This is a genomic window from Bradyrhizobium sp. 154, assembly GCF_023073875.1.
GTDB lineage: Bacteria > Pseudomonadota > Alphaproteobacteria > Rhizobiales > Xanthobacteraceae > Bradyrhizobium.
This window is the reverse complement of the sequence record NZ_JADPKG010000113.1, coordinates 171,867-226,145: the sequence shown is the minus strand read 5'-3', so window position 1 is coordinate 226,145 and position 54,279 is coordinate 171,867. Positions and strand designations below refer to the sequence as shown.

General features: G+C 64.8%; 56 protein-coding genes, 1 other RNA gene, 3 pseudogenes and 1 riboswitch (1 of these 61 cut by a window edge). Of the genes and pseudogenes, 34 read left to right on the top strand and 26 right to left on the bottom strand.

Annotated elements, in window-relative coordinates; translation table 11 throughout:
- The 3 genes in view from IVA92_RS29355 to rsmH are tightly spaced (at most 3 nt apart) and all read right to left on the bottom strand, a layout consistent with a single transcriptional unit that may run on beyond the window.
- A protein-coding gene (locus IVA92_RS29355; RefSeq protein WP_247278460.1) for a penicillin-binding protein 2 crosses the window boundary here: on the bottom strand, window positions 1–733 show its 5' end (the start). The gene continues 1,022 nt to the left of window position 1, outside the view; 733 of the gene's 1,755 nt are visible here — the first part of the coding sequence; its start codon is at window positions 731–733; its stop codon lies off the left edge, out of view.
- On the bottom strand, window positions 730–1,122 hold the full coding sequence (locus tag IVA92_RS29350) for a hypothetical protein (protein WP_247278459.1): 393 nt from the start codon (window positions 1,120–1,122) through the stop codon (window positions 730–732). Before IVA92_RS29350 ends, IVA92_RS29355 begins: the two co-directional genes overlap by 4 nt.
- A gap of 3 nt (window positions 1,123–1,125) precedes the next feature.
- Window positions 1,126–2,115 carry a 16S rRNA (cytosine(1402)-N(4))-methyltransferase RsmH gene (gene rsmH / locus IVA92_RS29345; RefSeq protein WP_247278458.1) on the bottom strand — a complete coding sequence of 330 codons (990 nt, stop codon included), beginning with the start codon at window positions 2,113–2,115 and terminating at the stop codon, window positions 1,126–1,128.
- 444 nt (window positions 2,116–2,559) lie between these two features.
- On the opposite strand from rsmH, the gene IVA92_RS29340 reads away from it, so the two are divergent.
- Entirely contained in the window at window positions 2,560–3,423 is an 864-nt protein-coding gene (locus tag IVA92_RS29340; RefSeq protein ID WP_247278607.1) for an N-acetylmuramoyl-L-alanine amidase, read from the top strand.
- Window positions 3,424–3,515: 92 nt separating this feature from the next.
- Here IVA92_RS29340 and IVA92_RS29335 read toward each other — a convergent pair whose 3' ends face one another.
- Window positions 3,516–4,751, bottom strand: coding sequence for an RNA polymerase sigma factor (locus IVA92_RS29335; protein WP_247278606.1), 1,236 nt, complete (start codon window positions 4,749–4,751; stop codon window positions 3,516–3,518).
- 132 nt (window positions 4,752–4,883) lie between these two features.
- The gene (locus IVA92_RS29330; protein WP_247278457.1) at window positions 4,884–5,237 is read right to left on the bottom strand and encodes a YciI family protein; all 354 of its coding nucleotides are present in this window, start codon (window positions 5,235–5,237) and stop codon (window positions 4,884–4,886) included.
- Window positions 5,238–5,386: 149 nt separating this feature from the next.
- Here IVA92_RS29330 and rnpB point away from each other — a divergent pair.
- An RNA gene (gene rnpB / locus IVA92_RS29325) (RNase P RNA component class A) lies at window positions 5,387–5,817 on the top strand.
- A gap of 163 nt (window positions 5,818–5,980) precedes the next feature.
- On the opposite strand, the gene IVA92_RS29320 is transcribed toward rnpB, so the two are convergent.
- Both IVA92_RS29320 and IVA92_RS29315 read right to left on the bottom strand, forming a co-directional pair.
- Window positions 5,981–6,694, bottom strand: coding sequence for an alpha/beta hydrolase (locus IVA92_RS29320; RefSeq protein ID WP_247278456.1), 714 nt, complete (start codon window positions 6,692–6,694; stop codon window positions 5,981–5,983).
- Window positions 6,695–6,768: 74 nt separating this feature from the next.
- Window positions 6,769–7,197: a DUF983 domain-containing protein gene (locus tag IVA92_RS29315; RefSeq protein WP_247278455.1), complete on the bottom strand. Its 429-nt coding sequence runs from the start codon at window positions 7,195–7,197 to the stop codon at window positions 6,769–6,771.
- Between the two features lie 79 nt (window positions 7,198–7,276).
- On the opposite strand from IVA92_RS29315, the gene IVA92_RS29310 reads away from it, so the two are divergent.
- Window positions 7,277–8,647 (top strand): PLP-dependent aminotransferase family protein, encoded by a 1,371-nt coding sequence (locus IVA92_RS29310; RefSeq protein ID WP_247278454.1) that lies wholly within the window; start codon window positions 7,277–7,279, stop codon window positions 8,645–8,647.
- Between the two features lie 7 nt (window positions 8,648–8,654).
- On the opposite strand, the gene IVA92_RS29305 is transcribed toward IVA92_RS29310, so the two are convergent.
- Entirely contained in the window at window positions 8,655–8,927 is a 273-nt protein-coding gene (locus IVA92_RS29305; protein ID WP_247278453.1) for a hypothetical protein, read from the bottom strand.
- A 230-nt stretch (window positions 8,928–9,157) separates the two neighbouring features.
- On the opposite strand from IVA92_RS29305, the gene IVA92_RS29300 reads away from it, so the two are divergent.
- Window positions 9,158–9,901: a sulfite exporter TauE/SafE family protein gene (locus tag IVA92_RS29300; protein ID WP_247278452.1), complete on the top strand. Its 744-nt coding sequence runs from the start codon at window positions 9,158–9,160 to the stop codon at window positions 9,899–9,901.
- Window positions 9,902–9,949: 48 nt separating this feature from the next.
- Here the strand turns inward: IVA92_RS29300 and IVA92_RS29295 are convergent.
- From IVA92_RS29295 to IVA92_RS29280, 4 genes and pseudogenes are all read right to left on the bottom strand, one after another.
- Window positions 9,950–11,355: pseudogene (locus tag IVA92_RS29295) on the bottom strand (MATE family efflux transporter).
- Window positions 11,356–11,408: 53 nt separating this feature from the next.
- Window positions 11,409–13,208, bottom strand: a complete 1,800-nt coding sequence (locus IVA92_RS29290; protein ID WP_247278451.1) for an ABC transporter ATP-binding protein — start codon at window positions 13,206–13,208, stop codon at window positions 11,409–11,411.
- Window positions 13,209–13,804: 596 nt separating this feature from the next.
- Window positions 13,805–15,385, bottom strand: a pseudogene (locus IVA92_RS29285) (DHA2 family efflux MFS transporter permease subunit); the annotation flags it as partial.
- A gap of 212 nt (window positions 15,386–15,597) precedes the next feature.
- Window positions 15,598–16,914, bottom strand: a complete 1,317-nt coding sequence (locus tag IVA92_RS29280; protein ID WP_247278450.1) for an HlyD family secretion protein — start codon at window positions 16,912–16,914, stop codon at window positions 15,598–15,600.
- A 192-nt stretch (window positions 16,915–17,106) separates the two neighbouring features.
- On the opposite strand from IVA92_RS29280, the gene IVA92_RS29275 reads away from it, so the two are divergent.
- Entirely contained in the window at window positions 17,107–17,742 is a 636-nt protein-coding gene (locus IVA92_RS29275) for a TetR/AcrR family transcriptional regulator (protein WP_247278449.1), read from the top strand.
- A gap of 55 nt (window positions 17,743–17,797) precedes the next feature.
- The gene (locus IVA92_RS29270) at window positions 17,798–18,133 is read left to right on the top strand and encodes a DUF6665 family protein (protein ID WP_247278448.1); all 336 of its coding nucleotides are present in this window, start codon (window positions 17,798–17,800) and stop codon (window positions 18,131–18,133) included.
- A gap of 49 nt (window positions 18,134–18,182) precedes the next feature.
- Here IVA92_RS29270 and IVA92_RS29265 read toward each other — a convergent pair whose 3' ends face one another.
- Window positions 18,183–19,394 (bottom strand): extensin family protein, encoded by a 1,212-nt coding sequence (locus IVA92_RS29265; RefSeq protein ID WP_247278447.1) that lies wholly within the window; start codon window positions 19,392–19,394, stop codon window positions 18,183–18,185.
- Between the two features lie 455 nt (window positions 19,395–19,849).
- On the opposite strand from IVA92_RS29265, the gene IVA92_RS29260 reads away from it, so the two are divergent.
- Complete coding sequence (locus IVA92_RS29260; RefSeq protein WP_247278446.1) at window positions 19,850–20,626, top strand: DUF2147 domain-containing protein; 777 nt, start codon at window positions 19,850–19,852, stop codon at window positions 20,624–20,626.
- A 163-nt stretch (window positions 20,627–20,789) separates the two neighbouring features.
- Here IVA92_RS29260 and IVA92_RS29255 read toward each other — a convergent pair whose 3' ends face one another.
- Together IVA92_RS29255 and asd are read right to left on the bottom strand one after the other, a co-directional pair.
- A complete protein-coding gene (locus IVA92_RS29255) occupies window positions 20,790–21,347 on the bottom strand; it encodes an NUDIX hydrolase (protein ID WP_247278445.1) in 558 nt (185 codons plus the stop codon).
- A gap of 58 nt (window positions 21,348–21,405) precedes the next feature.
- Window positions 21,406–22,269: an archaetidylserine decarboxylase gene (gene asd / locus IVA92_RS29250; protein ID WP_247278444.1), complete on the bottom strand. Its 864-nt coding sequence runs from the start codon at window positions 22,267–22,269 to the stop codon at window positions 21,406–21,408.
- Between the two features lie 35 nt (window positions 22,270–22,304).
- On the opposite strand from asd, the gene IVA92_RS29245 reads away from it, so the two are divergent.
- On the top strand, window positions 22,305–23,969 hold the full coding sequence (locus tag IVA92_RS29245) for an aminotransferase class III-fold pyridoxal phosphate-dependent enzyme (protein ID WP_247278443.1): 1,665 nt from the start codon (window positions 22,305–22,307) through the stop codon (window positions 23,967–23,969).
- 197 nt (window positions 23,970–24,166) lie between these two features.
- Here the strand turns inward: IVA92_RS29245 and IVA92_RS29240 are convergent, their stop codons facing one another.
- From IVA92_RS29240 to IVA92_RS29230, 3 genes are all read right to left on the bottom strand, one after another.
- Window positions 24,167–24,826: a hypothetical protein gene (locus tag IVA92_RS29240; protein WP_247278442.1), complete on the bottom strand. Its 660-nt coding sequence runs from the start codon at window positions 24,824–24,826 to the stop codon at window positions 24,167–24,169.
- Window positions 24,827–25,067: 241 nt separating this feature from the next.
- A complete protein-coding gene (locus IVA92_RS29235; protein WP_247278441.1) occupies window positions 25,068–25,757 on the bottom strand; it encodes a methyltransferase domain-containing protein in 690 nt (229 codons plus the stop codon).
- A 33-nt stretch (window positions 25,758–25,790) separates the two neighbouring features.
- Window positions 25,791–26,843, bottom strand: coding sequence for a glycosyltransferase family 1 protein (locus IVA92_RS29230; protein WP_247278440.1), 1,053 nt, complete (start codon window positions 26,841–26,843; stop codon window positions 25,791–25,793).
- Window positions 26,844–27,116: 273 nt separating this feature from the next.
- On the opposite strand from IVA92_RS29230, the gene IVA92_RS29225 reads away from it, so the two are divergent.
- From IVA92_RS29225 to IVA92_RS36140, 3 genes are all read left to right on the top strand, one after another.
- Window positions 27,117–27,833, top strand: coding sequence for a L,D-transpeptidase (locus tag IVA92_RS29225; RefSeq protein ID WP_247278439.1), 717 nt, complete (start codon window positions 27,117–27,119; stop codon window positions 27,831–27,833).
- Between the two features lie 100 nt (window positions 27,834–27,933).
- Window positions 27,934–28,359 (top strand): c-type cytochrome, encoded by a 426-nt coding sequence (locus tag IVA92_RS29220; RefSeq protein WP_247278438.1) that lies wholly within the window; start codon window positions 27,934–27,936, stop codon window positions 28,357–28,359.
- A gap of 228 nt (window positions 28,360–28,587) precedes the next feature.
- On the top strand, window positions 28,588–28,722 hold the full coding sequence (locus IVA92_RS36140; protein ID WP_346015584.1) for a GIY-YIG nuclease family protein: 135 nt from the start codon (window positions 28,588–28,590) through the stop codon (window positions 28,720–28,722).
- 348 nt (window positions 28,723–29,070) lie between these two features.
- Here IVA92_RS36140 and IVA92_RS29210 read toward each other — a convergent pair whose 3' ends face one another.
- Both IVA92_RS29210 and IVA92_RS29205 read right to left on the bottom strand, forming a co-directional pair.
- Window positions 29,071–29,349, bottom strand: coding sequence for a hypothetical protein (locus tag IVA92_RS29210; protein ID WP_247278437.1), 279 nt, complete (start codon window positions 29,347–29,349; stop codon window positions 29,071–29,073).
- Complete coding sequence (locus IVA92_RS29205; RefSeq protein WP_247278436.1) at window positions 29,346–30,140, bottom strand: DUF899 domain-containing protein; 795 nt, start codon at window positions 30,138–30,140, stop codon at window positions 29,346–29,348. The genes IVA92_RS29210 and IVA92_RS29205 overlap by 4 nt, the downstream gene beginning before the upstream one ends.
- A 150-nt stretch (window positions 30,141–30,290) precedes the next feature.
- Between IVA92_RS29205 and IVA92_RS29200 the strand changes: the two genes are divergently transcribed.
- From IVA92_RS29200 to IVA92_RS29165, 8 genes are all read left to right on the top strand, one after another.
- The gene (locus tag IVA92_RS29200; protein WP_247278435.1) at window positions 30,291–31,511 is read left to right on the top strand and encodes a helix-turn-helix domain-containing protein; all 1,221 of its coding nucleotides are present in this window, start codon (window positions 30,291–30,293) and stop codon (window positions 31,509–31,511) included.
- Between the two features lie 29 nt (window positions 31,512–31,540).
- Entirely contained in the window at window positions 31,541–32,179 is a 639-nt protein-coding gene (locus tag IVA92_RS29195) for a PQQ-binding-like beta-propeller repeat protein (protein WP_247278434.1), read from the top strand.
- Between the two features lie 141 nt (window positions 32,180–32,320).
- Entirely contained in the window at window positions 32,321–33,889 is a 1,569-nt protein-coding gene (locus IVA92_RS29190; protein WP_247278433.1) for a DUF4403 family protein, read from the top strand.
- A 114-nt stretch (window positions 33,890–34,003) separates the two neighbouring features.
- The gene (locus IVA92_RS29185) at window positions 34,004–35,113 is read left to right on the top strand and encodes an ABC transporter ATP-binding protein (RefSeq protein ID WP_247278432.1); all 1,110 of its coding nucleotides are present in this window, start codon (window positions 34,004–34,006) and stop codon (window positions 35,111–35,113) included.
- Window positions 35,114–35,188: 75 nt separating this feature from the next.
- Complete coding sequence (locus IVA92_RS29180; RefSeq protein ID WP_247278431.1) at window positions 35,189–36,247, top strand: ABC transporter substrate-binding protein; 1,059 nt, start codon at window positions 35,189–35,191, stop codon at window positions 36,245–36,247.
- 280 nt (window positions 36,248–36,527) lie between these two features.
- Entirely contained in the window at window positions 36,528–37,790 is a 1,263-nt protein-coding gene (locus IVA92_RS29175; protein WP_247278430.1) for an ABC transporter permease, read from the top strand.
- Window positions 37,787–38,617, top strand: a complete 831-nt coding sequence (locus IVA92_RS29170; RefSeq protein ID WP_247278429.1) for an ABC transporter permease — start codon at window positions 37,787–37,789, stop codon at window positions 38,615–38,617. Before IVA92_RS29175 ends, IVA92_RS29170 begins: the two co-directional genes overlap by 4 nt.
- A gap of 158 nt (window positions 38,618–38,775) precedes the next feature.
- Window positions 38,776–39,990: an ABC transporter substrate-binding protein gene (locus IVA92_RS29165; RefSeq protein ID WP_247278428.1), complete on the top strand. Its 1,215-nt coding sequence runs from the start codon at window positions 38,776–38,778 to the stop codon at window positions 39,988–39,990.
- Window positions 39,991–40,087: 97 nt separating this feature from the next.
- On the opposite strand, the gene IVA92_RS29160 is transcribed toward IVA92_RS29165, so the two are convergent.
- A complete protein-coding gene (locus IVA92_RS29160; protein WP_247278427.1) occupies window positions 40,088–40,612 on the bottom strand; it encodes a PRC-barrel domain-containing protein in 525 nt (174 codons plus the stop codon).
- Window positions 40,613–40,850: 238 nt separating this feature from the next.
- Here IVA92_RS29160 and IVA92_RS29155 point away from each other — a divergent pair.
- Window positions 40,851–41,035: pseudogene (locus tag IVA92_RS29155) on the top strand (two-component sensor histidine kinase); the annotation flags it as partial.
- 1 nt (window position 41,036) lies between these two features.
- Here the strand turns inward: IVA92_RS29155 and IVA92_RS29150 are convergent.
- The gene (locus IVA92_RS29150) at window positions 41,037–41,237 is read right to left on the bottom strand and encodes a hypothetical protein (protein ID WP_247278426.1); all 201 of its coding nucleotides are present in this window, start codon (window positions 41,235–41,237) and stop codon (window positions 41,037–41,039) included.
- Between the two features lie 228 nt (window positions 41,238–41,465).
- On the opposite strand from IVA92_RS29150, the gene IVA92_RS29145 reads away from it, so the two are divergent.
- The 8 genes from IVA92_RS29145 to IVA92_RS29110 all read left to right on the top strand — a co-directional run bounded on the left by IVA92_RS29145 (window position 41,466) and on the right by IVA92_RS29110 (window position 48,682).
- Complete coding sequence (locus IVA92_RS29145; RefSeq protein WP_247278425.1) at window positions 41,466–42,044, top strand: lytic transglycosylase domain-containing protein; 579 nt, start codon at window positions 41,466–41,468, stop codon at window positions 42,042–42,044.
- 155 nt (window positions 42,045–42,199) lie between these two features.
- Window positions 42,200–42,328: riboswitch (TPP riboswitch) on the top strand.
- On the top strand, window positions 42,316–43,326 hold the full coding sequence (locus tag IVA92_RS29140; RefSeq protein WP_247278424.1) for an FAD-dependent oxidoreductase: 1,011 nt from the start codon (window positions 42,316–42,318) through the stop codon (window positions 43,324–43,326). (Overlaps the previous riboswitch by 13 nt.)
- Complete coding sequence (gene thiS / locus IVA92_RS29135; protein ID WP_247278423.1) at window positions 43,317–43,514, top strand: sulfur carrier protein ThiS; 198 nt, start codon at window positions 43,317–43,319, stop codon at window positions 43,512–43,514. Before IVA92_RS29140 ends, thiS begins: the two co-directional genes overlap by 10 nt.
- Window positions 43,515–43,667: 153 nt before the next feature.
- Complete coding sequence (locus tag IVA92_RS29130) at window positions 43,668–44,450, top strand: thiazole synthase (protein ID WP_247278422.1); 783 nt, start codon at window positions 43,668–43,670, stop codon at window positions 44,448–44,450.
- Window positions 44,437–45,045, top strand: coding sequence for a thiamine phosphate synthase (locus IVA92_RS29125; protein ID WP_247278421.1), 609 nt, complete (start codon window positions 44,437–44,439; stop codon window positions 45,043–45,045). Before IVA92_RS29130 ends, IVA92_RS29125 begins: the two co-directional genes overlap by 14 nt.
- Window positions 45,046–45,215: 170 nt before the next feature.
- A complete protein-coding gene (gene thiC, locus IVA92_RS29120; protein ID WP_247278420.1) occupies window positions 45,216–47,114 on the top strand; it encodes a phosphomethylpyrimidine synthase ThiC in 1,899 nt (632 codons plus the stop codon).
- A gap of 124 nt (window positions 47,115–47,238) precedes the next feature.
- A complete protein-coding gene (locus IVA92_RS29115) occupies window positions 47,239–47,796 on the top strand; it encodes a mismatch-specific DNA-glycosylase (RefSeq protein WP_247278419.1) in 558 nt (185 codons plus the stop codon).
- A 235-nt stretch (window positions 47,797–48,031) separates the two neighbouring features.
- A complete protein-coding gene (locus tag IVA92_RS29110) occupies window positions 48,032–48,682 on the top strand; it encodes a glutathione S-transferase family protein (protein WP_247278418.1) in 651 nt (216 codons plus the stop codon).
- A gap of 98 nt (window positions 48,683–48,780) precedes the next feature.
- Here the strand turns inward: IVA92_RS29110 and IVA92_RS29105 are convergent, their stop codons facing one another.
- Window positions 48,781–49,215 carry a hypothetical protein gene (locus IVA92_RS29105; protein WP_247278417.1) on the bottom strand — a complete coding sequence of 145 codons (435 nt, stop codon included), beginning with the start codon at window positions 49,213–49,215 and terminating at the stop codon, window positions 48,781–48,783.
- Between the two features lie 441 nt (window positions 49,216–49,656).
- On the opposite strand from IVA92_RS29105, the gene IVA92_RS29100 reads away from it, so the two are divergent.
- The 3 genes from IVA92_RS29100 to IVA92_RS29090 all read left to right on the top strand — a co-directional run bounded on the left by IVA92_RS29100 (window position 49,657) and on the right by IVA92_RS29090 (window position 50,950).
- A complete protein-coding gene (locus tag IVA92_RS29100; RefSeq protein ID WP_247278416.1) occupies window positions 49,657–50,040 on the top strand; it encodes a RidA family protein in 384 nt (127 codons plus the stop codon).
- 157 nt (window positions 50,041–50,197) lie between these two features.
- Window positions 50,198–50,458 (top strand): hypothetical protein, encoded by a 261-nt coding sequence (locus tag IVA92_RS29095; RefSeq protein WP_247278415.1) that lies wholly within the window; start codon window positions 50,198–50,200, stop codon window positions 50,456–50,458.
- Between the two features lie 240 nt (window positions 50,459–50,698).
- Window positions 50,699–50,950 carry a hypothetical protein gene (locus IVA92_RS29090; RefSeq protein WP_247278414.1) on the top strand — a complete coding sequence of 84 codons (252 nt, stop codon included), beginning with the start codon at window positions 50,699–50,701 and terminating at the stop codon, window positions 50,948–50,950.
- A gap of 88 nt (window positions 50,951–51,038) precedes the next feature.
- Here the strand turns inward: IVA92_RS29090 and IVA92_RS29085 are convergent, their stop codons facing one another.
- Window positions 51,039–51,524 carry a J domain-containing protein gene (locus IVA92_RS29085; RefSeq protein WP_247278413.1) on the bottom strand — a complete coding sequence of 162 codons (486 nt, stop codon included), beginning with the start codon at window positions 51,522–51,524 and terminating at the stop codon, window positions 51,039–51,041.
- A 111-nt stretch (window positions 51,525–51,635) separates the two neighbouring features.
- On the opposite strand from IVA92_RS29085, the gene fabG reads away from it, so the two are divergent.
- From fabG to IVA92_RS29070, 3 genes are all read left to right on the top strand, one after another.
- Entirely contained in the window at window positions 51,636–52,403 is a 768-nt protein-coding gene (fabG, locus tag IVA92_RS29080; RefSeq protein WP_247278412.1) for a 3-oxoacyl-ACP reductase FabG, read from the top strand.
- 340 nt (window positions 52,404–52,743) lie between these two features.
- Window positions 52,744–52,992 carry a helix-turn-helix domain-containing protein gene (locus IVA92_RS29075; RefSeq protein WP_247278411.1) on the top strand — a complete coding sequence of 83 codons (249 nt, stop codon included), beginning with the start codon at window positions 52,744–52,746 and terminating at the stop codon, window positions 52,990–52,992.
- 107 nt (window positions 52,993–53,099) lie between these two features.
- Complete coding sequence (locus IVA92_RS29070; protein WP_247278410.1) at window positions 53,100–53,621, top strand: collagen-like protein; 522 nt, start codon at window positions 53,100–53,102, stop codon at window positions 53,619–53,621.
- Between the two features lie 8 nt (window positions 53,622–53,629).
- Here the strand turns inward: IVA92_RS29070 and IVA92_RS29065 are convergent, their stop codons facing one another.
- Together IVA92_RS29065 and IVA92_RS29060 are read right to left on the bottom strand one after the other, a co-directional pair.
- Entirely contained in the window at window positions 53,630–53,842 is a 213-nt protein-coding gene (locus IVA92_RS29065) for a hypothetical protein (protein WP_247278409.1), read from the bottom strand.
- 97 nt (window positions 53,843–53,939) lie between these two features.
- Complete coding sequence (locus tag IVA92_RS29060; RefSeq protein WP_247278408.1) at window positions 53,940–54,206, bottom strand: DUF2277 domain-containing protein; 267 nt, start codon at window positions 54,204–54,206, stop codon at window positions 53,940–53,942.
- Between the last annotated feature and the right edge of the window lie 73 nt (window positions 54,207–54,279).

The window sequence follows — 54,279 nt, the reverse complement described above, 5'->3', positions numbered from 1 at the left end:
TGGCCTTCAACAGTTCGTCGCGGAGCGCATGCTCGACGCGCAGATCGACCGAGAGCTCGATCGGCTTTTGCAGCCGGTCGGTGGCAAAGCCGGCGCGGTGGAGATCGGCGAGCCCCTGGTTGTCGAGCCACTTCTCGAGACCAGCGATGCCCTGGTTATCGATATTGACGAGACCGATCAGGTGGGCGACCTCGTTGCCGGTCGGGTAGACGCGCTTGTTCTCGCGCAGGAAGCCGATGCCGGGAATGCCGAGCTTGTGGATGTCCTGCTGCTGCTTCGGCGTGACCTCGCGTTTGAGCCAAACGAAGCCCTTGCGCGTCTTCAGGCGCTCGCGCACCTCGGCCTCGTCAAGATCGGGGATGGTGGCGGTCAGAAGCTCGATCGCCTCGTCCTTGTCGATGATGCGGCGCGGCTCGCCGAACAGGCTCGCCGCCTTGACGTCGGTTGCCAGGATCGCGCCGTTACGGTCGACGATGTCGGGCCGCGCGGTTGCGACCACCTCCTGCGCCGCGGCGCGGCGGGCACCGTGAGCGTCGGCCCCGATCGCGAACATCACGAGGCGGCCGCCGATCAGGGCGTAGACCGAGGCGAAGGCGAGCATCGCCAGGCCAACGCGCGCGCGCGCCTTCGCGGCGCGATCGACGTTGCGCCCGTAGAGCAGGCTGCGGATCAGCCGCTGCCGCCAGGGCTCGGTGGGCTTTTCTGTGGGTTTTGCCGGGATCGGAGCGCTCATTGATTGTCCTCCGGCTGAGGCACGGAGCCCGTCACAGTGTCGGGATCGCTCGCGGCTTCGATAGTATTGAGCATCGCTCCGATCGGGTCGGGCTCGCCCGGCCTGAACATCCGCGGCGGGCGCTCCGGCAGGTTCTTCAGCGAGTCATATTGCGTGCCGTTGACCGGCTTCAGCGATAGATGCCGGTCGGACAGTCCTTGCAGGCGCAGGGGCGCATCGAGCTTGGCCCATTCAGCGCGCAGCGAGGCGATCGCATCGCGCTGCTCCCGGATCTCCGCATGCAGGCGCAGCACCTTCTCGGTGCGCGCGGTGGAGTCCATCTTGATCCGGTAGACATGGGCTGCCGCGAAGATCAGCGCGCCGATGACGAGGAGGTGGATGAAGCGCATGCGCTAGCCGCCCCTCATGACGTCGGAGAGTCTTGGCCAGGACGATGGCTCGCCATCATGATGCGCGGGCGCCGAGGTACGCTCGGCGGCGCGCAGCTTTGCGGAGCGCGCACGTGGATTGAGCGCAACTTCGTCCTCACCGGCGACGATCGGCCGCCGCGTCAGCAGCTGGAAGCTCGGCGCGGCTTGCGCCACCTCTGGCAGATGCCGCGAACCGCCGCCGCTCTTGGAACGTGAGGCGAGAAAATTCTTGACGATGCGGTCTTCCAGCGAATGGAACGAGACCACGACGAGGCGGCCGCCGGGCTCGAGCACGCGCTCGGCCGCAGCGAGCGCCGTCTGAAGTTCCTCCAGCTCTTCGTTGACGAAGATGCGCAGCGCCTGGAACGTCCGCGTCGCCGGGTGAATGTCCCCGGGCTTCGAGCGCACGACCCTGCCGACGAGATCAGCGAGTGCGCGCGTGGTCGTGAACGGCGTCTCCTGCCGGTCTGCCACGATGGCGCGGGCGATGCGCCGCGAATGCCGCTCTTCGCCGAAGAGATAGATGATGTCGGCTAGATCGCCTTCGGAAGCGCGGGCGACGACGTCTGCCGCGGTCGGCCCCGTCTGCCCCATCCGCATGTCGAGCGGTCCGTCGAGACGGAAGGAGAAGCCGCGGCCGGCCTGATCGAGCTGCATCGAGGACACGCCGACATCCATCACGACTCCGTCGATCGCCTCGACGCCCTGCCCCGCGCAGACTTCGGCGAGGTTCGAGAAGCGATCTTCGACCAGCGTGAGCCGGCCCGCGGAGCGTTCGACGAGTTCGGCACCGCCAGCGATCGCAGTGCGGTCACGGTCAATGGCAATGAGCCGGGTTCCCGGCACGTCGAGAATGGCACGGCTGTAGCCGCCGGCGCCGAAGGTGGCGTCGACATAGATGCCGCCCGCGCGCGGGGCGAGATGGTCAACGGCCTCGCGGCCGAGAACGGGAATGTGCGGAGCCGAGCTCATGCGCCACGCCTGCCGAACACCCAGCCCGGCGTCGATGCCAGATTGGGGACGAAGCAGCCCATGACGCCTCGAATGATTCTGCGTCGCGGCGGTTCCACGACAAAGCCCTCGTCTAGCACGGTTCCCAAGCCCGGCTGTCCCGGGCCGCAAACCCAGTGTTCCCAGTGGAATTTGTCGGGCAGCCATGGGATTTCGAGCCAAAATACGCTTTGGCCGCCTCCGGACGCGGGTCGGCTCTTCATCTCTGAGTAACGGCCCTTAGCGTTAAGAAAGCGTTGATCGGCTCGCGACAAGTCGAAAAGGTGACGCCGTGGTGATGCTTCATCCACACACATGCGCCAAAATGCATCCGTTAACCGCGCCGCGCGATTGCGCGCGGCCGAAGGGTAAAGGAATAGTAAAGAGAAGGGCTTGGCCCACACTCTCGTCCAACTCGAGCTGTTCATGCCGTCCGGTTCGTCCACGCCGTCTGGAGCTGATTCGAAGCGTCAACGCGTTCTCCCGGTTCCCAAAGCCGCGGCGGGCATGCGAACGTTCGATCCCGATTCCTCGATCGTCTCCGACATCATCCCCTCGCCGAACCATGGCGAGCGCGCCAAGGGACGGCAGCCCGACATGATCGTGCTGCACTACACCGGCATGCCCGATGTCGAGGGCGCGCTGGCGCGGCTGTGCACGGCGGGGACCGACGTGTCGGCGCACTACGTCGTGCTGGAGGACGGCCGCATCGTGCAATGCGTGCCCGAGGCCAGGCGCGCCTGGCACGCCGGCGTCTCGTCCTGGGCCGGCGAGGATGACATCAACTCCTGCTCGATCGGCATCGAGATCATCAATCGCGGCCATGACTGGGGCTATCCGGAGTATCCGCTGCGCCAGATCGCCGCCGTGATCGCGCTATGCCGCGGCATCATGCTCCGCCGCAAGGTGCCGCCGCACCGGGTGCTTGGCCATTCCGACGTCGCACCCGCGCGCAAGAAGGATCCCGGCGAAAAATTTCCGTGGCATTCGCTGGCCAATTCCGGCGTTGGCCATTGGGTGACGCCCGCCCCGGTCGTGCGCGGCGAGAGCCTGATGCTTGGCACCATCAGCGACGCCGTGCTGAGCATGCAGCAGGCGCTCGCCCGGTACGGCTATGGCGTGCCGCTGACCGGCAAATACGACGCCGCGACAATGGAAGTCGTCACCGCCTTCCAGCGCCACTTCCGCCCGGCGCGGCTGGATGGTATCGCCGATCATTCGACGCTGTCGACATTGCAGGCGCTGCTGGCGAGCTTGCCCGCGGAAGGGACGGCGGTCGCGTCGAAGTGATGGCATAGCCGTCATTCCGGGGCGCACGACGTGCGGACCCAAAATCTCGAGATTCCGGGTTCGATGCTTCGCATCGCCCCGGAACGACGGTGCTAGTTACCCATCTCCTTGATCCTTCGCGCGTACAGCCGCCGCAGCGGCTCCAGCTGCGTCGCCTCCGTCGCCGCGCGATAAGCTTCGCGCGCCTCGTCCTTGCGGCCAAGCCGCCGCAACAGATCCGCGCGTACGGCGGGCAACAGCTCGTAGCCAGCGAGCCCGCCGCGGGCGGTGATCGCATCGACGAGAGCGAGCGCACGTGAAGGACCATCGACCATCGACACCGCCGCGGCATGGTTCAGCTCGATCACCGGTGACGGGTTGACGCGCAGCAGGACCTCATAGAGCCCCGCAATCTGCGGCCAATCGGTCTGCGCAAAGCTGGTCGCGCGAGCATGCAACGCCGCGATCGCGGCTTGCACGGCATAGGGATGCGGCCGGCCCGGCACGCGCAGGGCGTCATCCACCAACCGCAGGCCTACCTCGATCTGCGCGCGGTCCCACAGCCCGCGATCCTGCTCTTCGAGCAGCACAATATCGCCGGCCGCTGTCTCGCGCCCGGCGCGGCGCGCGTCGTGCAGCAGCATCAAGGCCAGCACGCCCTTCGTGCCGGCGCGATCGGGCATCAACCGGTCCAGCAGGCGGCCAAGCCGGATGGCCTCGGCGGCGAAATTGGGCCGCATCAGGTCCGCACCCGACGTCGCGACGTAGCCTTCGGTGAAGACGAGATAGATCACGGCGAGCACGCCGTCGAGCCGCAGCGCCAGCGCGTCGCGCTCGGGCACTTCGTAAGGAATACCGGCAAGGCGGATCTTCTGCTTGGCGCGAACGAGCCGCTGCGCCATTGCCTCCTCGCTGACGAGAAAGGCGCGCGCGACCTGCGCGGTGGAGAGCCCGCAGACGGTGCGTAGCGTCAGCGCAACCTGGACTTCGGCTGCGAACGCGGGATGGCAGCAGGTGAAGATCAACCTGAGCATGTCGTCGTCGAGCATGGCCGGCGGCTCGTCAGGCGCTTGCGCATTCAGCTCGAGCTCATGCACCAGCGCTTGCTGCTTGCCGCGAAAGACGGCCTGACGGCGAATGCGGTCGATCGCCTTGTTGCGCGCGACATTGACCAGCCAGGCGCGCGGATTGTCGGGGATCTCGCATGCCGGCCAGCGTTCCAGCGCGACGGCAAAGGCATCCTGGAGCGCATCCTCAGCGAGATCGAAATCGCCGACGAGGCGGATCAGCGTGGCCAGCGCCCGCCCCGCCTCGTCACGAAAGATGGCTTCGATCTCGGAAGGGGTCATGCGATCACCACCTCCAACGTCATTGCGGGGCGTTGCGCCAGCGACGAGCCCGGAATCCATAATCCGGATCGTGGTCATGGATTCCGGGCCTGCGCCTTGCGGCGCATCCCGGAACGACGAGGGTGCGATCATTCACTTGTCATAGTCCCAGATCGGCCGCACCTCGATCGATCCGATGCGCGCGGAGGGAATCCGCGCCGCAATCTCGATCGCGGCATTCAAATCCTTGGCTTCGACCAGATAGTAACCGCCGAGCTGCTCGCGCGTCTCCGCGAACGGGCCGTCAGTCGTCAGCGTTTTGCCATCGCGCACGCGCACGGTCGTCGCCGTCGTCGTCGGCTGCAAGCGGTCGCCGGCCTTGAAGTTGCCGCTCTGGATGATGGATTGCGTGAAGGCCTGATATTCCGCCAGCATCTTCTGGCTGGTCGCCGCATCGTTCTTGGCGTACTCGACCTCGTTCTGGTAGATCATCAGCAGATACTGCATTGCTTTACTCCTGTGGTTCGGCTGTGTTGCCGACATCCAGTCGAACGGGGCACGCACCAAACGACATCTTCAGGATAAATTATTTGAAGCCCGCACGCGCGGCGATATCGGCTTGACGGAACCGTCACAAATGCTCCATGCGTAAGCCGTCAGTCGGCCGGACGGCCGCTCCGGCAGGGGCCGAAAGGCCGCCGGGGAGGAAAGTCCGGGCTCCCTTGACATGCGGTGCCGGATAACGTCCGGCGGGGGTAACCCCAGGGAAAGTGCCACAGAGAACGAACCGCCCGCCTTCGCCCCTTCGGGGCTTCGGCGAGGTAAGGGTGAAAAGGTGCGGTAAGAGCGCACCGCGGATCCGGCAACGGAGCCGGCATGGCAAACCCCACCGGGAGCAAAACCGAATAGGGACGGCACAGCGGGCCGTTCGCGCAAGCGATAACGCCGCGGGGCAATGTCAGGCCCGCCGTCCGGGTAGGTTGCTCGAGGCCATGTGCAAACATGACCCCAGAGGAATGGCCGTCACGTACCGTTCGCGCAAGCGGGCGGTGCCTTACAGAACCCGGCTTACAGGCCGGCTGATATCTTGCAACGAGGGGTTCGGCGTGAATGCGCCGAGCCCCTCACCATTTTAGAGGTGTCATTCCGGGGCGATGCGCAGCATCGAGCCCGGAATCCATCGGGCAGCAAATTCAGGCGATCGATGGATTCCGGGCTCTCGCTTCGCGAGCCCCGGAATGACGAAGACACTAACCGACGATCTCTTGCAACACCGCCATCAGCGCCTCCGGTGCAGTCACATTCGGCGCGTGGCTGGCGTCGAGCTCGACATAGCGCCAGCCATCCTCGCTCTTGGTACGCCTCGCAAACTGCCCGAATACATCGCCGGGCGGAATGCGCGTGCAATAAATGTAGCTGCGCGGCACTGTCGCATCGCCGTGCGCGAGCTTCAGCCGCGCCTCGAAGCACTTGATCGGCATTGGGACGCGGCGCGCATTGAGCCAGTCGAGATCGGCCTGCGGCGTGTCAGGCGGCGGTGGGTTTGGCGGGATGCGGTAGCCGTCACCGCCGGCGGCCGCCCTTCGCATCGGCTCGCGCCCGCCTTCGTTGAGGTCGAACAGCGACTGGCCGTCACGGGGCACGAAGGCATCGAGATAGATCAATTGTGTCACGCGCTCGCGTGCGCGGTCGGCGACGCCGGTGGCGACCATGCCGCCATAGCTGTGGCCGAGCAGAACGATGTCGCTGAGGTCCTCGAAAGCGATGACGTTAAGGATGTCCTGGATATGCGTGTCGAGATCGATCGAACGACTTGCCAGATGCGCGCGCTCGCCGAGACCCGTGTAGGTCGGCGCGACCAGCCGGTGGCCGGCCTGCGCCATCAGCGGGTGCATGTTCTTCCAGGCCCAGCCACCGGACCATGCGCCATGACAGAGCAGAAAAGTCTTCGAGCGTGCGGACATCGGCGTTTCCATCGTTCTTGTTTGTCCGACGGAGTGTAACGGCCGAACGCGCGATGTAAAACGCTGCGGCCGCTTTAGGCCCCGCGCGTGTCCGCCCTCACCAACACCGGTGCAAGCGCATTGCCTTCGCGCCGCAGCTTCTTCGCCTCGAAACCGTGCATGCCGAGTTGCCATTGCAGCCCGACGATGGCCCCCTTGGTCGGTTGCAGTAATGCGAGCGACGCGAACAGCGTCACCGGCAGCCACACCGCGAGTTGCAGCCACTCCGGCGGCGCATAGGCGGTCTCAACCGCAAGGATCGCCGGCACCACGAGATGACCGACCACGACCATCACGAGATAGGCCGGAAAGTCGTCTGCGCGCTGGTGCAACAGCTCCTCGCCGCAATGATCGCAAGCGTCAGCCACTTTCAGGAAGCGGCCGAACATGTGCCCTTCCCCGCAATTCGGACATTTGCCGGTGAAACCGCGCCACATCGCCTTCGCCAGAGAGACCGTCGCCATGACCACACCTCTTCCTTTTCCACGATCCATACAATAATGTATTGCATCCATACATTCAAAGGATATGGAGCCAAATTGCATGGATTGGACCCCGACAATCTCCGAGCTTTCCGGCCCGCGCTACCAGCGTATCGTCGAGGCCATGGAGGCCGACATCGCCGCGGGCCGACTGGTGCGCGGCCAGCAATTGCCGACACAGCGCGCGCTCGCAAAAGCGCTCGGCATCGACCTCACCACGGTGACGCGCGCCTACACCGAGGCGCGGCGCCGCGGCATCATGGAGGCCCGGGTCGGACAGGGCTCGTTCGTGTCGGAGACCAGCGCGCGCCGCGCGGTCGACCTGCCCCACCCAGTCGCGATCGACCTCTCGATGAACGTGCCGCCACAGCCGCTGGAGGCACAGCTCGACGAGCGCATCATCGCCGGAATGGGAGCCATCCGCGCGCAATCGGGCCTGACGGCGCATCTCAACTACCAGCCGCCCGGCGGCAGCGCACATGAGCGCGAGGTTGCGGCACGCTGGATGCGCGCCCGCGTTGCGCATGCGCATGCCGACAAGCTCGTGATCTTTCCCGGCGCGCAGACGATCCTGTTCAACCTGCTCAGCCATCTCGCACGGCCCGGCGACATCGTTCTGACCGAAGCGCTCACCTTTCCCGGCATCAAGGCCGCCGCGGCGCGGCTTGGTATCAAGCTCGTCGGCGTCGCCATGGATGACGGCGGGATCCTGCCCGACGCGCTGGCAGACGCTTGCCGCACCCACAGGCCGAAAGCCGTCTATCTCATTCCGACGCTGCACAATCCGACCACGGCGACGCTATCCCCCGAGCGGCGCAGCGCGATCGCAAAGATCATCTGCGATGCCGGTACGACACTGATCGAGGACGACGCCTACGGGCTGCTCGACCGTTCGGCATCGCCGATCGCGAACCTCATTCCCGAACGGACCTATCTCGCCACCACGCTGTCAAAATGCATCGCGCCGGCGCTTCGCGTCGCCTATCTGCTGACGCCCGACAACGATGCACAGCAGACGATGCGCAGCCATTTGCAGGCCACCGTGCAGATGCCGGCACCGCTGATGGTGGCGCTGGTGACGCATTGGATCGAGACCGGCATTGCCGATCGCATCATCGCCGCCATCCGCAACGAAGCGGTTGGCCGCCAGCAGCTCGCGCAGCGCGCGCTGAAAGGATTTCAGTTCCTGGCCAGGCCCGCCGCCCATCATCTCTGGCTGAGGCTGCCGGAGGGCCGGTCCGATGTCGCGGGGCATCTCTTGCGGAATGGACTCGCACTGGTCGCCGGCGAAGCCTTCACCGTCGATGGGATGCCGCCGCATGCGGCGCGAGTCTCGCTGGGCGCAGCGCGCAACAGGGCGGAATTGACCGAGGCGCTGCGCATCCTGGTCAGCGCGCTGCACAAGCCGGCCGACACCAGGCAGATCGTCTAGCGAAAACCTATCGATGCTGACGGCGATGGCGCGCGCGAAGCGCAGGCACAGCGGGTGACGGATAGGCCTGCGATGCATAGGCGTCGCGCGGGATGCCCTGCTGGCCGAGCGCGGCGCGCGCTGCCGGCGTGAGCTGTCCGCCATTCAGCACGTCGCGGTCGGGATGGGCGGCCTGATAGGCCGCAGGTTCGGAAAGCTGCGCCTGCGCTATTGTCGGCATCAAGGCCGCCGCCGACATCAGCGCGGCCGCAACGGCAATGTTCATGCGGGTCACCGTCATTCTCCATCATCTTGTGCGGGACTGACCGAACGGAGCGCACGATGGCGTCGGACGGGCCGCAGGATTGAAGTACTGAAGTACGACCGTCATGTAGGCGTGTCTTTCGCGAAAGCCCGAACCCCGTAGATCACGCTTGCGTGCAGCACGGATTGACCGGCACGGCAGCAAGCGTGCTATGCGGGCGCTGGTGATCAACAGTTCGGGATCGCCATTGCAACAAGGATGATCCGTTGGAAACGCTCACCTACGTCCTGCTGTTGTTCGGCGCGCTGGCCGGCGGCTTCGTCTCGGGACTGGCCGGCTTCGGCACGGCGCTGATGGCGCTCGGCATCTGGCTCTACGTCCTGCCGCCATCGCTTGCGGTGCCGTTGGTGCTGATCTGCTCGGTAATCGCCCAGACCTCGACGCTGCCGTCGATGTGGAAGAGTTTTGACCTCTCGCTGGTCTGGCCGTTCCTGATCGGCGGGCTGGTCGGCGTGCCGCTGGGAACGATGATGGTCGCCTCGGCCGACCCAAAAGTTTTCAAGCTGAGCGTCGGTGTGCTGCTTCTGATCTTCTCGAGCGCGCTGTATCTGAACAAGAGGTCGCTCGCGATCAAATTCGGCGGCAGGATCGCAGACGGCGCGATCGGCTTTGCCGGCGGCATTCTTGGCGGCCTCGCCGGATTGTCGGGGCCGCTGCCGATCCTGTGGGCCAACATCCGCGGCTGGAACAAGCACGAGCGGCGCGGCATCTTCCAGCTCTTCAATTTCACGGTGCTCGCGACCGCGCTGGCGTTGCAGACCGCGTCGGGCCTCGTCGCTTTCAAGGTGGTCTGGCTCGCGCTGGTCGCCTTTCCGGGCACGCTGATCGGCGCATGGGCCGGCGCACGCGTCTATCACGCGTTGAGCGACAAGCATTTTGGCGATGTCGTGCTCGGCCTTCTGTTCCTGTCCGGCCTCGGCCTCGTCTCGAACAGTGTTGGTGCATATTAGCCCCACGGCGCCGCAAATTATCCGGCGCCGCTGGGGAGGTGACTGCCGCTACGCAGGCGCACGCGCGGGAGGTGCAAGAGAGTCAGCTTCGACCTGCCCAGGAGCCCCGACCTGCCGGAGCGGCGCCAGGCGCCTTTCGAACTCGCGGCGTAACAACCACAAGCTCAGCGCAGCCTGGAGCGTCGTCGCTGCGATCGACAAGTACCACACGTGCTCCATGCGGAAGCCGGGCCGCGTTGACAGCCAGATTGCCGGCAAGGAATAGGTGAACACGCGCGTCGCCGAGCTCAAGAGCACCGGCTTGGTATTGCCGAGGCCCTGGAACATGCTCGAGCAGGTGAAGATCAGGCCGTGCGCCACCATGTTGAGCGAGATGATCCGCAGGAACAGGAAGGCGATCTCCATCGTCTCCCGGTCGTTGGAGATCCGGCGAGCAGCAACTCCGGCTTCGCTTGCGCAAGGATCATGAAGCCGATCATCACGGCTGTGGTGATTAGCGCCGCCTTGACGAAGGTCTCCCGCACGCGCGCGCCGTTTGCGGCGCCGACGTTCTGGCCGGCGATCGGCCCGGCCGCGAGTGCGACCGCAAGCGCCGGCATCTGGATCAGGCCGAGCACCCGCTGCCCGATGCCGAATCCCGCCTGCGCCGCCGCACCGAAATCGCGCAGCACGTAATAGACCACGGCCATGAAGATGAACATCATCGCGAACTCGCCGCCGGCCGGCAGACCGACATTGAGAATGCGCTTCAAATGGCGCGGCTGCGGGCGCCACTGCGCCGCGTTGAACGCGACGTAGCGCTCGACCTGGCGGAAGTACGCGAGCAGCATCAGAACGCCGATCGCTACCGCGATCGAGCTCGCCAGCCCGGCGCCGGCAACGCCGAGCGGATAGCCCGTGCCCCAGCCTGCGATCAGCACCGGCGCCAGCGCGATGTTGATGACCACCGCGAGCGCCTGCACCAGCATGGCGGGACGGACAATGCCGGTCGCGCGCAGCGCAGACGCCATCACCTGAGTGGCAAACTGCAGCGCGAGCGCGGGCATGAACCACAATAGATAGATGGTCCCCGCCTCGATCGTGGGCTGATCCGCGGCGATCGAACGCATGTAGAGACGCGACAAAGCTGCGCCCGCGGCCAGGGTCAGCAGGCCGAACAGCACCGACAGCGCGATCGCCTGGTTGAAGATCAGATTGGCATCCTGCCGATCCTTGCGTCCCACGGCGTGCGCGATCAGCGCCACCGTGCCGACGCCGAGCACCTGCATCAACGCGTTGACGAGAAATCCGGCATTGCCGGCCGTGGCGACACCCGCGACGGCAGCATCGCCCAATCCCGAGACGAAGTAGAGATCGACCAGCTGGCAGACCATAATCGTGATCATGCCCACCATGATCGGCGGTGCCATGGCCAGGATGTGTCTCACGATGGGGCCGTTCGTCAGGTCTTTCATGTCATTCACCTCCGGCGGCGTGGCGTCGGGACTTCGCCCCGCCGCCGCGCGCCTCATTCCGCTGCTGCGATACGTCCGAGCTCCACCACCTGCCGTTCGAACAGGCCGCGATAGATGCCCCCTCGCTTGCCCGCGAGCACGGCATGCGTGCCCTGCTCGACAATCTCGCCGCGATCGAACACCAGGATGCGATCGAGGCTCTTCACGGTGGACAGCCGGTGCGCAATCACGATCGAGGTGCGGCCTTTCATCAGCCGCTCCATCGCCTCTTGGATCAGCGCCTCCGACTCCGAATCGAGGCTCGAGGTCGCCTCGTCCAGGATCAGCACCGGCGCATCCGCCAGGAAGGCGCGCGCCAGCGCCACGCGCTGCCGCTCGCCGCCCGACAACTTCACGCCGCGCTCGCCGACCAGCGTGCCGTAGCCCTTGGGCAGGCGCAGAATGAAGTCGTGCGCGTTCGCAAGCCGCGCCGCCTGCTCGATCGCCTCCAGGCTGGCGCCCGGCCGGCCATAGGCGATGTTTTCGGCGAGCGAGCGGTGGAACAGGATCGGCTCCTGCTGCACGATCGCGATCTGGCTGCGCAGCGATTGCTGCGTGGCGCGCGCGATGTCCTGCCCGTCGATCAGCACGCAGCCACTGGTGACGTCGTAAAGCCGCTGCACCAGCTTGACGAAGGTCGTCTTGCCGGAGCCGGAGCGGCCGACGAGGCCGACACGCTCGCCGGCGCGGATCGTCACCGACAGCCCGTCATAGAGCGGCGCGCGGTGGCCGCCATAATGGAACGTGACGTCGTCGAACACGATCTCGCCGCCCTCGATCGCGATCGGACGCGCATCGGAAGCATCCGCAATGCCGATCGGCTCGTCGTGGATCGCCACCAGCTCGTCCATGTCGTTGACCGAGCGCTGGAGATTGTTTATGTGCATGCCGACGTCGCGCAAATAAGCGTGGATGACGTAATAGCTCGTCAGCACATACGTGACGTCGCCGGGCGAGGCATGACCTGACATCCACAGCAGCACCGAGCCGCCGATCACGGAGGCGCGCAGGCACAGCAGCAAGGAAAGCTGCGACATCGCCGTGTAATTGTAGCGAAACCAGGTCCGCCGCACGCGCACGCGCCAACGGTTGATGACGCGCGCGAGCCGCGCATCCTCGCGCGCTTCGGCACCGAACGACTTCACCACGGCGTTGCAGGTCAGCGCGTCCGCCAGCGTGCCTCCGACCTTGGTGTCCCAGGCATTGGAGACGCGGGCTGCCGGCGCGATGTAGCGGGTCGAGAACACCACCGTGATGGTGACGTAGACGACCGCCCCGAGCGCGATCACCAGGCCGAGCGAGGCCCAGTGCACGCCGAGCAGGACCATCGACCCGATCAGCACGACCAGCGAAGGCAGAAGCGCGAGCAGAATGGTGTCGTTGAGCAGGTCGAGCGCCCACATGCCGCGGGTGATCTTGCGCACCGTGGAGCCGGCAAAGGAGTTCGCGTGCCAGTCGGTCGAGAAGCGCTGCACGCGCGTGAACGCGTCCTGCGCGACGTCGGACATGGTCGTCAGCGTGAACGGCACGATCGCCTGGAGGCCGACGAGCCGCAACACCATCGAGGCCGCGCCCAGCGCCACGATGGCGCCGAACGCCGTGAGCGCCGCGTGGCGCGCGTCCGGGTCGGACGGGCCGCGCGTCAGCGCATCGACCAGATGCCCTGAGAACACCGGCATGAACAGGTCGGCGAGAGTCGCGCCCAAGACGCCGCCGGCCACAACGAGGCCGCGCCCCGGCTGCTTCAGCCAGTGGCGGAACACGAAGGGCAGCACCACGCGAATTGCGGCGGGCTTTTTAGACAGAGCGGTCATGACATCATCCGGCCGCACGCGCGGGCCGGCTCCATCGATGGACACAGACCGGCCACGAGGGCCGAGACGGCGTCACTCAAAACTGACTTTGACTTGGGAAGCGGAGCGATCGGGGCGCTTGGTCGAAACCTTGGCCCAATCGAAGCTGGCGGAAAGGGCCTCTACGAGGCCAAGCACATACCGAGCCAGAACATCGAGCGCGGGCGTGCGATCTGCGAATGCGTCGAAGTCATGCAAATCCCTCCCGGCTCGATTGAATGAGGTGCGCTTTATAGATGTGTCGCAAGCGCTTTGCAACGGGGCTCGCGCGAGATCACGCACGAGTGTTGCAATTTGGTACGCGACGCCGTCCGCATCGCTGGTTGCGCGCTGCCACCCCAATCTTCGCCGTCATGCCCCGGCTTGACGGGGCATCCAGTACGCCGCGGCGAATGTGGTGCGAGAGCGAGCTCTGCAACCGCCTGCCTCTGGAATACTGGATCGTCCGGTCCCGGCTCCGCCAACGGCTTCGCCGGGCATTCGGTGTTGGGCCGGCGAAGCTTCAGCGAAGACGGCAAGCCGGCGATGACACCGAACACGCGGAGTTGCGTCAATGGCGCGTCGCCGCCGGCACCAAACGGCGAAGGCGGCTTCTTCAGCAGCGCGACCAGGAGGCTGAGCGCGAGATAGAACAGCGTCAGCACGAAGAAGGCGTCGCCAAAGCTCATCACCACGGCCTGGCGATGAACCAGCTGGGAGAGCTGCTTCATGGCCATCAGCGTGGCATCGCCAAGCCCCTGAAACTTCTGCATGAACATGGTCAGCGTTTCGGTCGCGGTCGCATTGCCCCACGTCACGCGCTCCTGGAGGCGGGTGATGTGGAGGTCGGTGCGATCGTTGAGTACGGTGTTGATGACGGCGAGGCCGAGCGCGCCGCCGAGATTGCGCATCAGGTTGAACACGCCGCTCGCGTTCTTCACCTTCTCGGGTGCCAGCGTACCGAGGGCGACGTTGTTGGTCGGCACCATCGCGAACATCATGCCGATGCCGCGCAGGATCTGCGGCACCAGTAGTTCATAGAAATCATAGTCTCGCGTCATCCAGGTCATCTGGTAGGAGCCGAGCGCGAACACGACAAGACCGAACGCGATCATGTAGCGCATGTCGACCTTCGCCATGAGCCGGCCGACCAGCGGCGCGACCAGGAACATGGTGATGCCGGAGACGAACATGGTGTCGCCGATCATCAACGCGCTGTAGCCGCGCACTTCGGCGAGATAGCGCGGATAGATATAGGTCAGGCCATAGAGCCCGATCCCGATGCAGAACTGCAGCGTGCAGCCGACGGCGAAATTGCGGTCCGAGAAGGTGCGCAAGTTCACGATCGGCTCGGCCGCGGTGAAGACGCGCCAGAAGAAGGCGATTCCCGAGATTGCACAGATCCAGGCGCAGATCGCGACCGAGGTGTCCTGCATCCATTCATATTGCGGCCCCTCCTCCAGCACATATTCGAGCGTGCCGAGAAAGCCGGCCATGAACAACAGGCCCCACCAGTCGAAGCGGTCGAGCAGTTCGAGATGCGGCTCGTCGAAATCGACCAGCGCCAGCACGCCGACGGTGATGCCGATGCCAGGCAGAACGTTGATGTAGAACAGCCAGTGCCAGGACATCGCGTCGGTGATGTAGCCGCCGACCGTCGGCCCGATCGTGGGTGCGAGGGTCGCAACAAGCCCGATGATGGGGCCGACGATGTGGAATTTCGAGCGCGGAAACACGGTATAGGCCGAGGCGAATACCGTCGGGATCATGCCGGCGCCGAGGAATCCCTGGAGCGCGCGCCAAAGGATCATCTCCTCGATGGTGCTGGCAAAGCCGCAGAGCAGGCTCGAGGCGGTGAAGCCGGCCGCCGAGATCGCGAACAACAGCCGCGTGCCAAAGGCGCGCGACAGGAATCCCGAGAGCGGAATGGCGATGACCTCGGCTATCAGATAGGCGGTCTGGACCCAGGAGACTTCGCTGGAGCTCGCCGACAATCCGGCCTGAATCTCACTCAAGGAGGCCGAGACGATCTGGATGTCCAGGATCGACATGAACATCCCGAACACCATGATGATGAAGGCAAACAGCCGCTTCGGCGCGATCCGCTCGGAAGCCGGGGCCGCCATCATGGCAGGTGAAGCAGTGGTGGTGTCGGCCATTCTCTTACCCGGCTCGCGCGAGAGTGCGCGGTCCACCTCTCCCCATCGGGGAGAGGTCGATTTGCGCAGCAAATCGGGTGAGGGGCCGCAGCTCCCACGAGAGAGCGTAAGCCCTCACCCGGATCGCATCTTGCGATGCGATCCGACCTCTCCCTTCGGGAGAGGTGAAGGACGAAGCGGCGCTCGTCTTGAACATGATTCGCCTACCGGCACTACTGCGGGTGAACCGCGATGGGATCGTCGAGATCGACCTCGCTGTCGGCGTCGGCGGCACCCTTGTTGGTGTCGACGGTCGCGTAGACCGACATACCGGCGCGGAGCAGGTTCTGCTTCGCCACCGATTTCGGCACGCGGATGCGCACCGGCACGCGCTGCACGATCTTGGTGAAGTTGCCGGTGGCATTGTCAGGCGGCAGCAGCGTGAACACCGAGCCCGCGCCCGCCGCGATGCTATCGACGACGCCGGAGAACTTGCGCATGCCATAGGCATCGACCTTGATCGTCACCGGCTGGCCGGGGCGAATGCGCTTGAGTTGCGTTTCCTTGAAATTGGCGTCGATATAAACGTCGTCGAGCGGCACGATGTTGCCGAGGCGCTGGCCGACCGCGACGAAGTCGCCCGTATTGACCAGGCGATTCGAGAACGTGCCGTTGACCGGCGCGCGCACCGCGGTGAATCCGAGATCGCGCTCAGCCTTGGCGAGCGTGGTCTTGAGCTCGGCGAGCTGCGCCTGCGCCTCGGCCTGCTGCGCCTTGGCGACGTCGACATTGCTGACCGCGACGTCGTAGGCGGCCTGCGCGGCCTTGACCGCGGCCGCGCCCTGGTCGCGTCCGGCTTCCGAGCTCTCGAAGGTGGCGCGCGAGGCAAAGCCCTTGCTGCTCAGCGCCTGCTGGCGCTCATAGTCGAGATCGGCACGCTTGAGGCCCGCTTCAGCCGAGACGAGCTGCGCCTTTGCTTGCGCGACCTGGCTATCGAGTGCTGCGACCTGACGGCTGATGCGGTCAATCGTGGCCTGCTGGGTCGCGATCTTGGTCGCGGCGGCATCGACTGCGATCTTGTAGTCGCCGTCGTCGATGCGGAAGACGACGTCGCCCGCGCGCACCGGCGAGTTGTCGCCGGCCAGGACCGCGGAGATGTGACCGGCGACGCGCGCACCGAGCATGGTGTTGTTGGCACGGACATAGGCATCGTCGGTGGAGATGTAGAAGCGGCCGACCAGCGTGTAGTAACCGGCATAGCTCGCGACCGCGAGCGCCAGCAGCAAGCCAACCCCCATCAGGACGAATTTGCGTTTGCCGGATTTGGGCGCGGCGGCAGCAGCGCTATGGGCAGGGGCAGCCCTGTCGGTCGCGGGCTTCTCGGCCACCTCGACGCTGCGGTGCTCGTTTTCCTCGACCACATGAGAGCGCAATTTCTCAGCCAGGACGGCGGATTTCTCGGGCGCAGCGTCACCGCTCACCTGCTCCGGCGTCGTCTCCACCGCTTCCTGGCGAAGGACGCGCGCAGCCTGGTCTCTCGATACGGCCATAAAGGCCTCCCCAAAAGCGCGAGCAGGGATGGCCGCCACGGCACGCCCCTTTTTCGCTCGTCCTAAATACCTTGACCGAACGGTTCGGTCAATCTACATAATATTCCCGGTGTCATCTTAATAGCCCGAATCCTTTATTCGGGTTTCATAGCCCCAGACGCGGATCCAAAAACCTTCCGAGACCCTAAACCAATGGTTGTAGCTGCCAGCGAACGTCTTCACATCGTCCCGGAGGAGGACAGCTCCAAGCGACGTCAAATCCTGGACGGTGCTCGCAAAGTGTTCATGGCTCTCGGTTTCGACGGCGCCAGCATGGGCGAGATCGCGCGCGCGGCACAGGTTTCCAAGGGCACGCTCTACGTCTATTTCGCCGACAAATCCGCGCTGTTCGAAGCCATTCTCGAAGAGGAGGCGCTCCAGCACGGCCAGGTCGTGTTCAATTTCGATCCCGCGCGCGATGCCGAGACCACGCTAAAGGATTTCGGCCAGGCCTATATCCATTTACTCTGCCGGCCCGGCGGCGGATCGGCAATCCGCACCGTGATGGCAATCGCCGAGCGCATGCCCGACGTCGGCCGCCGTTACTATGCGCGGGTGCTGGACAAGACCATCCACCGGTTGTCCGATTATCTCAAAGCCCATGTCGCTTCCGGCGATCTCGATATCGACGATTGCGATCTTGCCGCCTCGCAATTCATGGAACTGTGCAAGGCCTCGCTGTTCCTGCCGTTCGTCTTCCAGGCTGCTCCCGCACCGTCGCAAGAGCGCATGACCGAAGTCGTCGATAGCGCGACGCGGATGTTCCTCGCGACGTATCGGGCGAAGTAACCGCAAGCGGGCTACGCGTTGCGCAGGCGCGTCGCGGGCGGTTATATTTGCGTCCATGCCTCGTGATCTTCGCCCCCCTGTCGATATTCTCCATTATGAGATCGTCCAGGAGCAGGCCTCGGCGCTTGGACGAATGGGCCGCGCGCTGGAACAGAGCCTCACGCGTTTGCGCGAGTTCGACGCCGCCCACGCGGCCTCGGGGGTACCGGCCTCACTGCAACCGGCCAGACGTAGGCTGGTGCATGAAGCCGGCCATGCGCTGTGGATGTTCGTAGTGCAACGCGAGGCGTCCGGTCTTCGCGACAGCCGCCACATCATGCGAACCTACAACGTCCCTGGCGAGGTGCAGCGGTGCATGGGCCTCCCGCCGTCGAAGCCGGTCTCGAAATGACTTGCTGGCGGGCTACGACCCCATCGTAGCCACGGGTTTTGCGCAAGCCTCAATCGTCGGCGTACTCGTCTTCTTCGCGCTTGTGCGCGGCGCTCTTGCGGCCGAGCGAACCAGTCACGGAAGGATCGCGTGCATTCGCATAGGGGCTGCGTGACTGCGCACGCGCGGCGACCTCATCGCCGGAGACGGCGGCGGGCTGGCAGATCAGGCGACGGCTGGCGCGGCGCATCAGATCGACGTGGATGTGATCGTAATGATAGACGTTGGAGCCGGGCGCGAGCACCGTCGTGAAATGCGCGCAGGCACCGGACTGCACGTCGCGCAAAAATCCCTGCTCTTCCGGCATGCCGCGCCAGCCGTCCTTCACAGTGACGCGGCGGCCGTCGGCGAGCACGAAGGCGGAAATATCGAGCGCATTGCCGAAGGCGTGCTCGGAAATGTGGGCGCGCGAGTTGCCGTTCATGCCACGGCAGGAATAGGCGGAGATCTGCTTGATCTCGGCGACGCGGACGCCGAACCAGCGCATGGCCGAGGGCTGCACGGTGTCGGCGAGCCAGCGGTCGAGCTCGGACACGATCGGACAGGCCAGCGTCGCGGTCGGCTTGATCGCAACGGGACCAACGGCGGTAACGGGATTGCCCTGCGCCGGGCCAAGACGCGGCAGCGGCTGCTGCGCGGGCGGTTGCCCGTAGGGTGCCGCACCGGCCGGCCGCGCCGGATAGCTCGGCGCGTTCATGTAGCGCGCGGCCCCCGCGGCATCGGTGCCCTCGGGCGGCAGATCGATCTCGTCTTCCTGCGGCACCACGCCGGGCGCGTTCAGCGACATCGGTCCGGTTGAAGTGCCATAGCCGGAAGGCTGCTGCAGTGCGCTCTCCGGATAGTTCGATCGCGGCGGGTGGGAGGGTGCCGGATAATTCTGGCTCTGCGGATAGTTCGATCGCGGCTGCGTGACCGGCCAGCGCGGCTGGTTGCCGATGCTCACCGGCGGACGCAGCTCCTCGTCGGCAAAGCCATAGCTGCTGGAGGCTTCGCCGATGGCGGCGACCTTCAGCGGAAATTCGGCGCCACATTGGCCAGGGCCGGAGATCGGATCGATGCGGACGATGTCCGCACTCTCCTTGACCGCTCCCGATTTCAGGCACGCCGCTTCCGCCTCGGCCCGCCACGGTTCGCGTTCGGCCTGGAAGAAGCCGCGTCCGCAACCCGCAAGCGAAACAAGGACGAAGGAGCCGACGAGATACAAACGAACTCCGCGCGTCATGAACGCACGTTCGGTGAATTTACTTAAAGACTCTTCAACGTGTCGTTTCAGCCTTCTTTAACCATGCCGGCCCGCGTGCGCCGAAATGCTGCCAGACTGAGCGACAGGACGACTGACTTTTTCGGAAGGAGACTCTCTGTTAACCATAAAGCTCGCGCAACGCGGCGCGACAGCGGGAGCGATCTCATGACGTTCGCCGGCAGACTAAGCATTATCACCGCGTACCTCGCCATGGCCTTCGTCGGCGCCATCGTGCTCGGCATCATATAGGGCCGCGCTCCATCTCATGGATCGTTACCGACATTAGGCCAAGATAGCCGAATGTGCGCCGGCTCACGCAGGCGACGGCCAGATGTAGTGATGTCCATCACGGAAGAAGGGACAGCCGGGGCGTAGGGTCGAACTACGCTCAGTCCACCAGCGACATCAGTCCATACGGGGACACGGAGGTTATCATGAACAAGCTCACCATCGCCGCCACGGCGCTCTTCCTTGCTTCGACCGCCGCCGCGCATGCCGGCAATTCGATCTCGTTCCAGATCGAAGGCCAGCACATCCGCATCGAGACGCCGCGCAATTGTACCTCGCTCAATTGCGTGACCATCGTGGCGCCGGGCCTGTCGGACAAGCCGATCAAGCTGAACAACATCAACCTCAAGGGCCTGGGCGGCTCCAAGGATGATGACGTCGACACCACGCCGGCTCCGGCGACCACGAATGCGCAGCCCGCGCCGGCTCCGGTGCAGCAGCAGCCAGTGCCACAGGCGCCGGTCCAGGCAGCTGCGCCCGCCGCAACGGACCCGACGGCTCCCGGCACCCCGTCCGCCGGCCTCGACACCACGCAGCCTGCACCTGTTGCGGCGCCTGCTCCCGTCGCCGCACCCGCTCCCGTTGCTGCTGCTCCCGCGCCGGCCTCGGCTCCGGTTGCCGCGGCGGCCGTGCCGGCACCAAACTCGCCGATCGGCGTGTGGGCGACCGAGGAGAACAAAGGCAATGTCCGTGTCGAGCAGTGCGGCGCCAATCTCTGCGGTTATGCCGTGAAGACCAACGAGCGCATCCTGATCAACATGAAGCCCGACGGCTCGAAGTGGAGCGGCCGCATCCACGATCCCAACTCTGGCCGCAATTACGACTCGACCATCGCGATGAAAGGTCCGAATGCAATGCGCGTGCAGGGCTGCGCCTTCGGCGGCATGTTCTGCGGCGGCCAGACCTGGAAGCGCGTGAGCTGACACCGAAGGTGTCATCCTCGATTGCGCAATGCCAGCTTAGCTGCTTGCGGCGTACAGCCGGGCAGCATCCAGCTTCAAGGCGGATTCCCGCTGTCGCAAGGAGCTGGCGTTACTCGCGACCGCACTAACTTGCGGATGCCGTCTCGACCAGCGTGCGGCGCGCTCACGCCTCGCCGCGCAGCCACGCCCTCACCTTCTGCAACAGGCCGTGCCGCAATTCGTCGACCGAGGCGGCTTCGGCTGGTGTCAGTGTCTGCAAGGCCGCATCGATATGATCGGCCGGCGCCGTCGGCTCGGGCGAAGGCGCAACACCGGCAGCGGCGAGCGCAATCGGACCGATCTGTGCCAGGAACGCGCGCTCATATTCGCGCGACAGCCGCGCGATTGCGTCGTCCAACGTCAGCCAGTCCACCGCCTTGATGTCGTTCATCGGTTTGCGGACCGGCCCGCCATCGGCCTCCATACGCCAGAAATGCACGACCTTGGTGCGCCCGCCCGATTGATAGCCCAGCGTGCCCAGAAATTCGTGCACCGCGATCTCGTGCCCGGTCTCTTCTAGCACCTCGCGATGCGCGGCCTCCTTCGGCGTCTCGCCGTCGTCGAGCTTACCCTTGGGCAAGACCCATTCGTTGCGCTTGCGCTGGCGCACCACGGCGATCAGCGGCGTCGAACCTCGCCGCAGCACGATACCACCCGCCGCCATCACCGGCACCCGCGCCATCACTCACATCCAGTTGTCCCCGCGGACGATATAGGCGGCGGGCGCGGCGGATTGAAGGCTACTCTCTCTTCAGCAGCGCTTGACCGGCGCGGATGCGCGTGCCCTCCGTGATGCCGTCGCAGAACGTGAAATCGCCGGGCGCCAGGATGATGATGGTCGAGCCGTGCTCGAACCAGCCGAGCTCCTCGCCTTTAATCACGTTGACGTCGCAGGGAAAATTGACGGGGCCACGGGTCTGCCCGTTCAGCACCATGTCGAGAAAGTGCAGGCGGATGCTCGCGACCAGGATGGCGGCGACCGGCACCAGCGTCACCGCCTCGCCGGTCGGCAAATGCGTGCGAATGACCGCGCGCTCGTTCTTGCAGAACAGCCGCTCGACGCGCTTCAGCGCGATGGGGTTAACGTTCCAGACGTCGCCATGGATCAGCGTGACGCGCTCGATATGCGCATCATAAGGCGCGTGGAAACGGTGATACATGCTCGAGGTCAGCCGCAGCGTGACGAAGCTTCCATTGCGGTGCTGGTCGACCAGAGCGGAATCGCCGACGAGATCGAGCAGCGAATAGGGCGCGCCTTTGACCTGAAACAGTTCGGTGTCGACGATCCGGCCATGGGCGCCAACAATGCCGTCGGAGGGGCTCGCGACCACCGCCGGGTCCGGATCGAACGGCCGCAGACCCGGCTTGAGCTCCCGGGTGAAGCAGTCATGCAGACTCTTGAAATGGGCCTTGCGCGCCTCCGACAGGTCGAGGTCGGAGAACAGCTTCCACAGCGCGATCGAGAAGTCCCGCACAAACGGGTTCTCGATCTTGGAGAACCAGCCCATGAAGCGGGTCAGGGCCGCGCGCGGGATGCGGTTGGTCAACAAGAAGTTGAGGTCTTCCTGCTGGGTGAAAGAGGCGATGAGGGCTTTGACTGTCATGAATCTGTCAGCTCGCGGGGTTAGCGCTTGTTGTCATGGAAACGACACTCCCGATTCTCTCGATGTCCGTGGCCGCCGCAGCGTCCGCTGCCGCCGCCTTCCCGAAGCTCAAGGCGCGCATCGAGCTCTCCCGCGCCAAGCACCGCTCGCTCTCCGGGCATTCCAAGATGTCGCGCCGCGTGGCGCGGCTGATCCCGTTCTACGAGTTCGGAAACGACGACTACTTCTCCTGCGATGGCGCGCCGGCGAACATCGCGGCTCAGCGCAAGGAGGGCTTCTTCCGCCTCGCCGGCCTCTACGCCGAGCGCTATCCCAGGGGACGCGCGATGACGAAGGAGGCCGCGGAGAGGATCTCCGATCTGAACTTCACCGAGAGCTACCGCGTGCCGTTCCAATTCTCGCGACTGGTCCGCGAGCATCTGGGCACCTCGACCTTCATGGAATCCTCGCGCGGCGTCACCGTCACGGATGTCGACGGCAACAGCTTCTACGACCTCACCGGCTCCTACGGCGTCAACATCTTCGGCAACGACTTCTACAAGGACTGCATCGAGGGCGCCGAGAAGCGCGCGCACGCGCTCGGCCCCGTGCTCGGCCCCTACCATCCCGTCATCCTCGACAACGTGCAGCGGCTCTGCCGAATCTCGGGCCTCGACGAGGTCTCGTTCCACATGTCCGGCACCGAAGCCGTGATGCAGGCGGTGCGGCTCGCGCGCTACCACACCAAGCGCACGCATCTCGTCCGCTTCGCCGGCGCCTATCACGGCTGGTGGGGCGACGTGCAGCCCGGCGTCGGCAATCCGATTCCCGCGCACGAGACCTACACCCTCGCCGAGATGTCGGAGAAGACCCTGCACGTGCTGCGGACCCGCAAGGACATCGCCTGCGTGCTGGTCAACCCGCTGCAGGGCCTGCATCCGAACGCCAATGCCCCCGGCGATTCCTCGCTGGTCGATTCCTCCCGTGGCGGCAATTTCGACCGCGCGGCGTACACCGAGTGGCTCAAGAAGCTGCGCGAGGTCTGCGACCAACGCGGCATCGTGCTGATCTTCGACGAGGTGTTCGTCGGCTTCCGTCTCGCCGCCGGGGGAGCCCAGGAATATTTCGGCGTGCGCGCCGACATGGTGACTTACGGCAAGAGCCTCGCCGGCGGCCTGCCGGTCGGCGTCGTCTGCGGCAGACGCGAATTGATGCGCCGCTTCCGCGACGACCGTCCCGCCGACATCTGCTTCGCCCGCGGCACCTTCAACTCGCATCCCTACGTCATGATGGCGATGGACGAGTTCTTGAGCCGCCTCGCCAGCCCCAATTTCCGCGCCGTCTATGACGGGCTGGAGGCGACCTGGAACGGCCGCGTCCAGAAGCTCAACCACATGATGACCGATGCCGACCTGCCGGTGCGGTTCGCCAACTTCTCCTCGATCTGGACAGTGAAATACACCACCCCGTCCCGCTACAACTGGATGCTGCAATATTATCTGCGCGCCGAGGGCCTGGCGCTGAGCTGGGTCGGCACCGGACGGCTGATCTTCAGCCTCAACTACACCGACGCCGATTTCACCGAGGTCGCCGAGCGCTTCGTCCGCGCGGCCGAAAAGATGAAGGCCGACGGTTTCTGGTGGCACGACGGCGCGCTCACCAACAAGAGCATCAAGCGGCAGATCCTGAAAGAGATGCTGGCCACGCGGTTCGGGCGTTGAGGCCGATTCTTTCCACATAACCACCGTCATTCCATGCGCAGCATCGAACCCCGAATCCTGGGATTCCCGGTTCGGTCCTGCGGACCGTCCCCCGCACGCGGGAAGAGGCGAAGACGCCCCCAAGACGTGGATGCCCGGGACGAGCCCGGGCATGACGCAAGCATCAGACATCAGAGTATTGGATATGCGCAGCGCGCTCAGGCGTGCTGCTCTTCGAGCGTCGGCTCGCCGATGAGGCCCAGCGTGTGCTCGGGGTTGAGGTGCAGGCCGGGGTCCATCAGCTCGCCACGCATCAGCGCGAGCGGAGCCTTGCGATAGAGCATCAAATCATGGAACGGATCGGTCAGGATCTTGGTCATCCAGACGAGACCGGTCTCGACGTCGCGGATGAAGAACAGGTGCACGGTACGGAACAACAGACCGCCGCCACCGACCACGAGCCAGATCTTCGCGACCTGCCGCATGAAGTCGGCCGCGCTCGCCCAGGGCGTGAACAGGCCGAACAGCGTGGGATCGACGAACAGCACCAGCGGCGAGAGCGCCCAGATCGCCATCAGCACCACCTTGCGCTGAAGGTTGTAGCCGACCTTGATCTCTTCCTTGTGCTCGTGCGTCGCCTGGTTGATGTGGTCGTAACCGTGCGGCTCGAAGAAGAAGTGACCGGCCTGGCGCGAGGTCATCGAGACCAGCCAGCCGACCAGCGCGGACACTACGGGGTCGATGAACAGCCAGACATAGGCAAAGAGAAAGCTCAGCGCGCTGACGAAGTGCAGGCTCTGATTGATGCGGCTGTGGTGATAGTAGCGATGGTCGTCCCAGCGCTGGATGCGCAGCTGCTCGAGATAATTCTTGATCATGCTCTTCCCCAAGATGCTTTCGGGTACGGGATTTAAACGGATTCGATGTAGGCCGTGTGACATCATCATCTTGTCATGTGACGATGTGCAGCGGCGCGATGACGCACGGTCACTCTCTCCCCTCACCCTGAGGCGCTTGCCTAGCAAGCGTCTCGAAGGGGCGAGGCCCGTCTGCAGCAGGCGGGACTTCATGGTCCGAGACGGCGCTTGCGCCTCCTCACCATGAGGGGCAACAGCAATGCTACGCCGCCTTGGCGACGTCGACCTTCCGGAAGCGCACCAGCGAGAAGTGGCCGAGCGGCGGAATCAGACGGCGCTCGGCGAGCTCGATGCCGCGTGCGCCGGCCAGCCACTTCGCATAGCGCGACCAGGCGAACTCGGCGGTGCGGAAGCCGAGCGGACGCACCACTGGCTGCAGCTTCTGCTCGATGAAGCGGCGCATGCCGGTATCGGCGCTGACGCGGGTGAGGATGATCAGCTCGCCGCCCGGGCGCAGCACGCGGACGAATTCGTCGAGCGCCTTCTCCGGATTGGGCACGGCGGTGACGACGTATTGCGCCATGACGACGTCGAAGGAGTTGTCGGGGAATTCGAGCTTCTCGGCGTCCATCACCGCGAGGCCCTCGACGTTCTTCAGCTTCTGCTCGCTCACGCGGCGGCGCGCCTTATCGAGCATCGCCTCCGAGATGTCGGTGCCGAAGATGCGCAAGTTCGGCGCGTAGAGCGGCAGCGAGATGCCGGTGCCGACGCCGACCTCGAGCACCCGCCCGCCGATCTTGTTGGTGGCCGCGATCGCCGCCTGCCGGCCCTTGGCGAAGACGCCGCCGAACACGAGGTCGTAGACCGGCGCCCAGCGGTCATAGGCCTGCTCGACCGTGCCGCGGGTGAGGTCGAGCTGCTGCGTGCCGTCAAGGTTCATGATCTTAGCCATCGATGAGGTTCTCGCTGTGGTTCAAATGGACGATCAACCGCGCACCGGCCGCCGCGCCATGCGAGGCGAGGCGCGCAAGGTGCGGCTGGGCTGAAGTGAGGTGAGATTGCCGACGAACTGGCGCGCGCTGTTTTCCCAGGAACGCTCCAGCGCGAAGTTGCGGCAGGTCTGGCGCGACATCGTGAGCGCGCGCAGGCACGCGGTGCGCAGATCATGGTCGATCGCGCCGATCGGATGATCGGCGATGACGTCCTTGGGGCCCGTCACCGGGAACGCCGCAACCGGCGTGCCGCAGGCGAGCGCCTCGAGCTGCACCACGCCGAAGGTGTCGGTCAGGCTGGGAAACACGAAGACGTCGGCGGCGGCGAGGTGCGCGGTGAGATCCGCCGCCTTCTTCTCGCCGAGGAAGACGGCGCCGGGATATTTCTTTTCCAGCGCAGGCTTCTGCGGGCCGTCGCCGACGACGACCTTGGTGCCGGGCAGGTCGAGCGCGAGGAACGCTTCGAGATTCTTCTCCACCGCGACCCGGCCCATCGTCATGAAGATCGGCCGTGGCAGGTCGAGAGCTGCTGGGCTGTCGGGATGGAACAGCTCGGTGTTGACGCCGCGCGTCCAGAAGCCGAGCCGCTTGAAGCCACGTTCAGACAGCTCCTGCCGCAGCGAGGGCGTCGCCACCATGGTCATCGCGGCGGCATCGTGAAAGTGGCGCAGCACGGCATAACCGATGTTCGCGGGGATGCCGGTCCGCACCGAAACATATTCGGGAAAGCGCGTTGTATAGGATGTGGTGAAGGCGAGCCGGTTGCGCCGGCAATAGGCCCGCGCGGCCCAGCCGATCGGGCCTTCGGTCGCGATGTGCAGCGCCTCGGGAGCGGCCTTCTCGATCCGCCGTGCGATTTCCCTGAAACTCGGCAACGCGATGCGCAGGCCCGGATAGGTCGGCAGCGGCCATGACGGAAAACCGTCCGGGGTCAGGAAGTCGATCTCGACATCGAGGGCCTTGGCCGCGCTCGCCAGCGAGGTCAGCGTCCGCACCACGCCGTTGACCTGCGGATGCCAGGCGTCGGTCGCGATTAATACCCGCATGGGACAATCCCGAGAGTTTGATGATTCTCGGTTTCCGACCATCAACGAAGGATATTTCAGGCGTATGACGTCACAGAAGTGTCGGCGCTCTGTTTTGTTCGTTAACGGGCCCGCGCGGCCACGAAACTGTCATGAAACAATTCTTGCCGCCACGAAGCCGTTTTCGGTTTTCCACGCAAATGTCCCGAAATGTTTTGCCGTTAGTGATCACCCCAACGGAGCACCGAAACGGTGCCGCGGTGATCAACAACACCGAGCAAACAGGGGCGATCAATGATCAATCTGGACACGTTCAAGAACTATTCGCGCGCCGTTGCGATCAGTGCAGTCGCGATCTCTGCAATCGCGTTCGCAGGTACAGCCGACGCTGCGCCGGTGCAGCTCTTCCCCTTCTTCCAGCCGCTGCCGCCGATGACGGCGCCGCAGCCGCTCCAGCCGTACCAGCCCTACCAGACGATGCCTTATCAGGCCGCGCCGTCCGAGGATCAGGACGCGGTCGAGATGCCGGCCCGCTTCCGCCGCCAGACCGTTTCCTACGCAACGCGGGAGGCGCCAGGCACGATCATCATCGACACGCCCAACACCTATCTCTACTACGTGCTCGGCAACGGCCAGGCGCTGCGCTACGGCATCGGCGTCGGCCGCGACGGCTTCACCTGGTCCGGCATCCAATCGGTGAGCCGGAAGGCCGAATGGCCGGCCTGGACTCCGCCGCCGGAAATGATCGCCCGCCAGCCCTATCTGCCGCGCCACATGGCCGGCGGCCCCGGCAATCCGTTGGGGGCCCGCGCCATGTATCTCGGCAGCACCATCTACCGCATTCACGGCACCAACGCGCCCGAGACCATTGGCAAGCACGTCTCGTCCGGCTGCATCCGCATGACCAATGACGACGTCACCGACCTCTACACCCGCGTCAATGTCGGCACCAAGGTCATCGTGCTGCCGATGACGGAGCGGCGAGCCGAGCTTGGAGCTGCGACGCGCTGAGCGACAGGACATTGTGACGCAAACGGCCCCGGAACCCACCGGGCGCCGTGTTCGTTTGCTCTCGACATCCCGAAGCGCGCTTGCTGCAGCGCGATCCCTGATGGAGGCGCAGATGCAAGCACGCCGGCAACGTTCGTCAAGGGCATGGCTGCGCGCGATCGGCACCGGGGCATTGACGTTGTTCTTGTCACTGCCCCTCTCGCTCGCGCAGCAGCCGGCGAGCGACGACGCAGCCCAGCAGGCCTTCAACAATTCCTGCCGCACCTGCCACTCCATGAAAGAGGGCGACAATCGCCTCGGTCCCAATCTTAACAAGATCGTCGGACGCAAGGCCGGCGCGCTGCCGAACTACAATTACTCGTCGTCGATGAAGGAAGCCGGCTTCATCTGGGACCAAGACAAGCTCACCCGCTTCATGGTCAAGCCGGACGAGGTCGTGTCCGGCCACAAGATGCAGCCCTATGGCGGCATCTCGGCGGAGGAGGCGGCCAAGGTGGTTGCGTATCTGCAGGCAGCTTCGCAGTAACGACCTAGGCTAAGCGCGTCATTTTTGCTTGGTGTCGGTGATCGTGGCTATCCTTCGAGACGCCGCCTGCGGCGGGCTCCTCAGGATGAGGTCGGACTACGCGGCCGCCAATCCATACGGAACCCTTGCACCAAACTGCAGATGCCCGTTAGCCTCATCCTGAGGAGCGCGCCCTTGCGCGCGTCTCGAAGGACGAGGCGTTCACGATGACCGAAGGCGTACCTCTACATTCTCAGATGCGCCGATGGCAGTTACTACATCGGCACAACGCGCACCGCGCTCGACATCAGGGTCGCGCAGCACAACGCCGGCACGTTCGAAGGCTATACAAAGGCGCGTCGGCCCGTGACGCTGGTCTTCTGACAATGGTTCGATCGCATCACCGAGGCGATCGAATGCGAACGCAAGCTCAAGAAATGGAGCCGCGCCAAGAAAGAAGCCTTCATGCGCGGCGACCTCGCCGAGCTGCATGAGTTGGCGAAGCGCGGATCACATCATCCTTCGAGACGCCCGCCTGCGGCGGGCCCTCAGGATGAGGAGCGGAGTTCGCGGCAGCGCTCTAGCCCCGACTCTGATGCCGATTAGCCTCATCCTCAGGATGAGGGCGCAGGTGTGGCAGCAGTTTCAACGGGCCCGATGCCGATTAGCCTCATCCTGAGGAGCGCGCTTGCGCGCGTCTCGAAGGACGAGGCGTTCACACCGGGCGGTGCGTTACCGCTCGCCGCCGCGCCTTCGCTCCGCAATCAATCTCAGCCACGCCGCGGAATGAAACGCGCTCATCAACAGATACATCGGAAGCATGCCAACGAGCACGGATCCTTGTCCCGCGGAGCAGAGCATGTCCGCCGCACCGCCGCCGAGCGCGGCGGTCAGCAAGGCCATGATCGCGAAGGTCGGCGTGGCCGCCAGCCCCAGCCATCGGGCGAGGTGACGCGCGGCCGCGACGCTGTCGCGGTTGACGCTGGCGGCCGCGCTTGCGGCAGCGGTCATTTCCGTTCTCCCGCAGCCTCCTCGCGAAAAGCCTTCTCGCCGGCGGTCGAGATCTCGACCCACTTCTCGTCGGGTGCTGCACCTTCCGTGTAGCTGTCGTGCCAATTCCACCATTTGTAGGTCGGGGTCTGCGGATAGCCTTTCGGCGAATCCTCCCAGACCTCCTGGCGGCCGAGCGGCGTGATGTCGAGATAGTTCCAGGTACCGCCCATCTGCTCATCGCCCCGGCTCTTGACGAAATAGGTGCGGAAGACGCGGTCGCCGTCACGGTAGAACACGTTGGTCCCGTGCCATTCGTCAACGCCGAAATCAGCATCGAAGCTGTCAGTGATGGTGACCCAGGGCATGATCCAGCCCATCCGCTGCTTCAGCCGCGCGATATCGGCCTGCGGCGCGCGCGAGGCGAAGACAAGGGTGGTGTCGCGGGCATTGAGGTGCGCGACATGGGCGACCTGGTCGGCAACCATGGAGCAGCCCCGGCACGCATGGTCGGGCCAGCCGAACACCCCCGGCTCGAAGAAGGCACGGTAGACGATCAATTGCAGCCGGCCCTGGAATAGGTCAATTAGACTGAGCTTGCCGCCGGGGCCCTCGAACGCATAGGTTTTGTCCACCGCCATCCAGGGCATGCGCCGCCGCTCGGCGGCCAGGGCATCGCGGGCACGGGTATGCGCTTTTTCCTTTACGAGCAGTTGCTGACGGGCTGCCTCCCAGTCCTGCGGCGACACCACAGGCGGTGTTTGCATGGCGGAATGTGCGTTCGTCCCTGCGTTCTCAACTGATGTCATCATGGCTCTCCAAACCTCTTGCCTGGGCGATCATTCCGCATCGCGTTATGACAGACGCGGAACCCCTGGCCCTTCACCGCACATCGTCGGTCGTAAACTGTTTCTGGCATCTCGCGGTTGCGGAGTGGGAGTAACAAGTGTGGCGGGATTAGAATGGAGTCGCTGATCACGGCCGCGGCGCGCGCGCTCGAGGCGGGCGATCCGCTCGGTGCGCTGAACCGCGTTGCGCTGCGCAACGACGCACCGTCGCTGGCGCTGCGCGGCATCGCGATGGCGCAGCTCGGCGATTTCGCCAAGGCCAAGACGCTGCTGCGGAGCGCCGCACGCGCCTTCGGTCCGAGAGAGGCGGTGGCGCGCGCAAGGTGCGTCGTGGCCGAGGCCGAGATCGCGCTGGTCTCGCGCGACCTGAGCTGGCCGGCGAAGACGCTCGCAGCGGCGCGCGCGACACTCGCAAGGCACGGCGATCTCGCCAATGCCGCCCATGCCGGTCACATCGAGGCCCGCCGCCTTCTTCTGCTCGGGCGCCTCGACGAGGCCGAGCGCACGCTGGCGGAGCTCGGCGCAGGCGCTCTTCCGCCTGCGTCTCAGGTCATCCGTGAACTCGTGGTCGCCGGCATCGCAATCCGGCGGCTCAAAACCAAAGTTGCGCGCGCGGCGCTCGACCGCGCCGCCGACGCGGCACGGTCGGCTGGGATTCCAGCGCTGACGGCCGAAGTCGAAGGCACGAACCTCGTGCTCGACACGCCCGCGGCGCGCCTGATCGCACGCGGCAAGGAGCATCCGTTGTTGCTCGGACAGGTCGAAGCGCTGGCGGCGTCTCAAGCGCTCGTCGTGGACACGTTCCATCACACCGTTCGCAAAGGAGGCATCGTCGTGTCGCTGGGAACGCGGCCGGTGCTGTTCGCGCTCGCCCGCCCCCTGGCGCAGGCGTGGCCCGCGGACGTGTCCCGAGAGGCTCTGATGACCGCCGCGTTTCGCGCTAGGCACGTCGATGAATCGCATCGCGCCCGGCTACGGGTCGAGATCGGTCGGCTCCGCGCCAAGCTCAAGCCTCTTGCCGATGTGAGCGCGACCAAACACGGCTTTGCGCTGACACCGCGCAAAACGCGACAGGTTCTTGTGCTGGCGCGTCCGGTCGAGGAGAAGCACGCCGCAGTGCTCGCCTTCCTGTCCGACGGCGAGCCCTGGTCGAGCTCGGCGCTCGCGCTGGCGCTCGGAACGAGCGCCCGCACCGTGCAGCGGGCCCTCGACGATCTGGCACGATCACACAAGGTGCAGTCCTTCGGACATGGCCGGGCGAAGCGTTGGATGACCCCGCCCGTCCCGGGTTTCCCGACAGGCTTGTTACTCCCCACGCCGCTCCTGAAGACGTAGGGTGAGGTCACATCACAGGGATCGAGCACATGAAGCGTACAGCCGCCGAGATCATCAAGGAGTATGGGCCTTTCGCGGGCGTCGAAGCCGTGCATGGCGTCACCTATGACGGCAAACATGTCTGGTTCGCGTCCGGCGACAAGCTGAACGCGGTCGATCCGGCCGACGGCAAGATTGCACGCTCCATCGATGTCGCCGCGCATGCGGGAACGGCGTTCGACGGCCGGCACCTGTTCCAGATCGCCGAAGATCGCATCCAGAAGATCGACGCCGCCACCGGCAGGGTGCTCAGCACCATTCCGTCGCCCGGCGGCGGTGGCGATTCCGGATTGGCCTGGGCCGAAGGTTCGCTCTGGGTCGGGCAATATCGCGAGCGCAAGATTCATCAGGTCGATCCCGAAACGGGAAAGGTCCTCCGCACCATCGAGAGCAAGCGCTTCGTGACCGGCGTGACCTGGGTCGATGGCGAGCTCTGGCATGGCACCTGGGAGAACGAAGAAAGTGACGTGCGGCGGATCGACCCCGATACGGGCAAGGTTCTCGAGCAGCTCGACCTGCCCGCCGGGACGATGGTCTCAGGTTTGGAGTCGGACGGCGGCGATCGCTTCTTCTGCGGCGGTGGCGGTCGCGGCAATGTGAGGGCGATCCGCCGTCCCCGACGCAGCTAGCCTCGCGATAACGATTTGAACGCGCGGCAACGGGGCGTTCGCAGCCGTTAACCTGTTCGCCCCAATTCCACCCCACCTGTGCGCTCTAGCGCCCTCCGCGCCAGCCCTGTAAAACCCCCGTCGGGGCGGCTTGGGGGATTGATGCGACTGACGTTGAATCTGAAGACGATCCTGATCGCCGTCGCAGTGCTCGCGGCGTCGTTCTTCATCAGCCTGAAGGCAATGGACTTGCTGTCGCCGCGCGTGACCAATTCGGCGCCGACGGTCGCGCAACTGCCGCCGTTGCCGCCGGCCTCGAAGAGTTCCATCGTGATCGCGCCGGTCGCGATCGCGCTGTCGGTGATCCGCGAGCAGGCCGAGAAGGCTTCGCCGCGCAATTTCGCAGGAAAGGCCGACAACCCGATCTCGCAGATCCTGGAGAACGCCGACATCGGATGGACGGCGGCGCGCGGACCGATGGCGGCAACAGGCGACAAGGACGTGCTGACGCTGTCGACGCCGCTCACCGGCAGGCTGAACGTGACGGGATCGCTGTCCTCGAAGGCCACCGGCGCGCTTGGCGACGCGCTCGGCAGTGTGCTCGGCGGCGACGCCGCGAAACGGATCGGCGCGGTCAACATCAAGAACCTGAACGCCAGCGCCGAGATCAAGGGCAACGTGGTCGTCACCTCGCGCCCGAAGCTCGCGGCCAACTGGTATCTCGAGCCCAATCTCGGCGCCCAGGTTAACCTCGGCGACACCAACGTTGCCGTCGCGGGCGCCAAGGTCAACGTGCCGGCGCAGGTGAAGCCATTGATCGACAAGAATGTCGGCGAGCAGATCAACGCCGTCTCCGAGCGCATCCGCAACGATCCCTCGCTGCGGGAGAATGCCAGGGTGCAATGGGCCAAGGCGTGCCGCTCGATCTCGCTGCAAGGCTCGGGCTCATCGGCCGCACTGCCGCCGCTCTGGCTCGAGATGAAGCCGGTGCGCGCAATCGCGGCGCAGCCGCGCGTCGATGCACAGGCCGTGACGCTGCTGCTCGGCCTCGAGGCCGAGACACGCGTGACCTCGACGCCGACCAAGCCGGAGTGTCCGTTTCCCGACAAGATCTCGATCGTGCCGCCGACCGGCACGGGCGTGAACATCGGCGTGCCGATCGACGTGCCCTTCACCGAGATCAACAAGCTGATCGCGGCGCAGATGGTCGGCCATACCTATCCCGAGGACGGCTCCGGCCCGGTCGACGTCACTGTCAAGACCGTCAACGTGACCCCCTCGGGCGACCGCCTGCTGATCTCGCTGCTGGTGCGCGCCAAGGAGAAGAAGAGCTGGTTCGGCCTCGGCGCCGAGGCGACCGTGCACATCTGGGGCCGGCCGATGCTCGACCAGGCGCAGCAAACGCTGCGGCTCGCCGACATCCAGCTCGCGGTGGAATCCGAGGCGGCGTTCGGTCTGTTAGGAGCCGCGGCGCGTGCCGTGGTGCCGCAGATGCAACAGGCCCTGCTGCAGAAGGCGACGCTCGACCTGAAGCCGATCGCCGCCAACGCCCGCGAGAAGATCGCAGCCGCGATCGCCGACTACCAGAAGAGCGAGGATGGCCTCAAGGTCGAAGCCAAGATCGACAGCCTGACGCTTGCCGACATCGCCTTCGATTCCAAGACCCTGCGCGTCGTCGCCGAAGCCGGCGGCTCGCTGAAGGTGGTTGTGACCAAGCTGTCGGGGATGTAGCCCGCCTTCGCTCGTCGCTTGCACCGCTGGCATTCTCATCGGAGGATGCTAAGCTGTTCCTCGCAAGCTCGAACGAGGCGCTGACAGCATCGTAGCTGATAACGCGAGGACGACATGGAAGCCGGCATGGTCACGCCTGCGCCGGCACTGGTACGCTTTTCAGGCATTCAGAAGACCTACGATGGCGAGCACCTCGTGGTGAAGAACCTCGACCTCGAGATCAAGAAGGGCGAGTTCATTACCCTGCTCGGCCCGTCGGGCTCGGGCAAGACGACCACGCTGATGATGCTCGCTGGCTTCGAGGTTCCGACCCATGGCGAGATCTACCTCGCTGACCGGCCGATCAAGAACGTGCCGCCGCATAAGCGCGACATCGGCATGGTATTCCAGAACTATGCCTTGTTTCCGCATCTGACGATTGCGGAGAATATCGCCTTCCCGCTATCCGTTCGCAAAATCAACAAGGCGGAAGCGCAGGAGCGCGTCGGCGCGGCGTTGCGCATGATCAAGATGGAAAGCCTGGCGCACCGACGGCCCGGGCAGTTGTCCGGCGGTCAGCAGCAACGCGTCGCACTGGCCCGTGCGCTGGTCTTCAATCCGCAACTCGTGCTGATGGACGAGCCCTTGGGCGCGCTGGACAAGCGCCTGCGGGAACAGATGCAGCTGGAGATCAAGCAACTTCACGAGACAATGGGCATCACGATCGTCTACGTGACCCACGATCAGAGTGAAGCGCTCACGATGTCGGATCGTATCGCCGTATTCAACGACGGCATTGTGCAGCAGATCGATACGCCCGACTCGCTTTACGAGAATCCGGTGAACAGCTTCGTCGCCCACTTCATCGGCGAGAACAATGTGCTGGCTGGCACTGTCGAAACGATCGAAAATGAATATTGCCGCGTCGCGTTGGCCGGTGGCGGCGCCGTGACCGCGCGGGCGGTCAATGTATCACGCGCAGGCGCATCGACTTCCCTGTCGGTGCGGCCGGAGCGGATCTCCATTGTCCCGGATGGCACCTCCAGTGACGGACCGAACCGCCTGCCGGCCAAGGTGCAGAGCACCATCTATCTCGGCGATCACGCGCTGGCTGTGCTCGATGTCGCCGGCAATTCGGAGTTCATGGTCAAGCTTCAGCCCGTGGCGCATCACAGTCTGAGACAAGGCGAAAGTGTGTCGATCACCTTTCGGCCGGAGGACTGCCTGGCCCTCGATCCCGTCTGATCCACCCTGCAGCCTTCATCCAAAACAAGCGGTCGGGCATCTCAATGCAACTCACATGAAGAAGGAACAAGGACCATGCTGAACCGCAAGATTGGCAAGATTGCCTTGGGTTTCGCCGCGGCGCTCACCGCCAGCGCCGCGCTGACGACAATGTCGCAGGCGCGTGACCTCACCGTCGTGTCGTGGGGTGGCGCATATCAGGATGCCCAGAAGAAAGTCTATTTCGAGCCTTTCAAGAAGGCGGCCGGGATTGCGATGAACGACGAGTCCTGGGACGGCGGCATCGGGGTGCTGCGCGCCAAGGTGCAGGGGGGCGCCGCCACATGGGATGTGGTCCAGGTCGAAAGCGACGAACTCGCGGTCGGCTGCGAGGAAGGCCTGTTCGAGAAGTTGGATTATTCCAGGATCGGCGGCGAGTCCGCCTATATCCCACCGGCGGTCAATCCCTGCGGCGTCGGCGCGATCCTTTATGATTTCGTTCTCGGCTACGACAAGGACAAGCTGAAGGAGGTGCCGAAAGGCTGGGCCGACTTCTTCGATACCAAGAAGATTCCCGGCAAACGCGCCTTGCGCCAGGGCCCGAAGACCACGCTGGAGATCGCTCTCATGGCCGACGGCGTCGCACCGAAGGACGTCTACAAGGTGCTGGCGACCGACGAGGGCATCGATCGCGCCTTCAAGAAGTTGGACACGATCAAGGGCGACCTCGTCTGGTGGAAAGCCGGCGCCCAGCCGCCGCAATTGCTCGCGTCCGGCGAGGTGGCGATGACCTCGGTCTACAATGGCCGCATCGACACCGCGAACAAGAACGAGAAGAAGAACTTTGGCATGGTGTGGGACGGAGCGCTCTTCACTCTCGACAGCTGGGTCATCCTGAAGGGGAGCCCGAACAAGGACGCCGCCTACAAGTTCCTGGACTTCGTCGGCAAGGCGGAGAACCAATCAAAATTGTCGGAGAACATTGCTTACGGCACCTCGAACAAGGACGCAGCCGCGCGGCTACAGCCCGCCGTTCTGAAGGACCTGCCGACGGCGTCTGACAACATCAAGAACGCGGTCGAGATCAACGTTGCCTTCTGGCTCGAGAACATCGACCGCCTGACCGAGCGCTTCAACAAATGGGCGGCGAAGTAGCGCGCGGCGGCAACCGACTTACGCAGCAGGTAGAGGGTGCGTGGCGGACAACTCGCCCGTGGCGCATCCTTCGAGACGCCCGCCCACGGCGGGCCCTCAGGATGAGGTCTGAGTCTGTGGCAGCGACCTTACAGGCACCTATGTCAATAAGCCTCATCCTGAGGAGACCGCGAAGCGGTCGTCTCGAAGGACAAGGCGCTTGCACCGGCCGCTCCAAAAGGCCACATGCGATTGACCTACCCAAATTAGCGAGGGATATCCGTTCAAAGGGGCTCTTGCCGTGACGGATGCGCTCCTGACCGGCGCCAATGCGTCGACCGAGGTGCCGCTCAAGCGCCGGCTGAGGCGTGCTGAGCGGACACGGCAGGTCAAGGCATTGGCGCTGGTGGCACCGCTTCTCGTCTTCCTGCTCTTCACGTTCGCCGGGCCCATCGTCGGCATGTTGTGGCGCTCGGTCGAGGACAGCGAGGTGCGCCAGGTCTTCCCCCACACGGTAGCTGCTCTGGCCAGTTGGGATGGCAGGGACCTGCCAGACGAAATGGCTTATGCGGCGCTGGCCAGCGACATCCTGGCGGCGCGCGCCTCCGGCACCATCGCCATTGCGGCCAAGCGGCTGAACTACGCATTGAATGGCTTCCGCACGATCCTGACCAGCACGGCACGCAATCTGAAGGCGGTGCCGGAGCCCGGCACGGCCAAGGAGACGCTGGGCAAGATCAATCCGGCCTGGCGCGAACGCGCCACCTGGACGACGATCAAGGACGCCAGCGGTCCGGTGACCGGCTTCTACCTTCTGGCGGCGCTCGACCTGACGCGAAACGCGGACGGCGCGATCGTCGCGGCCCCGCCGGATCAGGCCATTTACCGCGATGTTTTCGCCCGCACCTTCCTCATCAGCATCAGCGTCACGGCACTCTGCCTGATCCTCGGCTTCCCGGTCGCCTACCTGCTGGCGACGCTGCCGCCCGGCCGGTCGAACCTGCTGATGATCTTCGTCCTGCTACCGTTCTGGACTTCGCTTCTGGTCCGCACCTGCGCCTGGATCGTGCTGTTGCAGAGCAAGGGCGTCGTGAACGACAGCCTGCACTGGATTGGCATCATCGACGAGCCGTTGCGCCTGATCTACAACCGCTTCGGTGTCTGCGTGGCGATGACCCACGTTCTCCTGCCGTTCATGATCCTGCCGCTGTACAGCAGCATGAAGGCGATCTCGCCTGCTTACATGCGTGCCGCCGCTTCGCTTGGTGCGCCACCGCTGACCGCTTTCCTGCGCATCTACCTGCCGCAGACCCTGCCCGGCATCGGCGCGGGAAGCCTGCTCGTCTTCATCCTGGCGCTCGGCTATTACATCACGCCGGCCCTCGTCGGCGGCGCCGCCGATCAGATGATCAGCTACTTCATCGCGCTCTACACGACCGAGACGGCCAATTGGGGCCTTGCCTCGGCGTTGGGCGCGGTGCTGCTGCTGGTCACTCTTCTGCTCGCTCTCGTCTACGGAAAGCTGGTGCATGGCCAGCAGGTTACGGGAGGAATGAAGAATTGAGCGACAATTCCCTCCTCCGCACGACCAGCCAGCGCATCGCGTGGACCGCGACAATCATTGTCTCCACGCTGGTGTTCATCTTCCTGATCGCGCCAATCCTGGCGATCATGCCGCTGTCCTTCAGCTCAGGCTCCTACTTGACCTATCCGCTGCCCGGCCTCTCCTTGCGCTGGTACGACGATTTCATCAATTCGCCGCGCTGGATGAATTCGCTCAAGAACAGCATGATCATAGGCGTCGCTTCGACCGTGCTATCCATGGTGCTCGGCACATTGGCCGCCCTGGGACTGGCGCAGTGGAGGAGCCGGTTCAAGCCGCTCGTGCTGGCCTTCGTGCTGTCGCCGGTCGTGGTACCCGGCGTCATCACCGCGGTCGGCCTGTATTTCTTCTTCGCGCCGATCGGACTGACCGGCAGCTATCTCGGCTTGATCCTGGCCCATACGGCGCTGGCGACGCCGTTTGTGGTGATCACGGTCGGCGCGACGCTGCAAAGCTTCGACACCAACCTGGCGCGCGCCGCCGCCTCACTCGGCGCCTCGCCGCTTCAAGCGTTTCGCCGCGTGATCCTGCCGCTGATCCTGCCCGGCCTGGCGTCGGGTGCGCTGTTCGCCTTCGCGACCAGCTTTGATGAGGTGGTGATCGTGCTGTTCATGGCAGGTCCCGAGCAGCGCACCCTGCCGCGCGAGATGTTCGCCGGCATCCGCGAGAACATCAGTCCCACGATCACGGCAGCGGCGGTGGTGCTGACGGCGGTATCGGTCATCCTCCTCGCTACCCTGGAAGGCTTGCGTCGGCGCAACGAACGGCTCAAGAGCAGCAGCGCCTGACCGGCGTCGCCAAGCGATCTCGAAGAATTCCCTATTCCCCGCTCAGCCCCCGCCTTTTTGCATTCCGCTACGGCGCTCCTGGCTTAGCCGGCGGTGCCGATTGCGGCTAGAACAGGCGCGCAACAACACCCAAACAACAACACGCAGGGAGAAAGAACGTGCAAAAACTCATCGCCGCGGTCGCAGCGGGCTTCACGCTTGCCGCAACATGCAGCACCGCACAGGCCCAGATTTCCGATGACATCGTCAAGATCGGCGTGCTCACGGACATGTCGAGCCTCTATGCGGACGCGACCGGCAAGGGCTCGCTCGCCGCGGTCGAGATGGCGGTCGCTGATTACGGCGGCAAGGTTGCGGGCAAGCCGGTTCAGGTCGTCGCCGCCGATCACCAGAACAAGCCCGACGTCGGCGTCAACATCGCCCGCAACTGGTACGACAACGACAAGGTCGACGCGATCTTCGACGTGCCGACGTCCTCGGTGGCGCTGCCGGTCTCGGCGCTGACACGCGAGAAGAACAAGATCCACATCAATTCCGGCGGCGGCTCGTCCGACATCACCGGCACCGCCTGCTCGCCCAACACGGTGCACTGGACCTACGACACCTATGCGCTGTCGAACGTCGCCGGCAAGGCGATGGTCAAGCGCGGCGAGGACAGCTGGTTCTTCGTCACCGCCGACTACGCCTTCGGCATGGCGCTCCAGCGCGACGCCGCCAACGTGGTGAAGGAGAGCGGCGGCAAGGTGCTCGGCGAGGTCCGCCATCCGCTCAACTCGTCGGACTTCTCCTCCTTCCTGCTCCAGGCCCAGGCCTCCAAGGCCAAGGTGGTCGCGCTGGCGAATGCCGGCGGCGACACCACCAACGCCTTGAAGCAGGCTTCCGAGTTCGGCCTGACCCAGGGCGGCCAGAAAATGATCGCGCTGTTGCAGGAGATCACCGACACGCATTCGCTCGGCATCAAGGCGACCCAAGGCCTGATCGTCACCGACGCCTTCTACTGGGACATGAACGAGGAGACGCGCGCCTTTTCCAAGCGCTTCAACGAGAAGGTCGGCCACATGCCGACGATGATCCAGGCCGGCCTCTACTCGGCAGCCATGCACTATTTGAAGGCGATCGACGCCATCAAGTCCGACGAGGCGCCGAAGGTGATGGAGGAGATGCGCAAGACACCGATCAACGACTTCTTCGCCAAAGGTGGCAAGATCCGCATCGACGGCCGCATGGTCCACGACATGTATCTGTTCGAGGTCAAGAAGCCCGAGGAATCTAAGGGCGAGTGGGACCTCTACAAGCTGATCGCCACCGTGCCCGGCGACGAGGCTTTCCGTCCGCTCGACAAGGGCGGCTGCCCTCTGGTGAAGGGGCATTGAACTGCGTCGTCATACGCAAGTTCGCCGCAATGACGAAAAGACACGACAGCGCGCCCGGGAAAACCGGGCGCGCTTCGTTGAGGCGTTTAGAAGTTCATTACTCCGTGTACTTGAACTCCGGCATGTTCTTCAGCTCGTCCTTGCTGGCGTTGAACACGGCGTGGTCCGGATACCATTTCGACGCCGACGAGGTCGTGGTCGTCGCGGTCTTGTCGGTGCCGGTGGCTGCGCCAGTCGTCGTGGTCGCAGCCGGCCGGCCGGGCGGGTTGGTGGCTCCTGTGCCGGAGTAGGCGACGGCCTCGTTGACGAACTTCAGCTTCTCATAGGGCACCGCGACCAGATGCTCGCCCATGCCGAGGAAGCCGCCGACGCCGATCACGGCAATCTTGATGTTACCGCTCTTGTCCATCAAGAGGTCGTTGATCGAGCCGATGTTCTCGTTAGCCTCGTTATAGACCTTGACGCCCGACATTTTCGACACGCGCCACTGGTCGGACGCGCTCGTCGTCGTGGCGGCGGCCGCGGTCGGCGCCTTGTCGGTGGTGGCGGGCGGCGTTTGCGCGAACGCAGCGGTCGCGAGCAGTGCTGTGCCGGCAAGCCCGGCAACGATCGACTTCATCATGTTGTCCTCTCCTTCGACAGAAACCTTGTGCGGAGAAAACAGCGCTGATCACGCCCAGTTCCGTGCGGGCGGCAATTTCGTCGCGCGATGCGCGAGCCGAAAAGCGCCCAGGGCATGTTCCTGCGTCACCCAGGAACATATTGCGGCGCACCGTTCCGACGATCATGCGCGCCGGTCGACGTGCTGCTGGTCGAATCCGTCGTGGACGACGAATCCGCAGAAGCATCCTCCGGCGGGCAAGATGCTGGAGCCGTTCGTGCGCGGCGACGACGCCTCCACCATGGACGCGCCAACGGCTTCGGGCTTGGCCCGTCAATCGCGCTCGCCCATGGCCGCGAGTTGTCACTGCATGACCGCGAGCCGCATGGCTTGATCGTGCGGATGCAATTGCCGGTGTGGCAGGAGCCGCTGCTGGCGGCGTAGCTCAAGCCGCGAGCGGCGGGTGCTTGATGGCGTGCTCATCGAAGATCGCCACCGCCTCGAAGCGGTAGCCGCAGGCGTGGCAATTCCAGAGATAGGAAACGCGGCCTTCGCCCGGCTCGATCCAGTCCGGGAACGGAATCGGCGTGCCGCACTGTGCACAGGGGTTCTGCGTGGGAATGTCGTCGATGTCTCGCGGGGTCATGGACGTCCTCCCGAATGCTGTTTTGAAAGCGATTTTTGGGCGGAGACACGAATGGACAGACCAGCTGTCGCGTAAGGCGCTCTGCCAGCTCCAAGCTTAACGTGAGTTTGAGTCGTAAAAGCGACGGCCCAACGAAAATCGCCGAAGGCGGCGTTTCGCCACATCATCGCCGTGTTCCCACGGCCTAACCCGCATGGGTGCAGGTCCGTTCTGCCAAGGAATATTTCGATGAAAATTTTACGCGTTGCCGCGCTGCTCGCAACCGCACTGATTTTGCCGCAGGGCGCATTCGCCGGCCAAGCTGAATACGCCGAGATGGTCGCAGCCCATGCCCGCGCCAACGGCGTGCCGGAGGCGCTGGTCCACCGCGTGATCATGCGCGAGAGCCGCTATCAGCCCGGCCTGGTCGGCCGCGGCGGCACCATCGGGCTGATGCAGATCAAGCTCGCGACCGCCCGCGGCGTCGGCTACACCGGCGATGCCGCAGGCCTGCGCGATCCCAACACCAACCTCACCTATGCGGTCAAATATCTCGCCGGCGCCTATCGCGCTGCCAACGGCGACCATGCCCGAGCCGTGCGTTATTTCGCGGGCGGCTATTACTATGCGGCAAAGCGGCAGCGGCAGGAGGCCGTGCAGGTCGCCACTATGGGCACGACCAATATGGGCGAGACCAATTTTGGCGAGACCAATTTGGGCGAGACTTGGCTCGAGCCGAACGGCAACCCGCAGCCGATGCTCGGCGCCACGCCGCCCAGGAAGCTCGTCCAGCGCGTCCGCAACGCCCGGGCGCAAGTTCCTCACTAGAGATCGTCATTCCGGGGCGGTCCGCAGGACCGAACCCGGAATCTCGAGATTCTCAGGTGCGCAATTGCGCACCATAGTTCGATGCTTTGCATCGCCCCGGAATGACGGCCGTGTGGCTTAACGCGTTGACACCGCCCGTCACTGGCATACATTAGAGCCGTTCCGAGGGGTGCTCCGAGGAGGAGCTGAGATACCGCTAAATGGGCAATACCGCCCAGGACCGCGGTGACCCTTTGAACCTGATCCGGGTCATGCCGGCGAAGGGACAGGGATGTTGCAGACCACCAAGCGACCGGATTCACCGGTATCCATCATCGGCGCAGGCATCGCAGGCGCCTGGCAGGCCTTGCTGTTCGCGCAGGCCGGCCATGTCGTGACGTTACACGAGCGTGGTGACGCCGCCATGACCGATGCCACCAGCCATTGGGCCGGCGGCATGCTCGCGCCCTATTGCGAGGCGGAGGTGGCCGAGCCCATCGTCAGCCGCCTCGGCCTGCGCTCGCTCGAGATCTGGCGCCGCGAATTGCCGGAAACGCCGTTCAACGGCTCGCTCGTCGTCGCCCATCCCCGCGAGCGCAACGATTTCGAGCGCTTTGCCCGCATGACGGAGGGTCACGAGCGGCTCGATGCGGCCGGTCTTGCCGCGCTGGAGCCGTCGCTGGAGGGCCGCTTCCGCGAAGCCCTGTTCTTCCCGAGCGAGGGCCACGTCGAGCCGCGCCGCGTGCTGCCGAAATTGCACGAGCGCATCCGCGCCGCCGGCGGCACCATCAAGTTCGAAAGCCGCGTCAGCGCCGCCGAGCTCGATGGCATCGTGATCGACTGCCGCGGCCTTTCCGCGCGCGACGAGCAGCCCGAGCTGCGCGGCGTCAAGGGCGAGATGATCCTGATCGAGACGGACGAGGTGCACCTTGCGCGTCCGGTGCGATTGATCCATCCGCGCTGGCCGCTCTATGTCATCCCGCGCGAGGACAATCTGTTCATGCTGGGCGCGACCTCGATCGAGGCTGAGGACACCGGCGTCAGCGTGCGCTCGGCGCTCGAGCTGCTCGGCGCGGCCTATGCGGTGCATCCTGCCTTCGGCGAAGCCCGCATCGTCGAGTTCGGCTCGGGCCTGCGCCCCGCTTTTCCCGACAATTTGCCGCGCATCGGCATTCGGGGCGAGAAGATCGCCGTCAATGGCCTCTACCGCCACGGCTTCCTGCTCGCGCCGGCGCTCGCCGAGCTGACACTTGCCTATGTCCAGCGCGGCCAGATCGACAATGAGGTGATGCAGTGCGGGTGATCGTCAACGGTGAGCAGCGCGAAGTGAGCTCGGCCAGCGTCGACGCGCTGCTCACCGAGCTCGACTACGAGGGCACCCATTTCGCCATCGCGCTCAATTACGACGTCGTGCCGAAAAGCCGCTGGGCGGAGACGCAGCTGAAAGCCGGCGACGAGATCGAGATCATCACGCCGCGGCAGGGAGGGTGATGTGATGCAGGCGAGCTCTCTTCACGACGACGGCTCTTTTTGGCTCGTCATTCCGGGGCACGCGAAGCGTGAACCCGGAATCTCGCGCCGCAACTTCGAGATTCCGGATCGGACCGCGTCCCGCGGCCCGTCCGGAATGACGGGGAATTCATCATGGTGACCTTCTACGGCAAGACCTTCGCCTCGCGCCTGCTGATCGGCAGCGCGCTCTATCCCTCGCCCGCGATCATGCAGGCCGCGATCCGCGCCTCCGGCGCGAGCATTGTCACCGTGTCGCTGCGCCGCGAATCCGCCGGCGGCAAGACCGGAGACGCGTTCTGGAAGCTGATCCGCGAGCTTGACGTCACCGTGCTGCCGAACACCGCCGGTTGCCGCAGCGTGCGCGAGGCGGTGACGACGGCAAAACTCGCCCGCGAATTGTTCGGCACGTCCTGGATCAAGCTCGAAGTGATCGCCGATAACGACACGCTGCAGCCCGACGTCGTCGGCCTGGTCGAGGCCGCCAGCATCCTGATCAAGGACGGCTTTGAGGTGTTCCCCTATTGCACCGAGGATCTCTCGGTCGCCAACCGCCTGGTCGATGCCGGCTGCAAGGTGGTAATGCCATGGGCAGCCCCCATCGGCTCGGCCCGCGGCATCACCAACCGCGACGCGCTGAAACTGCTGCGCGAGCGGCTGCCCGACACCACGCTGGTGGTTGACGCCGGCTTAGGGGCGCCCTCCCACGCGGCCCACGCACTGGAGCTCGGCTACGATGCCGTGCTGCTCAACACCGCGATCGCAAAGGCCGCCGACCCGGTTGCGATGGCCAACGCCTTCCGTCTCGGCGTCGAGGCCGGCCGCACCGCTTACGAAGCCGGGCTGATGGACGCCCGCGACTTCGCCTCCCCCTCCACCCCTGTCGTTGGGACCCCGTTCTGGCATGCCGTATCCTGATCCTTTCTATCCCGTCGTCGACAGCCTCACATGGGTCGAGCGCCTGACGAAACTCGGCGTCGGCACCATCCAGCTGCGCGCGAAAGAGCTGAACGATGCCGACGCGCTGCAGATCGTCACCGATGCGCTGGCGATCACCAAGGACACGCAGGCCAAGCTGGTCGTGAACGACTATTGGCGCGCCGCGGTCGTCGCCGGCGCAAAATATCTGCATCTCGGCCAGGAGGATCTGGCGGATGCCGATCTCAAGGCCATCCGCGAGGCCGGGCTGTCGCTCGGCATCTCCACCCATGACGACGACGAGCTTGCGACCGCGCTCAAAGCCAAACCCGACTACGTCGCGCTCGGCCCGATCTTCTTCACCACGCTGAAATCGATGCGCTTCGAGCCGCAGGGCATTCCAAAAATCACCGAATGGAAAAAGCGCATCGGCGATATTCCGCTGGTCGCGATCGGCGGCATCAAGTTCGAGCACGCCGCGGAGATTTTTGCCGCAGGCGCGGATTCCATCGCCGTGGTTTCCGACGTCACGCAAAATCCCGACCCGGATGCGCGCGTGCGGCAATGGCTCGACCTGTCGAAGGAGGCTGCGTGATGATCGCTCCGCTCTCACCACCCGTCATTGCGAGCGAAGCGAAGCAATCCAGGAACTTTCCGCGAAGGCGGTCTGGATTGCTTCGTCGCAAGGGCTCCTCGCAATGACGGAGCAAGAATTCACCGCAGTCGCGCCAACGCACGCAGAACAGAATTAACCGGAGAATCCCCATGAACATCCGTTCCAACCCCGACAAGACCGTCCCCGCCGTCACCACCGGTCCCCTTCCCTCCTCGCGAAAAATCTTCGCGACGCCCGACGCCGCGCCCGACCTGCGCGTGCCCCTGCGCGAGATCATCCTCTCCGAAGGCGCCGGCGAGCCGAACCTGCCGGTCTACGACACCTCGGGTCCCTACACCGACCCGAGCGTGACCATCGACGTCAACGCCGGCCTTGCGCGCAACCGCAAGCAATGGGTGCTGGAGCGCGGCGGCGTCGAAGAATATGACGGGCGCCAGATCAAGCCGGAGGACAATGGCAGCGTCTCCACCGACAAGGCCGCGCGCGCCTTCTCGGCCTATCACAAGCCGCTGCGCGGCCTTCCCGGCCACAAGATCACGCAGCTCGAATTCGCCCGCGCCGGCATCATCACCAAGGAGATGATCTACGTCGCCGCCCGCGAAAATCTCGGGCGCAAACAACAGCTCGAGCGCGCGGACGCCGCGCTCGCCGACGGCGAGAGCTTTGGCGCATCGGTGCCCGCCTTCATCACGCCGGAGTTCGTGCGCGACGAGATCGCGCGCGGCCGCGCCATCATCCCCTGCAACATCAACCATTCCGAGCTCGAGCCGATGATAATCGGCCGCAACTTCCTGACCAAGATCAACGCCAATATCGGCAACTCGGCGGTGACCTCTTCGGTCGAGGAAGAGGTCGAGAAGATGGTGTGGGCGATCCGCTGGGGCGCCGACACCGTGATGGACCTCTCGACCGGACGCAACATCCACACCACGCGCGAATGGATCTTGCGCAACTCGCCGGTGCCGATCGGCACCGTGCCGATCTACCAGGCGCTGGAGAAGTGCAATGGCGATCCGGTCAAGCTGACCTGGGAGCTCTACAAGGACACCTTGATCGAGCAGTGCGAGCAGGGCGTCGACTATTTCACCATCCACGCCGGCGTGCGCCTGCAATACATCCATCTCACCGCCAGCCGCGTCACCGGCATCGTCAGCCGCGGCGGCTCGATCATGGCGAAGTGGTGCCTGGCGCACCACAAGGAGAGCTTCCTCTACACGCATTTCGACGAAATCTGCGACCTCATGCGCAAATATGACGTCTCGTTCTCGCTCGGCGACGGCCTGCGGCCCGGCTCGATCGCGGATGCCAATGACCGGGCGCAGTTTGCCGAGTTGGAGACGCTCGGCGAACTGACGAAAATCGCGTGGGACAAGGGCTGCCAGGTCATGATCGAAGGCCCCGGCCACGTGCCGATGCACAAGATCAAGATCAACATGGACAAGCAGCTCAAGGAGTGCGGCGAGGCGCCATTCTACACGCTTGGACCGCTGACCACCGACATCGCGCCGGGCTACGACCACATCACTTCAGGCATCGGCGCTGCCATGATCGGCTGGTTCGGCTGCGCCATGCTGTGCTACGTCACGCCGAAGGAGCATCTCGGCCTGCCCGATCGCAACGACGTCAAGACCGGCGTCATCACCTACAAGATCGCCGCCCACGCGGCCGACCTCGCCAAGGGCCACCCCGCCGCGCAACTGCGCGACGACGCCCTCTCCCGTGCGAGGTTCGAATTCCGCTGGACCGACCAGTTCAACCTCGGCCTCGATCCGGACACCGCAAAGAGCTTCCACGACGAGACCCTGCCCAAGGAAGCCCACAAGGTCGCCCATTTCTGCTCGATGTGCGGCCCAAAATTCTGCTCGATGAAGATCACGCAGGACGTGCGGGATTATGCAGCGACGCTGAACGATCCGAACAGCGTGGGGATGTCGATGGCCGGCACGGTCGAAGACGGCATGGCGAAGATGAGCGAGAAGTTCAAGGAGATGGGATCGAGCGTGTATCTGGATGCGGAGAAGGTGAAGGAGAGTAATCGGGTGTTGTAATTCTCCGCTCGTTATGCGCGGGCTTGCTCGAGCATCCATCAGGAGCGAGAAGCCGGGCGAAAGCTCGGCTTCTTTTTAGAGCGCAGCGTAGCCAGGGTGACGTCCGGGATTGACAGCGGCCCGGATGTCGCTGACGCTCTGTGCAACGCTAAGGTTGGTCGATTTGCCCACCCCTACCCTCCACCGCCTCCCCGACCAGCTCCGTCCCAATCTCCGCCTCGTCTTCGTCGGCACCGCCGCCTCGACGCGCTCGGCTGAACTCGGGCACTACTACGCCCATCCCGGCAACCGCTTCTGGCGCGCCATCCATGAGGCCGCGATCACGCCGCGGCGCTATCAGCCGAGCGAGTTCGCATCGCTGCTCGCGCTCGGGATCGGCTTCACCGATCTCTCCAAGTCGGGCGCCGGGATGGATCACCAGATCGCGGCGGAGACGATCGACGTGCCGGGCTTCAGGGCCAAGATCGAAAAGTATCGGCCGCGGACGATTGCGTTCACGAGCAAGAAGGCGGCGAGCTTGTTTTATGGCCGGCCGTCGGCTGCGATTGCGCTGGGGCGACAACCGCGCGATGCCAGCCTGCCGGAGGTCTTCGTGCTTCCCTCGCCGTCCGGTGCGGCGTCCGGGCATTGGACGATCGAGCCGTGGCGCGAGCTGGCGGCGTGGATCGATCGCGCGCACTGAATAGTTTCCTCGCGGAACGCCTCCGCTCTCGTGTCCCGGGCAAGCGGAGCGCAGACCCGGGACCCAGAGGCTCCGGTACGGATCCGCCATGGGCCCCGGCTCTGCAGCGCATCACGCCGCAAAAAGCGGCGCGCTGCACCGCGTCCGGGGCACGCCGCCACTCGCCTTGCGCTAGCCTGTCGGAAACTGCGTCGGTCGTTCGTCCTCTGGAAACAGACCACCCCGGAGCCTACGCATGCCGCCCACCATCACCGCCTTCGAAAACTCCCCCGACCGCGGCCGGGGGCAGGCGCGCGACATGCGGGTGCGCTGGGCGCTGGAGGAGGTCGGCCAGCCCTACGATGTGCGTCTTGTTTCATTCGAGGCGATGAAGGCACCGGCGCACCTTGCGCTGCATCCGTTCGGGCAGATCCCGACCTATGAGGACGGCGATCTCGCGCTGTTCGAGTCCGGCGCGATCGTACTCCATATCGCCGAGCGCCACGATGGCTTGCTGCCGAAGGATGCGAATGCGCGGAGCCGTGCGATCGCGTGGATGTTTGCCGCACTCAGCACGGTGGAGCCGCCGATCGTCGAGCTCGCCATGGCGATGCTGTTCGAGCGCGACAAGAGCTGGTACGCGGAGCGCCTGCCCATGCTCCAGGACCGGGTCCGTGTCAGGCTCGGCGAATTGTCCCGCCACCTCGGCAGTGCCGACTGGCTCGACGGCACGTTCAGCGCCGGCGATCTCATGATGGTGACGGTGCTGCGCAGGCTGAACACATCGGGCTTACTCGACGAATATCCTGCCGTTGCCGCCTATGTCGGCCGCGGCGAAGCGCGGCCGGCTTTCAGGCGGGCGTTCGATGCGCAGCTTGCGGTGTTCAACGCTGCGTCGCGACCGTAGGGTGGGCAAAGCGAAAGCGTGCCACCAACTGTTTTGTATTGTGCTGACACCAATGGTGGGCTCGGCGCTTGCGCGCCTTCCACCCTACGGCACCTCGCCTACCGCATCGTGATCGCAAGCCCGCTGAGATCTGCATTCGCCATCAACCCGACCTGCTGGCCGGTCAATTCCAGCACCGCGCCCTTCTGGTTTGTCAGCACGATGGCACGGGCGCCGCGGCCGACGGCAAGGCCGGCACCGGCGGCGCCGTAGACGCCAGCCACATCCGAGGGACGGTTGATGTTGGAGACCCGGCCGCGCAGTACGGTTTTCGAGCCGCCGAACACGAGGCCGTAATCGAGGCCGCCGGTGGAGAGCCCATAGGTGCGGCCGCGGAAGCTGAGCGCGCCGCTGCCGCCCGAGCCGCCGATGATCCAGCCCGCCTTGTAGATCGTCAGCGTCACGAAGCCGCTGTCGGCCCGTGCCGCAGTCGCGAGGCCGGCCAGGGCGATGATGGCGACCAGCGCGGCGCGGAAGGTGGATGCGAACTTCATGGGTGTCTCCGGGGGGCTATTTTTCAGGGGGATCGAATCAGACGCAGCGAATCTATCCGATCGATCGCGGCGGCAACATGATGGGAGCAGACGTGACGTGCAAGATGCAGCATCCAACTGTCATCGCCCGCGCAGGCGGGCGATCCAGTATTCCAGAAGCGGTCATGGTTGAGCCGAGAGGCCGCGGCGGCCGCCGAAGCTTTAGCGAAGGCGGCAAGCCGGGGCATGACGGTGGAGTTTGAAGCTACAGGGCATTGTCGCCATGATGCCATTCTGCCAGTGTTTTGCCCGACGGGTCAACGATTATTTCGGACTTCCCGAATACATTGACACGTCTCGGCTTTTCTACTGTGCATGGGGTTGTTTTCGCATATTTTGTTTTGAGCGGCCCCGGCCTGCCGCTACGCTCGTGAAACACGAGAAAACCGACCGAGGTGATCCATGCCGATTCAGCATTTCGCGCCCCCGCCGCACGTCAAGGCGCCGCCGCTGTCCTTTGCCACGCGCGTCGGCGACCTCCTGTTCGTCTCCGGCATTCCCGGCTTCGATGCCAATGGCACGCTGCCCGATGGGTTCGAGGCGCAGTTCGCCAACGTCGTCGTCAACATCAGACGCGTGCTCGACGAGGCCGGCGCGACCATCCGCGACCTCGCCAAGGTCAACGTGCTCTTGACCCGCGCCGCGGACGTTGCCGCCATGAACGCGCTCTATGCCGGCGCCTTCGGCCCGCCGCCCTACCCCGCGCGCACAACTTGCGTGGTGCAGGCGCTGCCCGATCCGAAGATGCTGATCGAGATCGAAGCGGTGGCATCGCTGTCGAAGTGAGCCGCACGAAGTGCGTGTGACTTGCCGGGCACGCGGCCAAACCAAATGCCCGGCGCTGTCTGACATGTCCGTGAACGGCCGCTCCCCGGCTTGCCAAGAACCTGCTTTTACCGCACGAATTTTCGCGTCACACACTTCCCCCACAAGGAGATACTTCATGCGTCGCGCACTCGCGCTCTGTGCCGTTGCCGGCATCGCTTCTTCCGTGTTCGCCGTGCCCGCTTCGGCGAAGGCCGGCTATTACGTGATCCGGTGGGACAACACCGGCATCTGCCAGGTCTGGAACGAGGACCTGCAATACAAGCCGTTCCAGTTCGGCGTGTCGACCTACAAGGTCGTCAGCAAGCCGCTCCCGACCTTCCAGGCCGCCTCCGACCTCCAGATCAAGCTGCGCTCGGAGCGCCGCTGCACGCTCTGAAGCTGACGCAACGGACCGGGCTTGAAGGGCGGATCGCAGGAGCGATTCGCTCTTTTCTTTTCGGAAGAGGCTCACGTTTTCCGGGCCAAATTCACGCATTTTCCCGCGTGTCCGCTTTGAACCCGATCGGCCGGCGGACCTACTCACATCTTGTCCGGGGCGTATGCCAAAAACGTCCCGCACCGCCCCTCCCCGTCATTGTCGGGAGGCGCATCCCATCTTTCATTTGAGGAGCTGATCATGCATCGTATTTCCGTGCTCTGCGCTGCCGTCGGTCTTGCCGTCACTGCGTTCGTCGCTGCGAGCCCTGCCGAGGCCGGCTATCACCTGATCCGCTGGCAGGACACCGGCTTCTGCCAGATCTGGGACGAGAGCATCCCGACCATGCCCTGGCCTTCCGACTATGCCCGCGTCAGCGCGACCGTCCCGACGTTCGGCGATGCGTTGATGGTGAAAGATCAGGCGCTCAGGAACGGCCATTGCACCTGGTAACGATTCGATCGGCGGACGAAGAGCCGTGCAAGGACGCCAGCGTTCTTGCCCGGCCGTTTTTTTTGCGTGAACGTGAGCTGACCCGCTCTCACGCGTCCTTGTGTGCACCCGGATGAATCAGGATGTCGCGCGCGGCGGCGAGGTCGATGAAGGCTTGCGCGCTGCCGCCATGGTCGGGATGCATGCCCTTGGCAGCGCGGCGATAGGCCCGGTTGATATCGTCGCAAGTGAGCTGCACGGCGAGCGGCAGGCCGAGAACCTTGCGGGCGCGATCCTCGCTCGACAGCTTCTTCGGCATGGCATTGCGGCGACCGAAGCGCGGCGCGGTCAGATCATGAATGACATCGAGGACCACACCGACGCGGCGCTGGGCCGCCAGCGTGACGCTGTGATCGTCGTTGTCCGCGGCCTGGCGCAGCACCGGCAGCGCCTGCTCCGCCGCCCGGCGCAGCGTGACGTCGCTGCTCATCCGCGCGATCTCGGTCACCAAGCGGCCCGCCTCGGCCCAATCGGCAGACTGCGCCGACCGCAGGCGCTCGAGCGCCAGTTTCCAGGATTCAAGCCGTTCCATCATGCGCGCAACGTTTAGCAATCAAGATCAGTATGCCAAGGCCGCCGTTTCCGACCCCTTAATTTCGAGTTAGCTTTTCGTGAAACTTCGCAAAGAAATCGGGAGGAAACTGTCATGGCATTGCTCGCAAACCACATCGCCGTGGTCACCGGCGCCGGTTCCGGCATCGGCCGGGCGATTGCGGCCGGCTACGCGCGGGAAGGCGCGCAAGTGGTGCTGCTCGACGTCAATGCCGACACGGTGGCGGAGGCCGCCCAGGAGATCCGCAAAGCTGGGGGCAAGGCCGAGAGCTTTGCGCTGGACGTGACCAGGCGCGAGGATTGCTTCGCGCTGGCACAGCAAATCGCCGACAAGGTCGGGCAGGTCTCGATCCTCGTCAACAATGCCGGCATCACCCGCCGCAACGCCTTCACCGCCGAGACGGAGACGGTGGCGAAGGATTGGAACGACATTATCTCACTCAATCTCAACGGCGTCTTCAACATGACGCAGGCGTTCCTCGCGCCCTTGCGCGCGAGCAAGGGCCGCATCGTCAATATCGGTTCGATCCAGTCCTTCGTGCATCTGCGCACGCCGAGCTCGGCGGCCTATACCACCTCGAAACACGGCGTGCTCGGCTTCACCAAGGCGCTCGCGGTCGAGCTCGGCAAGGAAGGCGTGCGCGTCAACGCGATCGGGCCCGGCTTCATCGAGACCAACATCAACGCCAATGTGCGCGCGACCAATCCGGCGCTGGTGCAGGCCTTCGTCGATCACACCCCGCTGGCGCGCACCGGCAAGCCCGAGGACATCGTGGGACCGGCAATCTTCTTGGCCTCGGATCTGTCGGCCTTTGTCACGGGAACGATCGTGATGGTGGACGGCGGATATCGGACGGTGTGAACGAGGGACCAAGCTGCATCCATATACGCGCTGTCACCGCCCGCGCAGGTGGGCGATCCAGTATTCCAGAGAGTCTGATGTCTCACGAGGTGCCGCGGGGTACGGGATCGTCCGCTTTCGCGGACGATGACACGGTGTGTGACGCGAGATCGACCCGCATCAGCTCCCATCCCGCGCCAATCGCGGCGGCTTCGCGGCATTGCTGAGGTCAATTGGTGCGATCGTCCACGGTTAACCTTTCGTTAACCAAACCCGACCACCGTACATCTACAGCTTGGGGGTCGTTTGTTCTCGATCCGCTTCCAATGATGGAAGCGGGCGTTGATCGGGGAGTATGTTGATGACCACTGTTCATGTCGCCGCGTCCCAGCCGGACGCGCAATTCCTTGCACCCAACCAGATCGTTCCGTTGCTGATCGGCGCGACCGTCGACGAAGTCGAGCGCGAGCTCGTGCTCCAGACCCTGGCGCGCTGCGACGGCAACCGCACGCGTGCCTCGCGCGTGCTCGGCCTGTCGGTGCGCACGCTGCGCAACAAGATCCGGCTCTATGCCGCCTCCGGAATCGACGTGCCCGCCTATCAGGATTAGTGCGCGGTGCCGATTGATGTTGGCCGATCCCGTGCGAGACGCGGGCGGAATTGCTGCTGTCGTCAAACGCCGCTAAGTAGCTTGCTTCCGTGACAGGGAGCAGCGGCGTGGCAGACGATCAGGGACGACGGCAGGGACCTCAGGGACCGCGCGGGCGGCAGGGTGAGCCGGGACGGCCGGGACCACAGGGTCATCCGGGCCGGCGCGGCCCCGACGGCGCGCGCGGCAAGCCGGGTCCGCAAGGCAAGCCGGGGCCGATCGGAAAGGCCGGACCGCCAGGCAAGCCTGGTCCGCAAGGCAAGCAAGGCGAAGCCGGTCCGCGCGGACCGGCCGGCGCGCAGGGGCCTGTCGGACCGCAGGGGCCGGCGGGGCCGCAAGGCCCGCGTGGCGAGGCCGGACCGCCCGGCCAATTGCCGTCGGTCGAACAGGTGCTGCCGTGGCTCGAGCAACTCTTCGACGCCTGGGACGAACGCCGCCGCCAGCGCGAGCATGAAGCCGCCGAGCGCGAGGCGCTGGAGGCCGCCGTGCAGGAGCCTGACGAGCCGATCGCCGATGACGGAAGCGACGACGGCGAAGACGAGGTCGATAGGAAAAAGAAGAAAAAGAAGAAGCACGGCAACAAGGGTTAGCAGACAGCCTATTCTTTGTTTTCGCGTCGCGGCAGCATGCCCATGCGCTCGAACTGCCAGCGCATGGCGCGATACCAGAGATAGCCCACTGCGGCGCCGCACAGGGCGAGGATGATCATGTTCATGCTCGAGAAGGAGCCGCCCCACCACATCATCCAGGCAGTCCACAGCACTGTGAGGACGATGGCACCTGCTTTCAGAGGAAGAAGGGGGCGGCTCATGATCCTGCTCCGGGCTGTCGAAATCCCGGCGGTCATCATCGCGCAGTAGGATTCTTGCTTCCGTGAGCCAGATCACGGAATGGGCTATCGGGAAAACCTATCCGAACCGCAGCCGCGAGCGCTCCTTTGCCTTTTCCGCCTCGACCTCGCGGTCGCGCGCCGGCGCATGGGTGTGCAGCGAGGCCAACAGCCGCCGCGCCGCCTCCGAGACTTCCGCCACCGCGCGTTCGAACACCTCCTCATTGGCCTGCGATGGCTTGTTGAAGCCGGACAGCTTTCGCACGAACTGGAGCGCGCTGGCGTGGATCTCGTCCTCCGTCGCCGGTGGTTCGAAGTTGAACAGCGTCTTGATGTTGCGGCACATGCAGTCTCTCCGGATATATCCCCAAGGACGGTTGGCAACGGCGAAATCCTACATCCTTCCCCGCACTTCTGTT

Bases quoted from the DNA above. Each gene is read 5' to 3' on its own strand.
- IVA92_RS29140 (WP_247278424.1), top strand. From the start codon at position 42,316: ATGTTGCAGACCACCAAGCGACCGGATTCACCGGTATCCATCATCGGC.
- IVA92_RS29205 (WP_247278436.1), bottom strand. From the start codon at position 30,140: ATGATGACATCAGTTGAGAACGCAGGGACGAACGCACATTCCGCCATG.
- rsmH (WP_247278458.1), bottom strand. From the start codon at position 2,115: ATGAGCTCGGCTCCGCACATTCCCGTTCTCGGCCGCGAGGCCGTTGAC.
- IVA92_RS29115 (WP_247278419.1), top strand. From the start codon at position 47,239: ATGTCGCTGACGCTCTGTGCAACGCTAAGGTTGGTCGATTTGCCCACC.
- IVA92_RS29260 (WP_247278446.1), top strand. From the start codon at position 19,850: ATGAACAAGCTCACCATCGCCGCCACGGCGCTCTTCCTTGCTTCGACC.
- IVA92_RS29290 (WP_247278451.1), bottom strand. From the start codon at position 13,208: ATGACCGCTCTGTCTAAAAAGCCCGCCGCAATTCGCGTGGTGCTGCCC.
- IVA92_RS29335 (WP_247278606.1), bottom strand. From the start codon at position 4,751: ATGACCCCTTCCGAGATCGAAGCCATCTTTCGTGACGAGGCGGGGCGG.
- IVA92_RS29245 (WP_247278443.1), top strand. From the start codon at position 22,305: ATGGAAACGACACTCCCGATTCTCTCGATGTCCGTGGCCGCCGCAGCG.
- IVA92_RS29230 (WP_247278440.1), bottom strand. From the start codon at position 26,843: ATGCGGGTATTAATCGCGACCGACGCCTGGCATCCGCAGGTCAACGGC.
- IVA92_RS29075 (WP_247278411.1), top strand. From the start codon at position 52,744: ATGACCACTGTTCATGTCGCCGCGTCCCAGCCGGACGCGCAATTCCTT.
- IVA92_RS29130 (WP_247278422.1), top strand. From the start codon at position 43,668: ATGGTGACCTTCTACGGCAAGACCTTCGCCTCGCGCCTGCTGATCGGC.
- IVA92_RS29090 (WP_247278414.1), top strand. From the start codon at position 50,699: ATGCATCGTATTTCCGTGCTCTGCGCTGCCGTCGGTCTTGCCGTCACT.
- IVA92_RS29160 (WP_247278427.1), bottom strand. From the start codon at position 40,612: ATGATGAAGTCGATCGTTGCCGGGCTTGCCGGCACAGCACTGCTCGCG.
- IVA92_RS29220 (WP_247278438.1), top strand. From the start codon at position 27,934: ATGGAGGCGCAGATGCAAGCACGCCGGCAACGTTCGTCAAGGGCATGG.
- IVA92_RS29350 (WP_247278459.1), bottom strand. From the start codon at position 1,122: ATGCGCTTCATCCACCTCCTCGTCATCGGCGCGCTGATCTTCGCGGCA.
- IVA92_RS29275 (WP_247278449.1), top strand. From the start codon at position 17,107: ATGGTTGTAGCTGCCAGCGAACGTCTTCACATCGTCCCGGAGGAGGAC.
- IVA92_RS29150 (WP_247278426.1), bottom strand. From the start codon at position 41,237: ATGACCCCGCGAGACATCGACGACATTCCCACGCAGAACCCCTGTGCA.
- fabG (WP_247278412.1), top strand. From the start codon at position 51,636: ATGGCATTGCTCGCAAACCACATCGCCGTGGTCACCGGCGCCGGTTCC.
- IVA92_RS29065 (WP_247278409.1), bottom strand. From the start codon at position 53,842: ATGAGCCGCCCCCTTCTTCCTCTGAAAGCAGGTGCCATCGTCCTCACA.
- IVA92_RS29280 (WP_247278450.1), bottom strand. From the start codon at position 16,914: ATGGCCGTATCGAGAGACCAGGCTGCGCGCGTCCTTCGCCAGGAAGCG.
- IVA92_RS29340 (WP_247278607.1), top strand. From the start codon at position 2,560: ATGCCGTCCGGTTCGTCCACGCCGTCTGGAGCTGATTCGAAGCGTCAA.
- IVA92_RS29125 (WP_247278421.1), top strand. From the start codon at position 44,437: ATGCCGTATCCTGATCCTTTCTATCCCGTCGTCGACAGCCTCACATGG.
- IVA92_RS29310 (WP_247278454.1), top strand. From the start codon at position 7,277: ATGGATTGGACCCCGACAATCTCCGAGCTTTCCGGCCCGCGCTACCAG.
- IVA92_RS29330 (WP_247278457.1), bottom strand. From the start codon at position 5,237: ATGCAGTATCTGCTGATGATCTACCAGAACGAGGTCGAGTACGCCAAG.
- IVA92_RS29145 (WP_247278425.1), top strand. From the start codon at position 41,466: ATGAAAATTTTACGCGTTGCCGCGCTGCTCGCAACCGCACTGATTTTG.
- thiC (WP_247278420.1), top strand. From the start codon at position 45,216: ATGAACATCCGTTCCAACCCCGACAAGACCGTCCCCGCCGTCACCACC.
- IVA92_RS29095 (WP_247278415.1), top strand. From the start codon at position 50,198: ATGCGTCGCGCACTCGCGCTCTGTGCCGTTGCCGGCATCGCTTCTTCC.
- IVA92_RS29210 (WP_247278437.1), bottom strand. From the start codon at position 29,349: ATGACCGCTGCCGCAAGCGCGGCCGCCAGCGTCAACCGCGACAGCGTC.
- IVA92_RS29195 (WP_247278434.1), top strand. From the start codon at position 31,541: ATGAAGCGTACAGCCGCCGAGATCATCAAGGAGTATGGGCCTTTCGCG.
- IVA92_RS29270 (WP_247278448.1), top strand. From the start codon at position 17,798: ATGCCTCGTGATCTTCGCCCCCCTGTCGATATTCTCCATTATGAGATC.
- IVA92_RS29315 (WP_247278455.1), bottom strand. From the start codon at position 7,197: ATGGCGACGGTCTCTCTGGCGAAGGCGATGTGGCGCGGTTTCACCGGC.
- IVA92_RS29255 (WP_247278445.1), bottom strand. From the start codon at position 21,347: ATGGCGCGGGTGCCGGTGATGGCGGCGGGTGGTATCGTGCTGCGGCGA.
- IVA92_RS29105 (WP_247278417.1), bottom strand. From the start codon at position 49,215: ATGAAGTTCGCATCCACCTTCCGCGCCGCGCTGGTCGCCATCATCGCC.
- IVA92_RS29240 (WP_247278442.1), bottom strand. From the start codon at position 24,826: ATGATCAAGAATTATCTCGAGCAGCTGCGCATCCAGCGCTGGGACGAC.
- IVA92_RS29185 (WP_247278432.1), top strand. From the start codon at position 34,004: ATGGAAGCCGGCATGGTCACGCCTGCGCCGGCACTGGTACGCTTTTCA.
- IVA92_RS29180 (WP_247278431.1), top strand. From the start codon at position 35,189: ATGCTGAACCGCAAGATTGGCAAGATTGCCTTGGGTTTCGCCGCGGCG.
- IVA92_RS29200 (WP_247278435.1), top strand. From the start codon at position 30,291: ATGGAGTCGCTGATCACGGCCGCGGCGCGCGCGCTCGAGGCGGGCGAT.
- IVA92_RS29060 (WP_247278408.1), bottom strand. From the start codon at position 54,206: ATGTGCCGCAACATCAAGACGCTGTTCAACTTCGAACCACCGGCGACG.
- IVA92_RS29085 (WP_247278413.1), bottom strand. From the start codon at position 51,524: ATGATGGAACGGCTTGAATCCTGGAAACTGGCGCTCGAGCGCCTGCGG.
- IVA92_RS29320 (WP_247278456.1), bottom strand. From the start codon at position 6,694: ATGTCCGCACGCTCGAAGACTTTTCTGCTCTGTCATGGCGCATGGTCC.
- IVA92_RS29110 (WP_247278418.1), top strand. From the start codon at position 48,032: ATGCCGCCCACCATCACCGCCTTCGAAAACTCCCCCGACCGCGGCCGG.
- IVA92_RS29100 (WP_247278416.1), top strand. From the start codon at position 49,657: ATGCCGATTCAGCATTTCGCGCCCCCGCCGCACGTCAAGGCGCCGCCG.
- IVA92_RS29190 (WP_247278433.1), top strand. From the start codon at position 32,321: ATGCGACTGACGTTGAATCTGAAGACGATCCTGATCGCCGTCGCAGTG.
- IVA92_RS29305 (WP_247278453.1), bottom strand. From the start codon at position 8,927: ATGACGGTGACCCGCATGAACATTGCCGTTGCGGCCGCGCTGATGTCG.
- IVA92_RS29235 (WP_247278441.1), bottom strand. From the start codon at position 25,757: ATGGCTAAGATCATGAACCTTGACGGCACGCAGCAGCTCGACCTCACC.
- IVA92_RS29225 (WP_247278439.1), top strand. From the start codon at position 27,117: ATGATCAATCTGGACACGTTCAAGAACTATTCGCGCGCCGTTGCGATC.
- asd (WP_247278444.1), bottom strand. From the start codon at position 22,269: ATGACAGTCAAAGCCCTCATCGCCTCTTTCACCCAGCAGGAAGACCTC.
- IVA92_RS29265 (WP_247278447.1), bottom strand. From the start codon at position 19,394: ATGACGCGCGGAGTTCGTTTGTATCTCGTCGGCTCCTTCGTCCTTGTT.